The sequence below is a fragment of the Cytobacillus sp. MT66 genome (assembly GCF_058792595.1).
Genome location: NZ_JBXAFB010000017.1, coordinates 1 through 57,671 on the forward strand (window position 1 = coordinate 1; position 57,671 = coordinate 57,671).

At 35.7% G+C, this 57,671-nt stretch carries 47 protein-coding genes, 4 pseudogenes and 1 riboswitch (1 of these 52 running past the window's edge); of the genes and pseudogenes, 15 read left to right on the top strand and 36 right to left on the bottom strand.

The genetic code is table 11. The features are described 5' to 3' along the window. Nucleotides 1–255: 255 nt before the first annotated feature. The 3 genes and pseudogenes from AC1Q59_RS21410 to AC1Q59_RS21420 all read right to left on the bottom strand — a co-directional run bounded on the left by AC1Q59_RS21410 (nucleotide 256) and on the right by AC1Q59_RS21420 (nucleotide 6,871). Nucleotides 256–3,209: pseudogene (locus AC1Q59_RS21410) on the bottom strand (Tn3 family transposase). A gap of 41 nt (nucleotides 3,210–3,250) precedes the next feature. Further along, nucleotides 3,251–3,706 (bottom strand): recombinase family protein, encoded by a 456-nt coding sequence (locus AC1Q59_RS21415; RefSeq protein ID WP_492367899.1) that lies wholly within the window; start codon nucleotides 3,704–3,706, stop codon nucleotides 3,251–3,253. A 69-nt stretch (nucleotides 3,707–3,775) separates the two neighbouring features. After that, a complete protein-coding gene (locus AC1Q59_RS21420; RefSeq protein ID WP_492367900.1) occupies nucleotides 3,776–6,871 on the bottom strand; it encodes an EAL domain-containing protein in 3,096 nt (1,031 codons plus the stop codon). A 337-nt stretch (nucleotides 6,872–7,208) separates the two neighbouring features. Here AC1Q59_RS21420 and AC1Q59_RS21425 point away from each other — a divergent pair, with 337 nt between their 5' ends. The 4 genes from AC1Q59_RS21425 (at nucleotide 7,209) to AC1Q59_RS21440 (ending at nucleotide 9,915) form a co-directional block, all read left to right on the top strand. Further along, nucleotides 7,209–8,129 (top strand): DMT family transporter, encoded by a 921-nt coding sequence (locus tag AC1Q59_RS21425; protein ID WP_492367954.1) that lies wholly within the window; start codon nucleotides 7,209–7,211, stop codon nucleotides 8,127–8,129. A 270-nt stretch (nucleotides 8,130–8,399) separates the two neighbouring features. Further along, nucleotides 8,400–9,098, top strand: a complete 699-nt coding sequence (locus tag AC1Q59_RS21430; protein ID WP_492367901.1) for a hypothetical protein — start codon at nucleotides 8,400–8,402, stop codon at nucleotides 9,096–9,098. Between the two features lie 329 nt (nucleotides 9,099–9,427). After that, nucleotides 9,428–9,622 (top strand): SRPBCC domain-containing protein, encoded by a 195-nt coding sequence (locus AC1Q59_RS21435; RefSeq protein WP_492367902.1) that lies wholly within the window; start codon nucleotides 9,428–9,430, stop codon nucleotides 9,620–9,622. 110 nt (nucleotides 9,623–9,732) lie between these two features. Further along, nucleotides 9,733–9,915 carry an SRPBCC family protein gene (locus AC1Q59_RS21440; protein ID WP_492367903.1) on the top strand — a complete coding sequence of 61 codons (183 nt, stop codon included), beginning with the start codon at nucleotides 9,733–9,735 and terminating at the stop codon, nucleotides 9,913–9,915. A gap of 313 nt (nucleotides 9,916–10,228) precedes the next feature. On the opposite strand, the gene AC1Q59_RS21445 is transcribed toward AC1Q59_RS21440, so the two are convergent. Further along, the gene (locus AC1Q59_RS21445; RefSeq protein WP_492367955.1) at nucleotides 10,229–11,353 is read right to left on the bottom strand and encodes a cysteine desulfurase family protein; all 1,125 of its coding nucleotides are present in this window, start codon (nucleotides 11,351–11,353) and stop codon (nucleotides 10,229–10,231) included. Nucleotides 11,354–11,561: 208 nt separating this feature from the next. Here AC1Q59_RS21445 and AC1Q59_RS21450 point away from each other — a divergent pair, with 208 nt between their 5' ends. Together AC1Q59_RS21450 and AC1Q59_RS21455 are read left to right on the top strand one after the other, a co-directional pair. After that, nucleotides 11,562–11,720 carry a LysR family transcriptional regulator gene (locus tag AC1Q59_RS21450; protein WP_492367956.1) on the top strand — a complete coding sequence of 53 codons (159 nt, stop codon included), beginning with the start codon at nucleotides 11,562–11,564 and terminating at the stop codon, nucleotides 11,718–11,720. Between the two features lie 238 nt (nucleotides 11,721–11,958). Next, nucleotides 11,959–12,144, top strand: a complete 186-nt coding sequence (locus AC1Q59_RS21455) for a hypothetical protein (RefSeq protein WP_492367904.1) — start codon at nucleotides 11,959–11,961, stop codon at nucleotides 12,142–12,144. 106 nt (nucleotides 12,145–12,250) lie between these two features. Here the strand turns inward: AC1Q59_RS21455 and AC1Q59_RS21460 are convergent, their stop codons facing one another. Continuing rightward, a complete protein-coding gene (locus AC1Q59_RS21460) occupies nucleotides 12,251–12,637 on the bottom strand; it encodes a GNAT family N-acetyltransferase (RefSeq protein WP_492367957.1) in 387 nt (128 codons plus the stop codon). 142 nt (nucleotides 12,638–12,779) lie between these two features. Then, nucleotides 12,780–13,079, bottom strand: a complete 300-nt coding sequence (locus AC1Q59_RS21465; RefSeq protein WP_492367905.1) for a DUF1835 domain-containing protein — start codon at nucleotides 13,077–13,079, stop codon at nucleotides 12,780–12,782. Between the two features lie 61 nt (nucleotides 13,080–13,140). Here AC1Q59_RS21465 and AC1Q59_RS21470 point away from each other — a divergent pair, with 61 nt between their 5' ends. Next, nucleotides 13,141–13,434, top strand: a complete 294-nt coding sequence (locus AC1Q59_RS21470) for a hypothetical protein (protein WP_492367906.1) — start codon at nucleotides 13,141–13,143, stop codon at nucleotides 13,432–13,434. A 105-nt stretch (nucleotides 13,435–13,539) separates the two neighbouring features. On the opposite strand, the gene AC1Q59_RS21475 is transcribed toward AC1Q59_RS21470, so the two are convergent. The 3 genes from AC1Q59_RS21475 to ppsA form a co-directional block, all read right to left on the bottom strand. Continuing rightward, entirely contained in the window at nucleotides 13,540–14,493 is a 954-nt protein-coding gene (locus tag AC1Q59_RS21475) for a zinc-binding dehydrogenase (protein WP_492367907.1), read from the bottom strand. A 414-nt stretch (nucleotides 14,494–14,907) separates the two neighbouring features. Next, nucleotides 14,908–15,378, bottom strand: coding sequence for a DUF1648 domain-containing protein (locus AC1Q59_RS21480; RefSeq protein WP_492367908.1), 471 nt, complete (start codon nucleotides 15,376–15,378; stop codon nucleotides 14,908–14,910). A gap of 347 nt (nucleotides 15,379–15,725) precedes the next feature. After that, nucleotides 15,726–18,326, bottom strand: coding sequence for a phosphoenolpyruvate synthase (gene ppsA, locus AC1Q59_RS21485; RefSeq protein WP_492367909.1), 2,601 nt, complete (start codon nucleotides 18,324–18,326; stop codon nucleotides 15,726–15,728). 554 nt (nucleotides 18,327–18,880) lie between these two features. Between ppsA and AC1Q59_RS21490 the strand changes: the two genes are divergently transcribed. The 3 genes and pseudogenes from AC1Q59_RS21490 to AC1Q59_RS21500 all read left to right on the top strand — a co-directional run. Then, nucleotides 18,881–19,831: a zinc-binding dehydrogenase gene (locus tag AC1Q59_RS21490; RefSeq protein ID WP_492367910.1), complete on the top strand. Its 951-nt coding sequence runs from the start codon at nucleotides 18,881–18,883 to the stop codon at nucleotides 19,829–19,831. Nucleotides 19,832–20,222: 391 nt separating this feature from the next. Further along, complete coding sequence (locus AC1Q59_RS21495; protein ID WP_492367911.1) at nucleotides 20,223–21,386, top strand: acyltransferase family protein; 1,164 nt, start codon at nucleotides 20,223–20,225, stop codon at nucleotides 21,384–21,386. 198 nt (nucleotides 21,387–21,584) lie between these two features. Further along, nucleotides 21,585–21,740 (top strand): annotated as a pseudogene (locus tag AC1Q59_RS21500) (3-hydroxyacyl-ACP dehydratase FabZ); the annotation flags it as partial. A 777-nt stretch (nucleotides 21,741–22,517) separates the two neighbouring features. Here AC1Q59_RS21500 and AC1Q59_RS21505 read toward each other — a convergent pair. The 6 genes and pseudogenes from AC1Q59_RS21505 to AC1Q59_RS21530 form a co-directional block, all read right to left on the bottom strand. After that, nucleotides 22,518–24,008, bottom strand: a complete 1,491-nt coding sequence (locus AC1Q59_RS21505; RefSeq protein WP_492367912.1) for a hypothetical protein — start codon at nucleotides 24,006–24,008, stop codon at nucleotides 22,518–22,520. 1 nt (nucleotide 24,009) lies between these two features. Beyond that, complete coding sequence (locus tag AC1Q59_RS21510; protein WP_492367913.1) at nucleotides 24,010–24,861, bottom strand: hypothetical protein; 852 nt, start codon at nucleotides 24,859–24,861, stop codon at nucleotides 24,010–24,012. Nucleotides 24,862–24,972: 111 nt separating this feature from the next. After that, a complete protein-coding gene (locus tag AC1Q59_RS21515) occupies nucleotides 24,973–25,869 on the bottom strand; it encodes an HNH endonuclease (RefSeq protein ID WP_492367914.1) in 897 nt (298 codons plus the stop codon). Between the two features lie 126 nt (nucleotides 25,870–25,995). After that, nucleotides 25,996–26,082: riboswitch (cyclic di-GMP riboswitch) on the bottom strand. 255 nt (nucleotides 26,083–26,337) lie between these two features. After that, nucleotides 26,338–26,534: pseudogene (locus tag AC1Q59_RS21520) on the bottom strand (hypothetical protein); the annotation flags it as partial. Nucleotides 26,535–26,915: 381 nt separating this feature from the next. Next, complete coding sequence (locus AC1Q59_RS21525) at nucleotides 26,916–27,425, bottom strand: YfiT family bacillithiol transferase (RefSeq protein ID WP_492367915.1); 510 nt, start codon at nucleotides 27,423–27,425, stop codon at nucleotides 26,916–26,918. A gap of 175 nt (nucleotides 27,426–27,600) precedes the next feature. After that, entirely contained in the window at nucleotides 27,601–28,197 is a 597-nt protein-coding gene (locus AC1Q59_RS21530) for a DNA-3-methyladenine glycosylase (RefSeq protein ID WP_492367916.1), read from the bottom strand. A 270-nt stretch (nucleotides 28,198–28,467) separates the two neighbouring features. Between AC1Q59_RS21530 and AC1Q59_RS21535 the strand changes: the two genes are divergently transcribed. Continuing rightward, a complete protein-coding gene (locus AC1Q59_RS21535; protein WP_492367917.1) occupies nucleotides 28,468–29,421 on the top strand; it encodes an NAD(P)H-dependent flavin oxidoreductase in 954 nt (317 codons plus the stop codon). A gap of 309 nt (nucleotides 29,422–29,730) precedes the next feature. On the opposite strand, the gene AC1Q59_RS21540 is transcribed toward AC1Q59_RS21535, so the two are convergent. The 8 genes from AC1Q59_RS21540 to AC1Q59_RS21575 all read right to left on the bottom strand — a co-directional run bounded on the left by AC1Q59_RS21540 (nucleotide 29,731) and on the right by AC1Q59_RS21575 (nucleotide 36,034). Next, nucleotides 29,731–30,147, bottom strand: a complete 417-nt coding sequence (locus AC1Q59_RS21540) for a hypothetical protein (protein ID WP_492367918.1) — start codon at nucleotides 30,145–30,147, stop codon at nucleotides 29,731–29,733. Nucleotides 30,148–30,229: 82 nt separating this feature from the next. Next, nucleotides 30,230–30,667: a VOC family protein gene (locus tag AC1Q59_RS21545; protein WP_492367919.1), complete on the bottom strand. Its 438-nt coding sequence runs from the start codon at nucleotides 30,665–30,667 to the stop codon at nucleotides 30,230–30,232. Between the two features lie 683 nt (nucleotides 30,668–31,350). Continuing rightward, nucleotides 31,351–32,040: a hypothetical protein gene (locus AC1Q59_RS21550; RefSeq protein ID WP_492367920.1), complete on the bottom strand. Its 690-nt coding sequence runs from the start codon at nucleotides 32,038–32,040 to the stop codon at nucleotides 31,351–31,353. After that, nucleotides 32,037–32,777 carry a hypothetical protein gene (locus AC1Q59_RS21555; RefSeq protein ID WP_492367921.1) on the bottom strand — a complete coding sequence of 247 codons (741 nt, stop codon included), beginning with the start codon at nucleotides 32,775–32,777 and terminating at the stop codon, nucleotides 32,037–32,039. The genes AC1Q59_RS21550 and AC1Q59_RS21555 overlap by 4 nt, the downstream gene beginning before the upstream one ends. Continuing rightward, a complete protein-coding gene (locus tag AC1Q59_RS21560) occupies nucleotides 32,758–33,666 on the bottom strand; it encodes an ATP-binding cassette domain-containing protein (RefSeq protein ID WP_492367922.1) in 909 nt (302 codons plus the stop codon). The genes AC1Q59_RS21555 and AC1Q59_RS21560 overlap by 20 nt, the downstream gene beginning before the upstream one ends. Further along, nucleotides 33,663–34,046, bottom strand: a complete 384-nt coding sequence (locus AC1Q59_RS21565) for a GntR family transcriptional regulator (protein WP_492367923.1) — start codon at nucleotides 34,044–34,046, stop codon at nucleotides 33,663–33,665. The genes AC1Q59_RS21560 and AC1Q59_RS21565 overlap by 4 nt, the downstream gene beginning before the upstream one ends. A 200-nt stretch (nucleotides 34,047–34,246) precedes the next feature. Beyond that, the gene (locus AC1Q59_RS21570; protein ID WP_492367924.1) at nucleotides 34,247–35,755 is read right to left on the bottom strand and encodes an MDR family MFS transporter; all 1,509 of its coding nucleotides are present in this window, start codon (nucleotides 35,753–35,755) and stop codon (nucleotides 34,247–34,249) included. Nucleotides 35,756–35,803: 48 nt separating this feature from the next. Next, the gene (locus AC1Q59_RS21575; protein ID WP_492367925.1) at nucleotides 35,804–36,034 is read right to left on the bottom strand and encodes a hypothetical protein; all 231 of its coding nucleotides are present in this window, start codon (nucleotides 36,032–36,034) and stop codon (nucleotides 35,804–35,806) included. A 748-nt stretch (nucleotides 36,035–36,782) separates the two neighbouring features. On the opposite strand from AC1Q59_RS21575, the gene AC1Q59_RS21580 reads away from it, so the two are divergent. Then, complete coding sequence (locus AC1Q59_RS21580) at nucleotides 36,783–37,220, top strand: SRPBCC family protein (RefSeq protein ID WP_492367926.1); 438 nt, start codon at nucleotides 36,783–36,785, stop codon at nucleotides 37,218–37,220. A gap of 120 nt (nucleotides 37,221–37,340) precedes the next feature. On the opposite strand, the gene AC1Q59_RS21585 is transcribed toward AC1Q59_RS21580, so the two are convergent. Continuing rightward, a complete protein-coding gene (locus AC1Q59_RS21585) occupies nucleotides 37,341–37,766 on the bottom strand; it encodes an SRPBCC family protein (protein WP_492367927.1) in 426 nt (141 codons plus the stop codon). 281 nt (nucleotides 37,767–38,047) lie between these two features. On the opposite strand from AC1Q59_RS21585, the gene AC1Q59_RS21590 reads away from it, so the two are divergent. Next, complete coding sequence (locus AC1Q59_RS21590) at nucleotides 38,048–38,932, top strand: dihydrodipicolinate synthase family protein (protein WP_492367928.1); 885 nt, start codon at nucleotides 38,048–38,050, stop codon at nucleotides 38,930–38,932. Nucleotides 38,933–39,143: 211 nt separating this feature from the next. On the opposite strand, the pseudogene AC1Q59_RS21595 reads toward AC1Q59_RS21590, so the two are convergent. After that, a pseudogene (locus tag AC1Q59_RS21595) lies at nucleotides 39,144–40,046 on the bottom strand (Rpn family recombination-promoting nuclease/putative transposase). A gap of 211 nt (nucleotides 40,047–40,257) precedes the next feature. Between AC1Q59_RS21595 and AC1Q59_RS21600 the strand changes: the two are divergent. After that, nucleotides 40,258–42,588 (top strand): TOTE conflict system archaeo-eukaryotic primase domain-containing protein, encoded by a 2,331-nt coding sequence (locus AC1Q59_RS21600; RefSeq protein ID WP_492367929.1) that lies wholly within the window; start codon nucleotides 40,258–40,260, stop codon nucleotides 42,586–42,588. A gap of 190 nt (nucleotides 42,589–42,778) precedes the next feature. Here the strand turns inward: AC1Q59_RS21600 and AC1Q59_RS21605 are convergent, their stop codons facing one another. The 10 genes from AC1Q59_RS21605 to AC1Q59_RS21650 all read right to left on the bottom strand — a co-directional run bounded on the left by AC1Q59_RS21605 (nucleotide 42,779) and on the right by AC1Q59_RS21650 (nucleotide 55,742). Next, nucleotides 42,779–44,710, bottom strand: a complete 1,932-nt coding sequence (locus AC1Q59_RS21605; protein WP_492367930.1) for a DNA/RNA helicase domain-containing protein — start codon at nucleotides 44,708–44,710, stop codon at nucleotides 42,779–42,781. A 35-nt stretch (nucleotides 44,711–44,745) separates the two neighbouring features. Further along, nucleotides 44,746–45,075, bottom strand: coding sequence for a nucleotide pyrophosphohydrolase (locus tag AC1Q59_RS21610; protein WP_492367931.1), 330 nt, complete (start codon nucleotides 45,073–45,075; stop codon nucleotides 44,746–44,748). A 400-nt stretch (nucleotides 45,076–45,475) separates the two neighbouring features. After that, entirely contained in the window at nucleotides 45,476–47,326 is a 1,851-nt protein-coding gene (locus AC1Q59_RS21615) for a GmrSD restriction endonuclease domain-containing protein (RefSeq protein ID WP_492367932.1), read from the bottom strand. Beyond that, the gene (locus AC1Q59_RS21620) at nucleotides 47,326–48,666 is read right to left on the bottom strand and encodes a DUF262 domain-containing protein (RefSeq protein WP_492367933.1); all 1,341 of its coding nucleotides are present in this window, start codon (nucleotides 48,664–48,666) and stop codon (nucleotides 47,326–47,328) included. The genes AC1Q59_RS21615 and AC1Q59_RS21620 overlap by 1 nt, the downstream gene beginning before the upstream one ends. Nucleotides 48,667–49,266: 600 nt before the next feature. Next, nucleotides 49,267–50,379: a UvrD-helicase domain-containing protein gene (locus AC1Q59_RS21625; RefSeq protein WP_492367934.1), complete on the bottom strand. Its 1,113-nt coding sequence runs from the start codon at nucleotides 50,377–50,379 to the stop codon at nucleotides 49,267–49,269. Beyond that, the gene (locus AC1Q59_RS21630; RefSeq protein ID WP_492367935.1) at nucleotides 50,363–51,964 is read right to left on the bottom strand and encodes an ATP-dependent nuclease; all 1,602 of its coding nucleotides are present in this window, start codon (nucleotides 51,962–51,964) and stop codon (nucleotides 50,363–50,365) included. The genes AC1Q59_RS21625 and AC1Q59_RS21630 overlap by 17 nt, the downstream gene beginning before the upstream one ends. A gap of 942 nt (nucleotides 51,965–52,906) precedes the next feature. Further along, nucleotides 52,907–53,194, bottom strand: coding sequence for a type I restriction-modification enzyme R subunit C-terminal domain-containing protein (locus AC1Q59_RS21635; RefSeq protein ID WP_492367958.1), 288 nt, complete (start codon nucleotides 53,192–53,194; stop codon nucleotides 52,907–52,909). 182 nt (nucleotides 53,195–53,376) lie between these two features. After that, the gene (locus AC1Q59_RS21640) at nucleotides 53,377–53,802 is read right to left on the bottom strand and encodes a PIN domain-containing protein (RefSeq protein WP_492367936.1); all 426 of its coding nucleotides are present in this window, start codon (nucleotides 53,800–53,802) and stop codon (nucleotides 53,377–53,379) included. Between the two features lie 599 nt (nucleotides 53,803–54,401). Beyond that, nucleotides 54,402–55,406 (bottom strand): HNH endonuclease, encoded by a 1,005-nt coding sequence (locus AC1Q59_RS21645; RefSeq protein ID WP_492367937.1) that lies wholly within the window; start codon nucleotides 55,404–55,406, stop codon nucleotides 54,402–54,404. A gap of 12 nt (nucleotides 55,407–55,418) precedes the next feature. Beyond that, nucleotides 55,419–55,742: a nucleoside triphosphate pyrophosphohydrolase gene (locus AC1Q59_RS21650; protein WP_492367938.1), complete on the bottom strand. Its 324-nt coding sequence runs from the start codon at nucleotides 55,740–55,742 to the stop codon at nucleotides 55,419–55,421. A 532-nt stretch (nucleotides 55,743–56,274) separates the two neighbouring features. Between AC1Q59_RS21650 and AC1Q59_RS21655 the strand changes: the two genes are divergently transcribed. After that, a complete protein-coding gene (locus tag AC1Q59_RS21655) occupies nucleotides 56,275–57,390 on the top strand; it encodes a hypothetical protein (protein ID WP_492367939.1) in 1,116 nt (371 codons plus the stop codon). A 126-nt stretch (nucleotides 57,391–57,516) separates the two neighbouring features. Here AC1Q59_RS21655 and AC1Q59_RS21660 read toward each other — a convergent pair whose 3' ends face one another. Further along, on the bottom strand, nucleotides 57,517–57,671 hold the 3' portion of the coding sequence (locus AC1Q59_RS21660) for a hypothetical protein (protein WP_492367940.1). Its footprint extends 148 nt past the window's final position; only the last 155 of its 303 coding nucleotides appear in the window; the start codon falls outside the window, past its right edge; its stop codon occupies nucleotides 57,517–57,519.

A 57,671-nucleotide genomic window follows, 5' to 3' on the forward strand; every position in this document is an offset into this window, starting at 1 on the left:
TAAACTAAAAGGTACATTAATTGAGTAAGCAGCAAAAAAGGATCTTCTTACTGGAAGATCCTCAGATTGTCGAGAAAGGGGTATTTTTCTCGGCAATTTCTTTTATTGAAAGTTTATTTACTATAAAAACTTCAATATGAATAGGAAAAGGAAAGATTGCCTACACTTACCCTAGCTTTGCGGGGTAAGTCCGAGATAAGTCCAAAAGCGGCACGATAGATGTAAATAAATGTAAAGAAGGCAAGAATGCCCTCTTTAAGCTGTTTTAAACTCAACCTCTAGCTTTCCGTCTAAAGGTTGAGGTGGTTCCTCTAAATCAATAATGTAATCTCCAAATCGTTTAATATGTTCCGTAAGATAAGGACTAAGTACACTTAAATCTTCCAGGTCTACGTAATATCCTTCTCGCTTTAATTGGCGTATCGCCGCAGTCAAATCCACTACATTTTGAAAAATTATTGCATTGGCTACTAGGTCACCATACTTAATAGACTTTTCCTGTTGCTCAGGATCATTGTCGGAAATAATACCATCTCCACCAAAGAATAGCCATTTGGAAAATCCATTGTAAGCCTCTACTTTGTTAGTGGTGGCAGTGATTGTCCTTCGTAAATCAATATCAGAAATGTATTGGAGTAGGAAAGCTGTGCGCACAACACGTCCCAGCTCTCTAAATGCCTGATAGAGCTTGTTTTTTTGACTGTAATTCCCCAGCTTTCTCAGCAACATAGCAGAAGAGATTTTCCCATGCTTAATGGACAAAACTACACGTAAAAGGTCCTTCCAATGTAATTCGATTAAATCCCAGTCGATCGTATCACTAAAAAGAGAATCGATGTGCTTATATTTCATGTCGGAGCTAGGACGGAAGAAAGTAAGCTTTTTGAAATTCCGAATTCTTGGCATCAGTTTGATACCAGCAGATGAGATAAACCAAATACAGGTGTAGATTGTCCTTGTGTGTCGGCATGAATTGTGTCTGGTTGCACATCTGACTCGTTTTTCAGCAAACCAGCTAGGATATAAACGGCCTCCCATACCCCGCAGGGGATGAAGTGGCTGAAAAGAGCAATGTAGTTGTCTGATACGTGGTGGTACGCAATTCCACCATAACCTCCATAGCGAATATGGTATTCGGCCAATAGGTTTTCTTCATAAATGTCATATTTGGTTCCATCGGCGGCAGCAGAGTTACCTTTTCCCCAAAGCTTAGGTAGATCAAACTCATGATGATAATGATTTATGATATCTTTCAAAGCTTGGTCAATCTTTTTTGCCGTGACATGCCTTTGATTTGTATAGGATAGGGCACTCCCGGTTTCATCCTCTCGCATATGTCGAGCTGCCTGAACAGGTCCTAAGTTGCAGCCATAGGCAAAGGTAGTCAAAATGTTTTAGTTTTGGATCAGATCCGGATGATGGTCCGAAATGACGTGTCCAATTGATCCAGTGTTCTACATTGCACAAGATATCAATTAAATTTCTTTCTGGAAGACGCTCTTTAATCAACACTTCTAATTCTTTCAATGACTTATTGTATTCGCGTTTCTTCACTTTTTTCAAAATTAGCTCACCGGATTCGTTGATGTTAACGTGCTCGTTATCAGGAAAGTCCTGGTCAATTTGTTTCGAGGACTCGATCATCCATGATTTCAATCCTTTTACAAAGTCAACCTCATTATCAGGGAAGCCTAATTCACGACAGTATTTCGGTATTAAAGGTTCACACTCTTTCCAAGGTAGCAATTGTTTTCGATAATCAGCATACGACTCGGAACCTGGAACACAAATATCGCCAGATTTTAGTTCTGTTGCAATACAAGAGAAGACACAAGCTTCTAAGTGCCGACGATGAATAAGCCAACCTTCATCCTTTTGTTTTACGCGAACCATTCTGCGCCATTGTTCAGAGGCGAACGAAAGATCTACTTCATCAGGTAGCCAATCCGTGCGCTTGCTCCTATTCTCCATCACAAATTCAAGCGCATACATTAAGGATTGATCTTGAGAGGTAGATGTAAACTGTAACAGATCAGCAAGTTTGAAAAGAATAGACCGACTATTTTTATAATGTTTCTGAACGAAAGGAAAATGGTTATTTCCTTTCGTTGAAGCCACTGCTTCACATTTTTCTAACAATGTCTGGACACTTCCATAAGAGGCTATGGTTTCTTTCACTTTTTCATGAATGAGGGAATCATTATTATCGCTAGCCATGATAAGCAAAACATCGTTGAATATTGAAACTAAATTCTCCAGTTCAGTTTGCTTCTGTTCCTTCATTTCCTTGTGATCTTCTTTACTAGAATTATATATAGTTCCAATTCGTTTTTGATACATTTCAGCCAAGTGATCCTTGGTTTTTACTTGGGCCTGATGAATCAAACAAATAAGAAGAGTGATCCTCTTCGGTTCGGAGTAATCTTTTAATTCGGCTGCATCCAGTGATTTGGCTTCAGCCGCATAATATTTAATCTTAGATGGCACAACTCCCTCCAAAAACGGCATCATATCACCGTAAGACTGAAGACATATAAAATAGTCGATATGATCCCTTAGATTTTTCAGAGTTGGCTTTTTGGGAAGAGTTTTAAACCGATTGTAGTCGCTATAATGCTGGTCAGTACTTCTTACGAGTAATTCATTTAAAGAATGTAGTTGTTCGCTGGACAGCTTACTGGATACCAGTTGGAACTGCTCTTTATTACAGCCCTTCTTATTTGCCCGGTTAACTCATCTAGGACACGAAAACTTGGTAACTCGCATCGACTTTTAACGAGTTCTTCAATAGCGATATTAATTAGATCAGGGGGATGATCTTTCACTTTGGCTGCCTCGGTTAAGATGTTTATCATGATAGGCCGTGTTTCTTTTCCGTTCGGTATGACATTAAAATACTCTCGGATCTTTTGTTGATATTTACGGGTAACTCGAGACGGTTGAATATCTAGTGGAGAATCTTGTGATAAGCTTAAGCAGTCCCGCATATGTTCTATGATCCCCTTCGGGATGGAGTTACCCTTTGGAAAGTACCCCAATTTCTGAAACGTTTTCAGCAGCACCATAGCCTTCAGCAAAAATTCTGATCCCCGTGCAAAGGAATAAACAAATTGGGTTTCCTCTATTGTTGGAGTATAGATTTGATGTAATTCTTTTTTCGTTAGGTTTCGTTTAAATCGAGGATACGCAGTTCTCTCAATCGATGCCATAACATAAACTCCCTTGATTTTTTCTAAGATATTTTGAACGTTTATTTTTGTAAATATCGATAAAGAGTGGCCCTGCTAATTCCAGTCATTTCAACAATTTCCTTCACACTGTATTGCTCGGTATGATAAAGTTTGATTGCTTTTGTAATCTCTTTTGAATTAACTTTTGGTCGCCCTCCTTGCCTACCACGTGCTCCGGCACTTTTTAATCCCTCTTTGGTCCGTTCAACAATTAAGTCACGTTCAAATTGACTAAATGCTTGGAACACTGTCATCATTAATCTTCCTTGTGGTGTTGATGTGTCGAAATTTTCTTTTAAACTGATTAATTTTACATTGTGTTCCTCAAAATAATTGACTAAATCAATTAAATCTTTCGTACTTCTACCTAAACGTGAAAAACTTTCAACTATTACAATATCACCCGGTCTTAATTTATCCTTAAGCCGGCCTAGTTCAGGGCGATCAGCCTTTGTTCCTGTCATTTTTTCAGTCAATAATCCCCACCTTTTTGTCAGGATGGGGATTGAGTTAGTATATAGTTTATTTCATTAGGTTTCTTCCTATTAACAAGTGTTTATTGGTAACCTAACTTCAACCGTAGTACCTTCATTTTCTTTACTTTTTACTTCTATTGACCCGTTATGTTCCCGAACAATTCTAAAACATATCATTAAACCTAAACCAGTACCTTTTTCTTTATTACTATAGAACGGCTCACCTAATTTCTGAACTCTCTCCTCACTTATCCCCGTTCCATTATCAATTATTTTTATCAGGATATTTTTCCCTTCGATACTGCCTTGGATTTCTACAAACCCATTTTTAGGAATTGCTTCAATGCTATTTTTAATTATATTAATGAAAACTTGTTTTATTTGGTTGGTATCACACATAATCTGAGGAAGATTTTGTTTATACTCTTGGAAAATTTCTACATTTTTCAAATTTGCTTCTGGTTTTAATAATGTCTCTACTTCTTTAAGTATCGTTCTAATATTAACCTTTTTTAATTGTATTTCTTTTGGTTTGGCAAGATTAATAAATTCCTCGAGAATGCCTTCAACTTGTTTTAACTCCTTGGATATTACTTGGAAAAATTCTTTCTTCATTATTCCTTCTTCTAAAAGTTGAATAAATCCTTTTATTGAAGTTATAGGGGTTCTAATTTCATGTGCAACACCTGCAGCAAGTTGACCCACAACTGATAATTTCTCTGATTTTGAGAGCTGCTCTTCCATTTCCCTTTTTTCAGTAATGTCTCTCCCCACTACTATAAAATGTTCTGGATCGCCATTTTCTCCAGGGACTGGTGTACATAGTCCTTCAAATAATAGAGACTTCCCATCAACGTTAACAAACCGAGCTTCCATCCTTAATGGATTCATAGTATTTATTATTTTTTCAAATTCCATTATTACACTTGGCCTGTCATCAGGATGTAGTAGATCAAACGATCTTTTACCTATATATGATTTTAATGGGTTACCCATTACTTTTCCAAGGGAAGGTGATGCATACTTTATCGTTCCATTTATATCCAATAGCATTATTATGTCCGTCATGTTTTCAGAAATCAGCCGATATTTAGCTTCGCTTTCTTGCAAAGCTTTCTCTGCTTTTTTCCTTTTCGTTATATCTATACATGAGCCTATGACTTGTACTACTTCTCCCGCTTTTTTAATAGGCCGTAAAGTTGCAAGATAATAAATCCCATTTAGCTCTTCCTCATAAGTAACAAATTCTTCTCCTTGCCATGCCATCTTATAGTAGGCAGTTTTATCGAGGGCAGTTCTATAAGGAAGAAAATCACTTAATTCTTTTCCTATCACTTGAGAAGGAGTCATTCCAAGACGGTATAATAATTCCCCGTCACATTGTGTATGAATAAATCGTTCATTAATTTTCTTATACTTAAATATCATCCCTTGCTGCAAACGAATCGTATCGCGTAACTCTCTTTGGGCTGATTCCAATAATTCTTTCAATAACAATTGTTGGTTTATATCTTTAGGGATTCCATGTTTTTCAACTATTTTTTCTATTTCAAACCGTTTTTCTTGTACTTGGGATGCTGTTAAGGGCTTACTTAAAAAATTTCCTTGTCCTTCATTACATAAATGTTGTTGTAGAAAAACTAGTTGTTCTTTTGTTTCTATTCCTTCTGCCACTACAATCAAATTCAAACTATGAGCCATTGAGATAATGGCTTTAACTATGGTTTCATCATTTGAGTTGTTTCGAAGTTCTTTAACGAAAGACCGGTCGATTTTTAATGTATCAACAGGAAAATTTTTCAAATAACTTAATGAACTGAAACCTGTACCAAAATCATCGATACTAACATGGACTCCAATCTTTTTAAGATATTGTAACATTAAAATTGTACGGTCAATATCAACTGTCATACTTTCAGTAATCTCAATTTCTAAAAAGTGTGGTTCTAATCCTGTTTTTTGAAGAATGGATTCAATGGTATCAATAATATTATTCTGATTAAATTGAATAGCTGATAAATTGACAGAAACAACTGTTGAAAAACCTTGTTCTTGCCAAGTTTTATTTTGTTTACAGGCAGCATTTAAAACCCATTCTCCAATAGGTAAAATTAATCCTGTCTCTTCAGCAATAGGTATAAATGTTTCTGGTGATACCATTCCCCATTCTGGATGGTCCCAGCGAAGTAATGCCTCAACACCCACAATTTTCCCCGTATTTAAATTGATTTTAGGTTGATAGTGAAGTAATAACTGATTATTTTCTATCGCCTTGTGGAGCTCTAACTCTAATTTTATAGCATCTACTCTTCCTTCACTCTCATCACATGCGTAGAACTTATATTTATTTCTACCCTCTTTTTTTGCCTGAAACATTGCATTCTCTGAACGTTTTATTAATAATTCTTCACTTTGCCCATCCTTAGGAAACTGGCTAACCCCAACGCTGATTGAAATTCTTATGTCAAACCCATTTACATAAAATGGACTTGAAAATGATTCAATTATTCGTTCAATCACAGATGAAATTTCATTATCATCAAGGTTTTCCAACGTTAGAAGAAATTCATCCCCATAGTAACGAGCTATGAAACCAAATTGATTTATTTTTTTCTCAATTTGTCTTGAGATTTGTTTTAATACCAAATCACCTACTCCATGACCATATGTATCATTTACATTTTTAAAATTATTAATATCTATAAATAAAACAGCAAATGAACCACCAATAGATTGTGATTGTAACTTGCGTTTTAAGTATTTATTAAAATAAAAACGGTTCGGTAATTCTGTGATAACATCGTAATTAGCTAGAAAATTAATGTTTTGAAACTCTTTCTTTTTTTCTGTAATATCTCTAAAAAGTACAGACAAGCCTTCCTTAGAAGGAAAAGCCCTTATTTCATACCATCTATTATTAAAAAGTTCTTCAAACTCTACAGGAACTTGTTCGGACAAAGCCCTTTTATATCGTAATACAAATTTATGCAAGTCACTGTGTGGCAATACATCATAAATATATTGCCCAATCGCATATTCTTTTTTAATTTGTAAAAGTTTTTCTGTAACATTATTTATATATTCAAATTTTAATTCATTATTTAACGAATAAAATGCATCGGATACTCGCTCTAGAATATCCTTAGTATTGGATATCGCACTCAATGGTGATCTCCTTTCGTTAGGACCTAAAAAAGGAACTAATTTATTCACTAATATATTATATAGTTATTTCCATTTCGACTGCGAATTTAATATAATACATCGATGTTCTTAAAACACCTTGAGCTTTCTTCCATTATTAATTCCTTTTTTGAAGAGTGTACCTAGCATCATGGCATTTTTCACTCTACTCCTAAATTTTCTGCATAAATGGCAGTGCCTGGCACCTTCTAATAACCAATAAATGTTAAAATAGTTGAGAGTGAAAGTTTCCCGCATGACTGGAATATGTATAGAAGTTATAAAGTTTAAAACAGTGGTATTTTTGGGGGGAAATTCAATGTTGTTTAAATATTATGTCTTGCTGCTTTTAACTTCTTTATTTTGGGGAGGAAATTTTGTTGCTAGTAAATTCCTTGTCGATCATGCTTCACCGATCACTCTGACGACACTGAGGTGGGTTCTTGCGGTCGTCTGCCTTGTACCGCTTGTATGGTGGAAAGAAAAAAAGATTCTGCCTCCTCGTAATGCTTTTCTTCCTTTATTTTTAATGGGACTAACTGGTGTTGTTCTGTTTAACCTTTTACTTTTTATGGCATTAGAGCAGACAACTGCGACAAATGTTGGATTAATATCTACGCTAAATATGATTTCCATTGCTGTTTTTTCCCTTATTTTCTTGAAAGAGAAAATTAACTTTTTACAATTTGGTGCCATGATTTTTTCCCTATTTGGCGTCATTCTTGTGCTATCAAAAGGGAAAATAGACTACTTGCTATCATTGAATTTTAATACAGGAGATTTATGGATGTTAGCAGCTGTATGTGTATGGGGCATATATACGATTATCACTAAATGGGCCATGTCCAAAACCTCAGCATTAATGTCTACTTTGTACTCTGCTATTTTTGGATTGATTGTTCTCCTGCCTTTGAGCGCACCTCAGTTTATTATTTCAAATATAAATTCTTCATTCTTAGGTGCTATGCTTTATACAGGCGTGATCTCTACGGTAGTATGTATGATCCTTTGGAATATTTGTGTTCAAAAAGTTGGTTCAACGACTTCGGGAGTTTTTCTAAATTTTAATCCGATATTTACAGCCATTTTAGGTTTTCTATTTTTAGGTGAAAAGATGACTTGGATGCAAGGAATCGGTAGTGCCATCGTGATAACAGGCTGTTATTTATTCTCATACTTTGCAACAAAAAAAATGAAAATACGCTTGTTGACAAAGGTAACACATCATGAAAAACATTAATGCACATTTTATGAGCTTGTTATCTTGGAAGTCAAACACGATTTCATTCTTATTAAGCATAGGTGCGCTTTTCTGAAAAATGAAAAGCGTCTTTCTTCATGAAAAGGGCAATATTCTTTCCCACGGGTAAGCCGGTTAAATCACACTCATTTGATAGGTATGGAACTAAATAAATTGTCGATAATTTTCGTTGTTCATTAATGAGTGTGCAGAATATCTTTATTAAGAACGTAAACATTATTCTCAACATGATTAGGAGGAATTGAAAGTATGAAGAAAATTTCTGCAGGCTTGTTATTGGTTTTATCCCTAATATTTGTTTTTTCTTCTGTTAGTGCTTCCACACCTTCACCAAAAGTAGAAATCAACGGGGTGAAAGTTTATTCACCTTATAATTATCTGAAAAAAGATGACGTTTTTGTAGATGTAGAAGCATTTTTTGGGATATTAAACCAAGCTTATACAATCAATACTACCGACAAAACAGTTACATTTGAAAATCAAACAATTAAAATTAAAAACTATAAAGAAGGCTATGTTGCTTCCTTTGATGATTTAGCTAAGTCAGTCAATGATGCTGGTTATACAACTAGGCTTACTAATAATGAAGATCATTCTGTTTACTTATTAGTCTTACCAAAGGGTGTTATCCCACTTACTCCAAGTGTACCAAAAATGGGTGAGCACTGGGCAGTCCCAGAAACTATGCCATTAGGGCCAATTTACGGGGTTGAAAAAGGGAAGCTTGTGTTCATTGAGCAAATGCCAGCACAGGAAGTATTTATTAAAGGTGAAAATATAGTCAATTTAGACGGCATGAAAGGCCTGCCGTCACCATCCATTAATCACAGTAATATTGAATTTCAAGAACACGGCCATGAAGGATTTGAAGTTCCACACTATGATATCCATCATTATTTCATAACACCAGAAGAACGTGACGCTATCACAGGTGATATCCCACATTAATTAATAGTAATAAAATCCTGGGAGATTTCTTAAAACTTTAAAAGAATATTTTGTCCATATTTGAACTGAACCCTATAAACCGTTTAATAAAAAGGAACTTTGTGTTCTCAGAAGCTATGAGATGACTTTGGTATTGATCCGGAGTCATCTTTTTTTAAGTTCCACTGTTTCCGTTTCATATTGTAGTAGTCTATATACAGTGGGGGAAATAGCAGACCATATTCATGTTATTTGGGAAGAAAAATTCGACAACTTGGATCGTTATTTGGAGAATCTGTAAAAGAGAGAAAATAAAGAGAATGAAAACTAAAATTATTGGAGGAATCACAATGTCAACTCAAATCAAAATCACTCATACTTTCAATGCTCCGCGTGAACTTGTGTTTAAGGCATTAACTAAATCGGAACACCTAATGAATTGGTGGGGGCCAAAAGGATGGACATTCGAGGTTGCTAAATCAGATTTCCGTCCGGGCGGTGTCTTTCACTACAGCCAGAGACCTGCTGACGGCAATGTAATGTAGGTTAAATTTTTATACAGTGAAATTATTGCACCAGAGAAAATTGTTTACACCAGTTTCTTTTCTGTGAAAAAGGTAACACTGTACGTGCACCGTTTGACGAAAATTGGCCTATGGAAACCCTGAATACCATTACGTTAACCGAGGACGAAGATATAACAACTCTTATAATGATTGTGGCTCCCATATCTCCGACTGAGCAAGAGATCAAAACCTTCGAGGATTCAAAAGAGATGGCTCAGGAAGGTTATTCCGGAACCTTTTATCAATTAGATGAATACCTAACAAAGAAATAAGCCGTTTAAAATAGCCACAGCAAAAGCACCCACCAACGGTGTTTTTTATTATTTATGACCACCCCCTTCTTTAGCTTAACATTAATTAGTTTCAAAAATTTCATCGTTCATAAAATAAGTTACTCTGCAATCTGGCCCTTTTCATGAAGAAAGACGCTTTTCTTATTTTAGAAACGCGCCCTTTTCTTTAAATATTTTTATAAAGGAACTATGATTTGTACTAAATTGCTCATGTCCTATTTGAAGAGGGGGAAACATTTCCTCAATAATTACAGTGAAGACGATTGTAATATGTTATCGCTCGGTTTTTTTCTCAACTTTTTAATAAGTTTTTCAATAATTGAACGGTTGTATCTATTTCACTTTTCGTTGTATATCTTCCCAAACTAAAACGAACAGCCCCCATACCAATGCTTTCTTTCACTCCCATTGCTTTTAACACTAGTGATAAGTTAACTTCGCCAGAATGACATGCAGATCCAGTAGATGCTGCAATTTGTGGAATTGAATCCAATATATCTTGCCCCACTTTATTCTCAAAGTTAATGTTTAGTGTATTCGGAAGACGGTGTTCAGGATGCCCATTCAAAGAAATATCTACATTGGATAGTTGCTTCAGCTCATTCCAAAAATAATTTCGAAGCTCTTCAACATGTGTATTTGCATCTAGAGTTTGTTTCGCTACTTCACAGGCTTCACCTAATCCAACAGCTAACAATACATTTTCGGTGCCAGCTCTTCTGCCACTTTCATGACCTGCTCCATGTATCAGTGGCTCAATTTCGATTCCTTCTCTAATAAATAGTGCGCCTATTCCTTTTGGTGCATATACTTTATGACCTGCTAAACTTAGAAAATCAACATCCAGTTTTTCAACGTCAACCGGCACCTTTCCTATTGATTGAGAAGCATCCGTATGAAAAAGAACATGATGTTTTTTCGCTATCTCACTAATCTCTTCAATAGGTTGAATTGAGCCAACTTCATTGTTGGCATGCATGACAGAAATTAATATTGTTTTATCTGTAATTGCTTCCTCTATATCACGAGGATTTACTCTCCCAAATTGATCTACTTCGATATATGTGACTTTAGCGCCTTGTTTTTCGAGATATTCACACGGTTTTAAAATAGAGGGATGTTCAATTTTAGTTGTGATTATATGATTTCCTTTATCTCTAAATCGTTGGAACACTCCTTTTAATACATGATTGTTTGATTCACTTGCGCCACTTGTTAATATGATTTCACTTGGTTTGCAATTTAACAGTGTTGCCACTTGATTTCTAGCATACTCTACAGCTTGCTTTGCACCTGCTCCTGCAAAATGAAGAGCCGATGGGTTTCCATAGTGATTTTCTAAAAAAGGAAGCATAGCTTTTCGTGCTTGGTCTGCAATTGGTGTGCTTGCATTGTAATCTAAATATATTTGATTCATTTTCAAAAACACCTCCATACACTTGTGTCGAAATTCATCATTACTATAATGTTATGAACACAGCAATCTTAACTGTCTAGCGAGATTCTAAGTCTTCAATGATGCTCTTTTTTCACAACAGGAAAAGGTGACTTCTATTCAATATCATCTTCCCAACCCAACATCCCATCAACTCATTCGTTGCACTATAACCTTTTTACATTAGCAGCTGAAAGATCTTTCATTCAGTCAGCCTGGCGTTTCAAGACAAATAGAAGCATTAGAAAAATATTATGAATTACCTTTGTTTTATCGTACTAAGAAAAAAGTGGAGCAAACTGATGCAGGAAGACAACTTCTTCAATATGCCATTTATATGTCTGTATAGGTTTTTTTAATGTTTCTAGTGTGAAACAGTACCGTTACTTTAGTACATAATTTCATTATCTCATTAATCTTAAAGGAGTTGCCCCATCATATGGCCCTTTTTATGAGGAAGAAGCTTTTCTTCTTTTTAGAAACGCGCCCGATTGTTAAATTGTCTTCCTTCATGGTTATCTTCTTCACCAAAACCAGTTGCTCTTATCAAGTCTCTTCCCTTCCAAACTAAGGAAGAAGCGACACGTGTGTTAATAAAAAAAGTGGGCGTTAATCGTTTACTTGATATTCAGGAACATGTGCAAAACGGTTCAATTAGTGAGGATGAAGTATTATCCGAAATTGAAGGTAAACTGTATGAAGATGAAATTTCTGCTTTAAAATATGTTTTATATAAGGAAATAAATAAATCTAGCTTGAAAAGCTACCCATAGGCACTTACATGTTTAATGGTACCGTGCAGGCGATAACATTTGAAGGTGCTCACGATCCTCCTAAAGATTTAATCTATTTTCTTTAACTTCGCATCAGATTACATCATTATTCTATATTCCATTCATATTGAATATCAGGTAAATTTTCTTCATTTTCACTGCCTCTTCCAATTATTTTAAATCCATTTTTTTCATAAAATCGTTGTGCATTTTTATTTACTTCAAACGTGTACAACGTTAATTTTCCGCTTGATTGTGCCTTTACCTTATTTAATAATATTTGACCTATACCAATTCCTTGATAATCTATGTGGACATATAGTTGATTTATTTCCGTTTCGTTATAGGCAATCATTCCAACTATTTTTTCTTCAATTAACGCTAAATCTACTTGAAACTGACCAGGTAATATGTGGTTTAAAAAATAAATGTGATCTTTTAAGCTATGACTTTCTTTCTGACCAATTGCTCTTTCTTTACTATCTCGCCACATTTTCACTGTTGGTTCAGCATACTTAGGATCATACTGGACAAGTATGATTTTGTGTTGGTTCCTACTATACCTCCTCAAATTTTGTTTACCCCCTTTTTGTTATGTTCTTTTTTATGAAAATGCATATATTTATATTCCCTCTTTAATCATTGAATTCATCGCGATAGTGTTCCTTAAACCATTGAAAACGATTTACTATCCCCTTTTCTGTATGTAGTGATTCTATTGGACCAACTGATAAAATATGAGGCAATACAATGATTTCTTCTGTTTTTGCGTATGAAGTATTGCGAAATGCAGCTTTTAAGCTATCTGCGGGCGAATCTCCAAATACAATATGTACCGTTTGTCGAAGTTCTATTTTTTCTTCATTACCTGAAACTTGAATCAATGATTTCTTCATTGAATGAAGGATTTTTTTCAGCACTAGATGTTTTGACAAACCTTTTTGAACATAATTAAATTCTCCTTTTCACATATTAAATACCAAGGAGATGATGACATTGTCAATTTTCAATCATAATAAAAATAAACAAAGTGACCAGACAAATAACGGTCAAGCAAGTAGAATGTCAAATGCTTTTGCTTCATTGAAATCACAGCCAAAGAGCCAAGAAGAGATTGCCAAAGAGTTCCTTCCTACAAACAGTCAGGCAAGCAGAATGTCAAATGCCTTTGCTTCAGTGAAATCACTATCGAAAAGCCAAGAAGAAATTGCCGAAGAATTTGCTCCTTCTAAAGGCCAAACATTTAAGCATGATAATGATGCAAATTTGGAAAATCAGAAACATAAGTAAGAATCATTTATTTTTAAATTATGAAAGAGCCTGTGAAATTTTCCTTTCACAGGCTCTTTCATTTCAGTGGAGAGTTTCATCTCACCTAACAAAGAAAACTTATGTTTATTCAAATACGGCTACTAAACGGCCTTTTACTTCATGATTTTTCAGTTTTTCTAAGCCTTTGTCGATCTCTTCAAATGGGATTGTTATTAGAGTTGGACTCATTTTTCCAGTAGCGAAGCAATCATATACACCTTTTAAGTCTTCCACTGTTCCACCGTTACTTCCTAAAAGCTTAATTTCTTTTGTAATCATTAAATAAGTATTGATATTGGATTCTAATTTACCCATACCAACAATGACAACAGTTCCTCGTGGTCTTACAGCTTCCAGTGCATCAGCAGTTGTTTGTCCAAAACCAGCAAAGTCAACAATAACGTCACATTCCGCTTCTTTCATATCTTGAATAGTATCGAAAACTTTATTAGCCCCTAGTTCTTCAGCAAGTTTTCGAGCTTCTGGAGAAACATCCGTAGCGTACACTTCGCAACCTTTAATTAGTGCCATTTGCAGAGCAAATTGACCAAGACCACCGATTCCGATGATGCCTAATTTTGTACCTTCTTTTGCTTGTCCAATACTGAAAATAGCACGATAAGCTGTGATTCCTGCATCAGTTGAAGCCGCACCTTCTACAAAGGAAACGCCTTCAGGAATGATTACGCATTGATCTGCAGGAACACGCACTTTTTCTGCATAACCGCCGTCATAAGTGTACCCAGCAGTTACTTTTGTTTCTCTATTCATTGGGTTAGCCCCAACACGATCTCCAACTTTAATATTTTCTACACCTTCACCCACTTCGATAACAACCCCAGCAAACTCATGCCCCATAATAACAGGACCATTTGGGAAAAGTGGCATCCAGCCTGGATCCTGTAATGCTGCAACGTCCGAATGGCAAAGACCAGCAGCTTTCACATCAATCACAACGTGATTTGCAATCGATTTTGGATCTTCTTTTTCAATCAATTCTAGTGGTTTGTTTGTACCTGAAAATAGCCATCCTTTCATACAATCGCCTCCAAATTGTTTTACTTCTTTATTACACAATAGTATTACCTAATTTATCTTTAATTCGAGATACGTTATTAATAAAATTTCTTTTCATCTTACTATTTGTCAACAAACTAAACTTTATGTTGTTAATAATAGAACAACAAAGTTACTCTTACCTGATTTATCATTTACAAAGATGTAGGGATTATACGGCTTATTATCGTTTAAGACTTCAACACTGAACGGCTATCTCCTAACTGTTCTTTCAGGGATTGAATTATTTTCATATATTGCATCAGCTTACTTCTATACAATATGTTTAATTTTTCTTTGAATTCTTTCCCCATAAATGCTCTACAGCTAAAGAAAGCACAATTCTTTCTCAAGAATTGCGCCCATTATTTATTAAATGTGTAATACAAAGACCCATCAATATTTCAAAGTTGCCGACCAGAATAACAGGTAAAGTGGGGCAATCATACAAATGGCTAATAGAACAATAGCAATAGACAAAGGCAAAGTTATCCCCATTCCGATAGCACTCCTAAGAAATGCTTCATTAGCAAATAAAAAGGAAATAGAGCCAAGGGATTGAATTAGTAACATGACTTTTTCAGCTTTTAAAAATTGTATTTCTCTATTTCTCTCTGTTAAATTAACATAATTCAACTTTTCTGGTTTTCTTACTAATAGTTGAAGGAGAAGCCAGAATAAAATACTGATAATGGGCATTATAAGTAAAAAATATTTGGAGCCCCAATTATCAGGCTGGTCATTACTAAAATGAATAGCAATTTGATTTGGAATATCTGACCAAAGATAAAATAAATTAAACCCGTGATATAAAAAAATGGAGATTGAGATTATTGTGAGAGTTAATTTAAAGGGTTTATTTTTCATTTTTATCTTTCCCCCCCCAACTTCTAAACTTCGAGTTTCTGATAATTTAAATTATTACACACCAGGCATGGCGCAGCTATGACATTTGTAATATTCTTTCACTCGTTCACCTCTTATGTTAATTAGCTTCTAATTTTTTATTTTCAAAGATACAGCATCACAATCATTCGATTATATTCGCAAGTAATCCTTCTACCCTCATGTTTCTTAGTCTCATATATATCCCCTTTCGGAAGCAGGGGTAGGGAACCGTCTCCTCTTCCGAATTTTACCGTGAGGGATACTAGGTAACAAATCACGAAAATGTGGGGATGACCTTATGAGACACCATTATAAGTGATCATCAACTACAATACCTCGACATACCCTTCCGTCCCATTTACCCGAATTTGCTGTCCATCTTTGATTAATTTCGTCGCATTTTCCACCCCAACAACTGCAGGCAACCCATATTCACGTGCGATAACTGCGCCATGGGTCATCAGTCCGCCAACCTCGGTTACAAGACCTTTTATGGATACAAACAATGGTGTCCAGCTAGGGTCCGTAAAGGCTGTGATTAATATGTCCCCTTCTTCTAATTCGGCATCTTCCATTTTTAAAATGACACGTGCTCGCCCCTCAATAATTCCGGCAGAAACTGGTAAGCCAACTATCGCCTCAGCCGGGAGATTTTCTCGTTTGTATTCACCTGAAATGATTTCACCATCAGATGTAATCACACGTGGAGGAGTTAGTTTTTCATATAATTTGTACTCTTCCCTTCGCTGACTGATGATTTGGTAATCCATTTTATATGTCCGTACAGCTTCGCTTAATTCTTCAAAAGTAAGATAAAATATATCCTCTTTTTCATGTATAACACCCGCTTGTACGAGTTTTTCAGCTTCTTTCAGTAAAGCCAGCTTATAAACAAAATAGCGATGGATCATGCCGTATTTCGGATATTCCCGATAGCCGATGAAATGACGGATTAGGTCAATCATTCGTTTTGTTTCTTTGGCCTTTTGTTCCCCATCCGGTAACTGCTTCAATCGGCCCAATAACTCTTGTTCTTTTTCTAAAGCAACTTGCAGCCCTTGCTCAAATTTACGCTTGCTAGCATTTGGCTCGAAGTTTTTAATGTTACTAAGAATTGTGGGGACAAGCGTCATTGGTTTTTCACTCCAACGGGTTTTCGTGATATCGATTTCCCCTGCACATCGCATACCGTATTTTTTGAGAAAGGCACGGAAAGCGTTGCTAGCTTCCTGCCCGCCTTCCAAATGAACGATCTTCTCCAAAAAGTTATCATCTTTAACACTCTGTAAATAATCAATTACTTCTGGATACGGACGAATCACATCTGCGACATCCAATAAGGCTAGGCCCATTTCCGAAGTAATATTATTTGGTACCGATTGAGATAGTGTATCTGCAGCGTTTTTTTCACCTAACCACTCGTTCATTTTTTCATTGATCCAGACCGAAGCATTGATAGCAGCCATAAATACAGCTGAACTTTGTGGGTCAAATAAAATCTTCTTTAATTCTTTAATATCTTGCAATATAAAGTCAAATAAATCTGATCCTGTTTTTGTTTGAATGTTAGCTTTCAATTCTTCTATGGATAGTTGACTGCGCTTAATCAGATCAGAAACGATTGCAGGATTGTTTTCGAATTGTTCTGGGATCACTGTATTGCCTTTGGTGTTAATCGATGTTTTTTCATCATCCGGTTCCATTTTTATAAAATCTTCACGCTTAATGATATTCATGATGGCATCCTTCATGAGCGGATCATGTTGTTCCATTGCCTTTAATAAATTGTTTCTGCTGATGGTTGTAGCCAGTTGATGGGTGACATCTACAAACAGCCTTCCACCGGCTTTACGCATAGGAGCAGGAGTCGTTAACAAGAAAAATGACAATCCCAATGGTTTCATCGGGTCAGTCATCATTTGTTGATGACCAACAGATACATAGACGCGGTTTTCTTCCGTCTCCGTTTCAGGGATGGGGTATAAAGTTGTGATCGAGCGGCTCTGAACTAGATAAAATATATGATCAACCACACACCATTCGATATCTTGCGGGCAGCCAAAATGAGCTTCGATTTGTCTCCCGATCTGAGCCAGCTGTAAAATTTGCTGGTCAGTAAGGGTTTGTATTGTTTGCTGATCCGGATCGATCTGTTTTGACTCTGTTCCGCCTTCTTTTCGTCCGTAGATCGCTAATTTTTTTGTTGCTATCCGCTTATCAACAATTTTATCCTCCCGAACCTTATAACCATCGGCAGTTACCAGGCCAGAGACTAGTGCTTCACCCAGACCAAAACTGGCATCGATGGACAGTAGCTTTCGATTAGAAGTAACCGGATCTGCGGTAAATAAAATTCCTGAAGCCTGTGGGAAGACCATCTGTTGAACAATCACGGATAAATAAACATGTCTGTGGTCAAAGCCATTTTTTATCCGGTAGGTAACTGCCCGATCCGTAAATAAAGAAGACCAACATTTCTTGATATGATGCAAAATGGATTCTTTGCCAATAATATTTAAATAAGTATCATGCTGACCAGCAAAAGAAGCATGCGGTAAATCTTCTGCTGTCGCACTCGAACGCACTGCATAAGCATGTTCTACGCCTAACTTGGAGAGATAGGCAGTAACTGTGCTAACAACATCAGCAGGAATCTCTACTGCCAAAAGAAGCTGTCGAATCCTTCCACTGATTTCGCCAATTTGTTCACAATCATCTGCTTGTAGCGTTGTTAGTTGATCCAACAATGCTTGAAATGCCTTGTTTTCTTCAACAGCCATTTGATATCCCTCTGTTGTAATACAAAATCCATCCGGTACATTTATCCCTGGAATTCTGGATAGCTCACCTAAGTTCAGTCCTTTTCCGCCAACAAGTAAAAGCTGCCTCCTATCCATTTCCCGAAAACCAAGAACCAAAGAACCCATTCCACATCGCTCCTAACCATTAAGGTGCTATTGATTTTACTCGTGATGAGAGGTAATTAACAGTCTATATTTGGTATTTTTTGTGTGGTATAATTAGGGTAGAGGGTTAAAAAAATTGCTTCTCCACTCCTTAGCATAGAACCTGATTACCCGTCCTTAGCGACAGAAGGACAGGATCGTTGCTCCACTAGAATATAAACTAATTTGTGAAAGGTTGTGCTGCACCTCCCCTTTCCAAACTTTAACATTCCCCCAATACTCACAAAATTTTATTAAACACATACAACATTGCAGTACATACCACAACTATCTTTTCGAATAGAAATAAGGAAATTTACTAGTTCAGTGGGATTTTCGAACGAAGATGTAGACACCGGTCAAAATCGCTGTTTCATGAGATACGAAACAACAAGTAGTTTAATTTGTTGACAACTAGTGAGATGAAGGGTAAATTTTAGTTATAATATATCTTTAATTTGAGATATTTAAATCAAAGATATTTTAGGATAATACTAGAGTATGATAAAGAAGTAAAACAATTTGGAGGCGATAGTATGAAAGGCTGGCAATTTACTGGCACTAATATTCCACTAGAATTGATTGAAAAAGAGGATCCAAAAGCGATTGCAAATCACGTTGTGATTGATGTAAAGGCGGCTGGTCTATGCCATTCGGACGTTGCAGCATTACAGGATCCAGGTTGGATGCCACTTTTTCCAAATGGTCCTGTTATTATGGGGCATGAGTTTGCTGGGGTTGTTATCGAAGTGGGTGAAGGTGTAGAAAATATTAAAGTTGGAGATCGTGTTGGGGCTAACCCAATGAATAGAGAAACAAAAGTAACTGCTGGGTACACTTATGACGGCGGTTATGCAGAAAAAGTGCGTGTTCCTGCAGATCAATGCGTAATCATTCCTGAAGGCGTTTCCTTTGTAGAAGGTGCGGCTTCAACTGATGCAGGAATCACAGCTTATCGTGCTATTTTCAGTATTGGACAAGCAAAAAAAGGGACAAAATTAGGAGTTATCGGTATTGGCGGACTTGGTCAATTTGCTGTGCAGATGGCACTAATTAAAGGCTGCGAAGTATACGCTACAGATGTCTCTCCAGAAGCTAGGAAACTTGCTGAAGAACTAGGTGCAAAAGTGTACGACACCATTCTTGATATGAAAGAAGCAGAATGTGATGTCATTGTTGACTTTGCTGGTTTTGGTCAAACAACTGCTGATGCACTGGAAGCTGTAAAACCTCGAGGAACAGTTGTTATCGTTGGTATGGGTAAATTAGAATCCAACATCAACACGTATTTAATGATTACGAAAGAAATTAAGCTTCTAGGAAGTAACGGTGGAACAGTGGAAGACTTAAAAGGTGTATATGATTGCTTCGCTACTGGAAAAATGAATCCAAATCTTATCACAATTCCATTTGAAGAAATCGACAAAGGCTTAGAAAAACTGAAAAATCATGAAGTAAAAGGCCGCTTAGTAGCTGTCTTCGAATAAATGCAGTTGGGACAAAACCCTCCCCTGAAATGAAAAAGCCTGTGAGATTTTACTTGTCGTGAAATTTCACAGGCTTTTATATTAAAAATAGAATAAGGACACATTCTGTTAAACTTTTCCGCCACAGCAAAAAACCATAACCATAATCCCCTATTGTTTCTTCATTAAACCCATTATTTTTACATAAAGACATTGGTGGTCGGTGTCAAAGCCCAAATAAAAAAACAGCTACATTTAATCGAGTTGTGCCTTGCGAGGGTTTTCATGGTTCACAATTTTTTCATTTGATAAAATCTAAAAAACCAAATTTTATCTTAACTTTTAAAAAAAATATAATTTTCTTAGAAAATAATGTATAATTTAGCAGAAATTATTTCGATGGGGGAAATTTATGAATAGTAACATTCAATTTATAAGACAGTACGATTTAGACTGGATAAAAGTACTGGCTACTTTAATTGTGTTTCTTTATCATTGTTCAATGTTCTTTAATCCTTTTGATTGGCATATAAAGAATAACGTCATTAATCGGTCTTACATTAACTTTTTTTCCCTCTTTGTTGGAAATTGGATAATGCCAATATTCTTTATGATTTCAGGAATTAGTACATATTATGCCTTACAAAAAAGAAATTTTCAAAGTTTTGTAAAGGAAAGGCTTGTCCGTCTTGGAATCCCTTTACTTCTAGGGATATTTATTTTGTCACCCCCTCAAGTATATATTGAAAGAATAACCAACAATCAATTTGATGGCTCACTCTTCAAATTTTTCCCACATTATTTTGATGGGTTATATTTACAAATCGGCGGAACAGGCAATTTTGCATTTTTCGGACATCATCTTTGGTATCTATTGGAGTTATTACTTTTTTCGTTGATCACATTACCTTTCTTCCTGAATATCAAAAAGGGTGTAGGACGTAAAGCCTTTGGGACTTTTCATTACTTAGTTATGCCAATCCCTTTAATGATAGTGGCTTTGACTGCCAACAATGTTGTGAATTTAGCTAGCTGGGGAATTATCTTTTATTTAATTTTATTTATTTATGGTTACTATTTCTTCTCAAGAGAATCTTTAAGGGAATTTGTACGTAGAGTTGGAGTTTTTGCTGGATATTTAAGTGCAGTTAGTACGGCCGGGTATATATTCTGGGCTATGTATATTGGGTTTCCAATGAATGTCTCGCTAACTTGGGGTATTTTTATGATACTACGAGTGATTTTGGTGTGGAACGTTCTTTTCTTTATCTTATATCTAGGTGATAAATACTTAAACTTCATTAATAGCACGTTAAAATATACAAGCGAAGCATCCATGCCTTTTTATGTGCTTCACCAGCCTATTATTATTTTGTTGGGATTTTTCATCTATAACTTAGAATGGGCAGTTCCTGTTAAAGTGGTATTTTTAGTCCCTGTAGCATTTACGATCATTATGATTTTATATCACTTTGTCATTCGAAGATTTAATTTTTTAAGAGTTATGTTCGGTTTAAGAATAGCCAAAGAAAATAAAATTATGACAGAAAAAATAAGAACAAGTCTAAAAAATTAATCCTTGTAATACCATACTATCAGTTGAATATAAAGGAAATATACAATGCCTAATGTGCTTCCTCCCAGCTCTATAAAGCTAGGATTATTTTCATATAAAGAACTGAATTATAGATTATATTCATAGAATAGCTTCTACAGGTTAACCAACCCTAATTCCATTTTTGGGGTTAGGGTTAGTCTAAGTATCCCGTACATGTGCCGATTTAAAAAGCAAGTGAAACTAGGAGACCAGCTCCGTCTTGAAGTTGAAATAACTCGTCTAAAAGGTCCTATCGGAAAAGGCAAAGGTATAGCTAAAGTTGATGGAGAATTAGTTTGTGAAACAGAAATAATATTTGCATTTGGTGATTAAATGCTATTAATTCTAAGATTTAAGTCGAATTCGGAAGTAAACTACCCTAATCTTGGCACAGAATGGGCCAGTTTACTTCTTTTTTCTATGGTGACAATTGCAATCATTGCTATTTTTTTCTAGCAAAGCTCGAGGTAGAAAAGTACCCAGCATTTGGAATTTACCTATTAATCTACAAATTAGTTAACATAAAAATATTATAATCAATAATTGATATTCTTTTTCAATTTCATATAGCATGTCATGTGGGGTATCATACACGTGAAAATCATAATCTATCCCCCTTCCCCTTCTAGCATCAAAAGAACTAAACACTCCTCCTATCTTGTTATCGTTATTTTAGAAGAGAATAGAGGGCGTGGTAGGATTTCAACGGTTAGAAGAGTGGTAATTCATTCTACTATTTCTAGATTAGAACTGAAAGTTACTACTCACAATGAAGCTAGATTAGCTTTAGTTAAAATTACGACTAACGAAGCACTTAGTTAAAAACGGTACTTAAAGTAATTAGTGCTTTAGTTGAATTATCCTAAATCATCATATGTCTGTTTTACCATGTATAGGCAAAGAAAAGAGACACCATTTAGGATTGCCTCTTGGTCAAAATACTTTATAAAGATTTTTCATGTAGAACTAGCACAGCAATTTTTAGGATTTATCTGTAAATATGATGATACCGGTGCTGGGATATAAAATGTACCAGAACCCGTTATTAAATCATTTTGCCTTTCACCAAGACTATTTAAATATCACAGATTCATTATTTAGTGAACCTTATTACCCTAAGAAGAAAGCATCTAAATCAGCATCATTTTTTAAGATTTTTTGCTCAACTACTCCTAACTCAACTGCTAAATCTACTGAAGCCGCAGCTAAAACAGCTGTATTTGCATGAACATCAAATGCTGCATCAATTAAAGAATCATAGCGTGCATATGTTGTGTTAATTTTAGATATTATATCCTGATAAGTGTTTTCTACTTTTGCTAAAATAGACTCCGTGTAAGCATCTAGCATTTTCTTTAACTCTTGTTCTCTCGCACCAAGCTTGTCTTTTGCAAATCCCCAAACAAAATTTGCAGTAACTGTACCAATAACAGAGCCTAATACTGGAATAGGTATTAGCATTTGTCCTATTGCTCCACCTGTAGCTGCAATACCTGCTTCAATACAAAGGATTTGACCTTGTGTAACAAATTCATCCATAGAGATTTGTTCCTTATTTAAGTCCGCAAGTAAAGATGATAACCCCATCGTTGCACTTGTAACAGCACCTGCAAACGGAGCTGACAGAGAGGTTAAATTAGTTAAAGCGTATATACTCCCGGCAGTAACACCGCCTTTGGCACCTGCACCTGCAGAACTTATACCAATTTCCTTCCAATCATCTTTATTAAAATCCTGAATCTTCTTTCCCTTCTTCACTTTACTATAAATTACTGTAATCGTATTCAATGAAGCTGCAATAGCAGCTGCTGTACCAGCAACTTTAACTCCTTCTCCAATTGAAGGTCCTTTTTTAGCCTCGATGGATTTTGTTTTTTCCCTTGCATCTTTTTGAATTTCATCTTGAATTTTTTGATTCTCATCAACAATTTGGTCTTGATGTTTTGATACCGTTTCCCCGGCTGTACCTAATTGAGCTTCACTATAATTTGAAACGGACGGTTTTACTATTTCTTGAAAACTCCTACCTGTCTGACGCTCTATTTCTTCTACCTTTTGGAGAATAGCACGAATTGATTTATCGTTTAAATTACTAGGGGCTTGGCCTGATCTAATAGCTTCAATAATCTTATATTGATCTTTTGGTATAGAGTAATTCATAGAACTATCTTGATACTTTCCATAATGATCAAGTATATGTTTAAGTGTGTTATTTGATCCATTGATAAATTTGGATTGATACTTAATACCATCTAAAATGAAGTCCTCTGGTGCAGTACGAGCCACTCCATCAAAGGTAGCAACTTCACTTTGACCTTTTAAGGCTACCCAAGCATTGCGAACATTAACTTCTAGATGTTCTGCTACTTCGCCATGTTTCGTTTGTTCAGAACCTAGTATATTCTTTGGTTCTGAGAGAAACTGACGCATTTTCATCATATGTTTCAATGCAGTTTCAAAATTTATATTTTGCTGTTGCTGATTCTGCAATTTTTCTTTAACGATTTGATCTAACTGTTTAGCGATGGATTGACTCTTCCATTGGTTAAACCCATCTACTCCTGCTGCAGTAATCTGGTCTTTCCAAACATTTGTGGACATCTTACTTGCCAACTTCCTTCATAAATAACGCTGATAAACTTTCTGTGTTATTGATTATGGCTCTTAACAAATTACGTTCATCCTGTGAAAAGTCAGTGAAAGACTTTACATTTTTCGTTTTACTAATAAATGAAATCAAACTTTGTTCTAAGTTAGTAGCTAATGTTTGTGTAAAAGAGTTCAAGTTGGTAATCTCTGTAGATGTAGCGTCAAGTACTTTCATTGCCTTTACAATTTCAACTCGTTCCTTATCTGCTTTGATAGCGGCTTCCTTATTCTTTTTGCTTGCAAAGAAACCACCTGCCGCTATACTAGCTGCACCAATCCCCCAACCAATAGGGCCTGCTAATGCTAGTAAGGCACTTCCCCCGGCCATTCCGCCACCACCTGCTGCTAAAGCCCCGCCACCTAACCAAGCTAAAGCTGCATTAGTAGCTGCTGCTCCTGTTAAACCTGAAATAGCTGCTCCTGTTGATGCAGTTCCGAAAGTAGTAGCAATCGCCATTGCTGCTGTTGGAGCAAGTGCCGCTGTAGCTACCCCTGCCGCAACACCCGCTGCTGTACCTCCACCTGCTAACTTAATCATTTCTTTTTCATCATACGAGATTTCGCTAAGTGCCTTAAAGCTTGCAAGATTTACATGGACTTCTTCGAAAGTTTTGTCAAACTCTTTTGGAGTGTTGGCCAAAGTATTTATATAATCTTCAACTTTTTGAATTACATCCTCTGCATAATTTCTTGCATTATGCAATTTAATCGCATTATTTTGTAAGTCGTTAGAAGACTTCTCATATTTATATAAAGCATTTTGTAGTTTTCTTACCGCTTCTTTTTTTAATGAGCTATTTAACATTGATAATTTCTCCTTTTTTTATAGAACCAAGGTCAAAATATAAAGTATTTTTCTGCTAAATCTATTTATTAACCTAGCTTAACCCTTATAAGCATAATTTCTCTATTAGTATTACCGATTTTCACTTCCACCGCCCCAAATTGCTCGGCCACCTGTATGTGCAGTTTGAGCATGGGACTCTTCATCTACTAACTGCAAAAGACCCGGTTCCTCGTTATGGTGCCAAGTATATCCTTCCGGTGTTTGTCCGTTTGCTAGACCTTGGACTTCAGCTTGTGAGAAACCTAGTTCATTGGCAAGGTCCGGATTCTCTATAATAGCCTGATACAATGTATCATTAGCTACTTCAAAATGAACATCATCACCTTCTAAATACAATTCTTCTGCAATCATGACATTGAAAGTTTCATCAAATACAGGGAATGTACCTTCAACAACTTGTCCATTTGGTAGATCAACTGTTTTTTCAACGAAAGGTACTCCTGTTTCTGGAAGTTCATACCCGCTTAAATGATCATTCCTAGTTTCAATTTCCTCTGCTTCTATGATATCTGCTCCATCTACTAAATCTACTACACCGATGGCAAGACCTGACACAGCTACTACTTTACCAAGATTCTTCAGTCCTTTTATTGCTTGCTCTTTATCTCCACTTCTAAATCCTTTATAGGTGCTGCCAGCATTATTAGCTGTGTATTTTAGAGCAGAACCAATTCCCTTTATCGTTTTACCTGTGGAATCCTTTAAATCATTTAAACCTTTTTGTTTATAGTACTCATCTTTTTTAATAGCACCATATGTACCTTGAACCGCTCCATCTACAAACTGTCCTGCATTGTCTAAAGCTATTTTAGAAGCAGATTGAACACTATCTCCAACGTCCTCTAACCATTCACCAGTACCTTTCCACTTACTGCCTACAGCTTTTCCAACTACTTTAACAGAACCGCCGATTAATCCTCCTCCGACAGTTCCAATACCCTTTCCAATATTACGAAATACTCTCATAACCTATTCCTCCATTATTTAAGGACAATACCAATCGTTTATAAAAGCTTCCAACGTATTAATAAAAAAAACAGCTATCCCAAATGTTATAGGGATAGCCAACTAGTCATATACTGCTATTTTTGTATTGGCAACCCGACTATCATTATCCAATAGGATTTTAGACTCGTAGCTTTGCGTCCTTACCTTTCGATAAGTTTGCCTTTATCAGATTTTTATGTCTATATTCACATTACTATTTTACTATAAACACAACAATGAAGTATATCGTTTTTTGTCGGTGATCATTTTTTTCAAACTACTATAAACAAAAGAAGCTCCCATAAGTTTGCTATACTTATGAAAAGCTTCTTTGAGTTTTCTTTTATTGCCTTACTAAATGGAGCAAAAGTTGAGGGTATTGCCTATCCAGAATTTGACGAAACTTTCTAGAACTAATTTATTTTGCCCTACTAACATAGGAATAGCTTAACTCCAAAGTTTATGATGTTCATAAACGGTATCCTCCATTAATTGTTCACCGGTTACATATACATCATTTTCCCATCGTTCGTTACCCAGCCGATTTGGCTCGCTTCCGGCCATAGATTTTCAAATTGTCCTTTGTTTTCTCTTTTTACAGTTAATGAGAATCTTGATTGTGATTCACTAAATAACGCTACTGTCGGTTTGTTTACATAATTAAATTGTAATAAACTAATTTACAGCTGCTATTCGCGATGCTTAATAATCCTCCCGGTACTCAGCAGCCTTAACATCCCACTTAGGTGATAAATCATTATAGGAACTTGTCTTTTGCAAAGCCAATCGAGGCTAAAAAAAGAGTAATAACCATATCCCGATTTAAAGGACTTAAACCTGTACCGTTTGGATAGATCATTTGTGTATTTGGCAATTAAAAATACTGTTTATGGCAGTATGTTTTTGAATATAAATAAGCCGAAAATATGCATATTTTCGGCTTATTTATAGTTCGTGATATTGAAAAAAAGCACCATTTAGTTGCATAAAACTTTTGTAACTATTTCTTATTTATATATATTGTATTATTTTGATAATGCAATTTTTATATGGGCTAAGTGATGCTCTTCGTGCCAGGATAATTTTGCTACTTTTGCTGCAACTGTTATTTTACCGTTTATCTTGTGATTAAAAGCTCGATCTAATTGTTCTTCAGTTAAGCTATTTCCTAAAGATACGATGCGCTCATTTATACCTTCTAACATTTTAATAGAACTTTCTACAGGAAGCTTTGTATCCGGTTGAATCGCCCACTTTTCTTCATCAAAAGCAGGTACTGTTGGATTGTCATCTGTTAAAGCCAGCTTCAACCGTTGATACATATTCAACTGAGAATCTGCAATGTGATGAACAAGTTGGCGGACTGTCCAGCTACCTTCACGATACGTTCTGCTTAATTCCTCATCACTTAGGGAGTCAACAGTTTCTCTTAATCGAATCGTGTAAGTTTCAATTTCCTTTAGCCATTCTTGAATATTTTCTAATGTTACTTTTTCAGGAACTTGTAGTTTCCCAATTGGGTATCTTACATCCATTGTCAATCCCCTTTTCCCTTATTTCATAATATTTTGACCATTAAAGTAATTTCTTTAATTGTATCATTTCAACAAACAACATTGCCATTTAATAGCTTATTCAATTAAATGGCCCATTTGTTGAATGGTATCAGCCTCATCCAGTTACCAATTCCTTTTTTTATAAACATGAGAACTATCGGGTTTTTGGAGAAACAAACTTGTTCCCAGAAATCCAAAAACGCCAGGGATAATGGACAGCCTCACCGGTATTCTGGATGCCAATCCTTGGACCGGAAGCGATATTTTCAAGTTCAATGTCCGTTCCTTTTGCTATCCAAAGTGGGGATTGATCAAGTGGATGGCCATAGTCAGCCATTGTAATGTCAAGTGCCTTTGTCAGTTTACCTGGGCCATTAGTCCATTCGATTTCATTTTTTGCTTTTGGCCTCCTTTTAGCCATTAATTCTTTTCCAGAAAAGGGTTCCAATGCCCTAACTAGAACGGCATGAGGCTGCCCAATTTCAGCGCTTACCACGTTTAAAAGACAATGGGTGTGCATGGAATACGTATAGGCAACCCCGGGTTCACCAAACATAATTTCAGTTCGTTTTGTACGTAGCCCGCCAAAGCTATGTGCCGCACGATCATCGGGTCCCATATATGCCTCTGTCTCAACAATGATACCTGATGCCGTTCCCTCAGAAGTTTCTTTAATTAGAAGACATCCAAGCAGTGCTTTTGCAAGTTCTAGTGTTGGTTGATTATAAAAACTTTTTTCCAGTGGCTTCATCAGGTATTTCTCCTTTTCCTGTAGTTCGCACCTATTTTTCGCCCAAACAATTCCGCTTATGTAATGAATATGCCCATGGGTCATTTCACCTTGTGCTGTAATAACAATAATAAGCGTTATAGGAATCACGAAAATTTGAATGTTTTGTGACAACCACAAAATTATTATCTACATTTAGGATCAGGCATTATATTTGTAACTATTCATTTGTTTTCAAGTCGTTAGAATTAGCTTGGGGGATAACTATAATGATGAATTGGGGGTATTATTTTGAGCTTTCAACAATTAAAAATTGGGCATATGACGCCTAGGTTTCCCATTATGCAAGGTGGAATGGGAGTAGGTATTTCTCTAAGCGGACTTGCTTCCGCTGTAGCAAACGCCGGGGGAATTGGGATTATTTCAGGAACTGGAATTAGTTTCGATGAGTTGCGATTTCACATAAGAAAGGCGAAAGAATCCATTCAGGATGGCGGCTATATTGGAGTGAACGTTCTTTTTGCGATGAATGATTTTGCTGAAAAAATGAAAGTAGCCATTGAGGAAAAGGTTGATTTTATTATTTCAGGAGCAGGTATATCAAGAGATATGTATAGCTGGGGCAAAGAATCTGGCATACCGGTTATCTCCATTGTATCTTCAGCAAGGCTTGCAAAAATATCGGAACGTCTTGGTGCCTCCGCCGTTGTTGTAGAAGGTAATGAGGCTGGTGGGCATCTTGGTACTGAGCGGCCATTGTTTGATATATTGCCAGAGGTGGTTGATGCCGTTAAAATTCCCGTCATTGCTGCTGGGGGGATTATGAATGGACAGGATCTTGCCCGTGCCATTCGATTGGGAGCTTCTGGGGTTCAAATGGGAACAAGATTTGTTGCCAGTAATGAATGTGACGCACCATTATCGTTTAAGGAAAAATATGTACATGCAGGGAAAGAAGATACGGTAATGGTAAAGACGACGGTGGGCTTGGAAGGCCGTGCGATTAAGAACCATTTTACTGAACTAATATCTGATGATAAAAAGGTGAAAATCAAGAAGTGTATTGATTGCCTTAAAGATTGCTCATATCGCTTTTGTACAATGGATTCTTTAATAACATCCATGGAAGGGGATTGCGAGAATGGGCTTGTATTTGCGGGTGCAAGAGTGCATGAAATAAACGAAATCCTTCCCGTCAAAACCATCATTGACGACATCATGACCGAATATAGGGCTTGTATTTAACGCCAAATTTGCAGGGTCAAGATGCTTTTGCTATTGTTGGCAATCTAGAAAGTGAAGGGGAAGCCCGACAACTAACGGCTTCCCTTTTTTATGCGTATCATTTATGACTTGCCTTTACTAAAAATAATGAAGTAACAATGCGCCACTAGAAAATCCAATTATTGGTGCAAATATAATCATAATAACACCTGATATTAAAAGATTTCCTTATTATAAAACTGTACCCTTCTTTCATCAAAGGTCCTTTCATCCTTAGTTCCAAAACCAACTGACTGGAACATTGGGATCTCCGATTAACGCCCCTGTCAATTAAATAAAGACGGGTAGATTACTTTTGGCTAAAAATATTTGACCTTGGGCTAAGTCAGCTCCAGGTGCTTTTGGGAAATCTAAACGTACAAGCCATGATTTTTCAGCAATTTCTTTCCCGCAAAAGGTCTTTGCCATTCCATAATAGTCCTCTTCTTCTTTATTGCCAGCTGTTTCAGGAAAAGGTTTGGCGGTTACTACGTTCCATTTAGTATAGAGGTCAGGATAATCATCTATTCCAGTACCATAAACTTTTGGTATTAAAGTATTTAATGCCTCAATTACCTCTTTTTTATATTTGATAGATGTTTGCTCCAATTCACTTAACACAGGACATTCTTTAGGTTGTGCGAACGCTTGAATTGAACCAAAAAATAGAATTAAAATGAAAGAAATCAATATAGTTAGCCTTTTCATGCAGCTATTCACCTCAAAACTATCTTTCCCCACCTTTTAGAAAAACTTTAATCTCCAGTGTGAAATCTGGGTCAAGCGTCACTTATTTGACTTTCTCAGCTAACTCCAAAATAATTCCCTCTGGACCACGAACATAGCATAATTTATAACTTTCTTCATATTGCTGAATTTCACTAAAGATTTTCGCACCCTTCTTTTTCAATTTGGCAACAACAGCTTCAATATCTTCTACAGTAAATGCAATATGTCGGATACCCAATGTATTTGCATAGGATTGCTGAATACCTTTTTCATCTAACGGTGTATGAAATTTGATTAGCTCTATCCATGTCTGACCATCTGAAGTTCCCATTCCTGCACACACTACTTTAACGTCATTAAGCCCAACTGCATATCCCATCAGATCTCCTTCCATTTCCCATTCCCCTTTAACCTCAAGTCCAAAATCGAGAAAAAACTCTTTAGCGGCAGGGAGATCATTTACAATTACACCCACATGATCCATTCTCTGGATCTTCAAATTTAACACCTCCTATGTTCCTGTTATTTTCTTTTAATCGCAACTTCCTTGTTCTGTTAGACGGTCGCCAATTATTTTAAAAAAACGCCTTTACTATTTTTTTCATTTATTTTACCGCTTCCCTACCCCAGCCAATCATTCACATAGGCGACTAAACCAAGAACCGCCCCAATAGCAGCCCCGAAAAACACAAACCATCCTGTTTGAACTTTCTTTATTTTGGACATCTTTTTATCCCCTCGTGATTTAATGTTCTTTCATTATTAACGAATTATTATAGAAAAAGTTTCACGGTCTTATTGTAAAGGAAATTGTAATGCTTTTTAGGCGGAGATTTTCCGGCTAATGTATAATAGGGAGGCTTAAGAAGCACATATAGACGGAGACTTTCCGATTAAATGCCGTAAATTAGGTAAAATCCAGGGATTTGGAAAAGTTAAACGGAAAAACCTCCCTTATTTTGAAGGAAATAAGGGTTCTTCCTAATTTAGACGGAATTTTGTCGTTTTTTTTAAACAGAGTGAAATCAATAATTAGATATAACAGAAAATACCATTCGCAAGTCAAAAAAACCAAACAAGGTGAAAAAAATGGGACATGGTTCTGCACCGTGCCCCTTTGAATTCCTATACAAATATTTGAATTTAGTACCTTTCACCTTTATCCTTGGATGCTTTTGTAAACTATTCAACAACAATCGGCTCAATACCTGTTTCACTTGTGATTTCAAGATCCTTTGGAACCTTCAAATAGATAACCGGTGCATCATGTTTAATCAGGCTGAACATCTTAGCACCGCCCAAAAACTGTGTAATCGTAAATTCATTTTTTAAAAGGGATACATTAATTGTCTGATGTTCCTCATTATGGATGGTAATGCTTCCATCTGTATCAGAAACTATGAATCTTGGAGGCTGTATTTTTTCCGTGAAATCAACCCCATTTATAATTAAGCCAGTCACAAAAGCATAGGCTTCAATCCGTTGATCGGCAGTTTTAGTTTTCTCAATATAGATCAATGGGGTTTCTATCCCTGTGAAGTTTATTTTCAAAGATGGCTGATGAAATTCAAAACTGCTGTGTTTCAGCAAGCCCCGATTACTTATTTCGTCAATTTTCCCTTTACTAATCTGGGCATAAAAGTCTTGTTTTACCTTTTCTGATTCATCCTCCGAAATCTGTTGTATCTGCTTCCCTTTAACATCTATAACGAATGGGCTGGCAATCATCGATACTACTAATACACCCGTATACACCAGTAATAGCCAATGGGTAATCTTGACAGTGACAAATTTCCTGCTCACTCTAATATATAAGGAAAGAATGGCAATAAAAATGACGGTTACTCCAATTATCGTCAGGGTTGAAATCATTTTCTAACCTCCATTCGATTCATGATCATGATGGAAGCAGCAAAGAGAATAATGGCCGAAACTAATGCTTTCAGTGTGAAAATCAGTGGAGATGATTCCATAAAATAAAACTCCAGTATATTCATCACCATTGGATTTCTTTGCATCGTCGCATCGATGAAAACAGACCCAATCACCAAAACAGGAAAAATCAGCACAGACGCCTTGTTTACCTGAACAAGAGTACCGATCAGATATCCAAATGAACTGACAAAGAATATATATAGAATCGAAATGAACATACCCAGAATAAACTCCTTGCCTATTGCGGGAGAACCGTACAACTCCTGATTAAAAAAGGAATACGCGATTAAAATAATCAAATTTCTAGCCAGCATGGCCAGAATACCGCCAACAACACTTATTGTCAGCAGGAAAAACAAATTGGAAAGCCCGCTGGTGACCCGATTCGTCACAAACGTAAAGTCATGAAAACGAAAGGGCTTCGTTGTAATCGTAATCGCAGTTGTTAATCCCCAAATCATGGTAAAAGCAATCACAATATCTGCTGAATAATTTTTAACATCAACCGACAATGCCTCCGAATATACCCCTGAAGAACCGCTCCCCCATAAAGACATAAGGATAGCCAGAAGCTGAATGCCCACAAGAGAGCTATAGGCATCAATATTTGCCCTAAGCTTAAAGAAATATTGCTTCTTGACAATTTCTGCAGGATTAACGCTGGGCAAAGACATGATCGATTCCCTCCTTTGCCTTAGCTGATGAAGTTAAATAAACACAAAGGTCACTTGGCTGGACCGATGAAATCTCTATTCCCTTTGCTTTTGCCTGCACGAGCTCATCTTGCACGAAGTCATTCTTCATAACCGCATAGACTGAATTTGTTCCAAGATTATTTTTAAAAATAATCTCACGGTCCTTTGCCAATGCAAGAACCAAATCCGCAGGTCCCTTTAGTGCAATGGCCCATTCTTTAAACTCTTCCATTGGCATATGAAGCTTCACCCGTCCATCATTCATCATGAGGATATCCTCTAATAAGTCCTCTATTTCTTCAAGATGATGACTAGAAAGAACAATAGTTCTTGGGTATGCAAGATAATCCTTTAAGAGCGCGCGGTAAAAATCTTTACGGGCGGCAGTATCCATTCCCGTCGTTGGCTCATCAAAAATCGTTAACGGTGCGCGCGAAGCAATTCCAACAATGGCATTGAAAGTGCTTTTCTTTCCTTTGGACAAACGCTTGTGATAGTTTTTTGGGTCAAATGAAAAGTAATCAAAAAGACCCTGTGCTAAGTCAATATCCCAATTTGGATAAAATTTACTTGAGACCTCAAGTAATTCATAGAGCTGCATTGCAGGAGGAAAACTCATTTGGTCATCAACAAAGATTGTATTGGCCGAAACATTTAGACTATTAAAAGGCCGCTGCGAAAAAACCTTCAGCTCACCAGACGTTTCTTTAATGAAACCGGCGATCATTTTTAACAAAGTTGTTTTTCCTGCGCCATTTCTGCCAATGAGACCAGTAATTTTCATTTCCTCCAGTGAAAAAGTTAATTGCTTTAAAACAGGCTTTCTGAAGTAACGCTTTGTCAGGTCTTTGCATTCAACCGTTTTCATTGGTCTCCCTCCCAAATTTCAATTTCCTTAATCATTCCTACTAGTTCCTCTTTGCTGATCTGCAGTCGCTTTGCCTCCAGTACAACATCCTCAATTAATCCCTTCAGGGTTTGGTTTTTCCTCTTATTAATTATTTTTTCTTTGGCATTTGCAGTAACAAACATTCCCAGCCCCCTCTTTTTATAGAGAATATTTTCATCTGCAAGCAGATTCAGCCCCTTTGCAGCAGTAGCTGGGTTAATGGTGTACATTTCAGCTAATTGATATTGCGAATATACCTTCTCGTCTGCTTTGAAATGCCCATTCATAATTTCTGTTTCCAGCCATTCAGCTATCTGAATATAAATTGGCTTTGTACCATCTGTATTAAAAATTGTCACCACCACCTACAATAGTACATTACTGTTGTAATGTACTATATAATAATTAATGAATATTTGCAACAAAAAAAATAATGCCCCCTAGCCCATTTGTTAATGGCAGGAGGCTTTATTAGATGAAGATGGATTCGCTTCATTAAAATCCAAAAAATGAAGGGGAAGCCTGAAAACTAACGGCTTCCCCTTTTTATGCGTATCATTTATGACTCGCCTTTGCTAACCATTACTCGCTCCTTGCCCATCAGAATAATAACAACCGCTGATACTAAAATGGGGACTAAGGCGATGAAAAATGTATAAGTTATAGAGTCCGAAAGCGAATGGATGATTTTATCTAAAATAAAGCTAGGAATCTTCGCACGTTCACTTGCCTCGAAAATTTGCCGTGAATCCCCAATACTGCCAAACGCTTGACCACCACTCATTCCAGCAAAAGCATCCGTTAATTTATGTGTAAATACATTGTTTTGAATAGTTCCGAAAACGGTGATTCCAATCGTCATGCCGAACGAACGCAAAAAAGAGTTTGTTGAATTAGCTGTTCCTCGAAAATGCGGTTCAAGATTATGAACTGAGGCTGTCGGCAGAAGTGAAAATGAAAAGCCCATCCCAAAACCAACTATTATCATGTACATAGTCATGATTCCCCTAGATGTTTCAGGTGTTAGTGTGCCAAGGAAATACATGCCTATAAAATAGGAAATAACCGAGATAATCATTAAATTGCGAAAGCTCGTTTTCGTTTGAAATATCCCTCCAATTGCACTTCCAGCCACAGAACCAAGCATCATTGGCATAAGAATAAGACCCGCATTTGCAGCTGACCCACCGTAAACCGCTTGAACAAAGATGGGGATAAAAACTGTTAAAATAATAAATGTTCCACCATATAAAAAGGCCAGAATTTGCGAAGTGGCGAACAGCCGTCTTCTAAATAGCCAAAAAGGTAAAATGGGTTCCTTTGCCTTTAGCTCAAAGAGGATAAAAGCAATAAAAAATAACGTAAATCCAGTAATTAAACTTATCACCTGAACAGAATCCCAAGTGTATGTTTTTCCGCCCAGCTCTAATGCAAACATTAAACATACGATTGCCGCCACAAGGGTAATCGCTCCGCCCCAGTCAATTTTTTGATTTTTCAGCTGTGTGGATTCCTTATAATTGCGAACGATTAGAAATAACGATACGATTCCGATAGGAACATTGACATAAAATACCCAATGCCAGCTAATATATTCAGTTATATAAGCCCCAAGCAACGGCCCCAAAACGCTTGATGCCCCAAATACTGCCCCTAGCAGTCCAGTCATTTTCCCGCGCTTTTCTGGCGGAAAAATATCGAAGACGATTGTAAAGGCGATTGGCATCAGCGCACCTCCCCCAATTCCTTGAATGGCACGAAAAATACTTAACTGAACCATACTTTGAGCAACCCCGCAAAGTGCTGATCCAATTAAAAAGACAGCTAAGCCGAATATAAAAAAACGTTTGCGGCCAAACATATCCGATAATTTCCCGAATATAGGCATACCAGCCATCACAGCAACCATATAGGCGGAGGTTACCCATACAAATTTATCAAAGTCGCCAAGATCTGAAACAATCGTACCCATCGCAGTCGCCACAATCGTATTATCCATAGCGGACATGAGAATACTCAGCAACAGGCCTGTCACCACAAATTTAATATTGCTATCCTTTGAAATCATAAATGCTTTTTCCCCCGAATGATTAGTGTCACACCCTTTACGTTTCAGTTACAGATTAAAAGTGTCTTTTGGTCCCTCAATTTTCATTTTTTCGATTTCTAGCCGCATTTTTTCTGTTTCGATTAAATAGTTTTCTTGTTTTAACCTTTCAAGCTCCAGCTGGTCCTTCAACATTTGAGCTTTTATTTTTGTCTGTTTTGTTGCAAACCCAGTCAAGATCGCCACAATCGGAATCCCAAATACCATGACAACAGCTACCAATCCTACAAATTCCCCCATGACATTTACCTCCTCACAATTACGATAAACAAATCATATCATCTTTTTGTAAAAATTCACATTATTTAAATAACTGAAAATACCTCACGAGGAAGTTGTTGTTTCTGGTATTTAAATGATTAGGTTTTGGCAGTATGTTTATAAGTCATTTTGAATCAATACTCAAACCAAGACTGTATTATTACTTATTTTTATACATGATTTTCTATCAGTGATTATCTTATTAACGTGGTAGGTTAGAGGAAGAAGGAAATAGAAAATAAAGTTAGAATCTATTTAAAGGAATTAAATTTGTTATTCCAAGTCAGAATAGTTAAACAAAGATTGATCAATTAGGAGTTATTAGATGAAGAATAAAAAAAGAAATAGAGACGGTTTTTTTAAAGAGACCCTAATTGAGTCTCTAATTGAAGTGGTTTGGAACATCTTAATGTTAATACCAAGAATGATAATTCGCTTAATAGGGAACATTTGGTGAAGTGAATAGTCAAAATAGAACTAATGAGGGCGATTGAAAATAAGATAAGTCGCTTTTTTACAAACGGGCTAGCATCCCTGTAATCAATGAAAGTGCGGGTCAAGTTTGTGGAAAAAACGTACTTAAAGTAAAGGGTGCTTGAGCAAAACGAGGAATTGTAGTTTGGCTCCTTTTTCTTGTTCGACTAACATGGGGAATAGTTAAACAAGATCTTCGTTTGCATGGTAAAATATGGTGGAAGATATTTGACATGACCACAAAGGAGGAACAATGAACATGCCCACATCTGAACCGGAGTTTACCATTACCCGCACCCTAAATGCCCATCGAGAGCTCGTGTGGCGCGCCTGGACAGTGGAAAAGGAACTCGCCGACTGGTTGCCATCGACACCCCTGGAGACCATCTCCTTTGACGTTCGCGAAGGAGGACGCTACCGCTACACGATGGTCAACATCGAGACCGGCGAGGAGTATATCACAGGTGGTGTGTTTCTCGAGGTCGTACCTTTCAAACGGCTCGTCTTCACCTGGGGCTACCCCGATGCTCCCATCGAGAAATCCCCTGTCCTGACCCTAACTCTCATCACACACGGCAACTGCACCGAGATGATTTTCCACCTGCGCGGATTCGCCGGTCACCCCGGCGATCAATACGTGTACGACGGCTGGTCCGATGCGCTCGACCAGATTGTAAAAAAATATATTTAAACAAACGGGTAGATTAGTTGAAGAAAGTAAAAAATTGCGGTATCTGTGGGTATTGAGTATCTACAGATACGCCGCCTATTATTTTGATGACTTATAATAATGATTAAATGGAGAAATTTTTTAATTGTATGTTTGCTCTAAGTATTTTTTAAAATTATTTAAAATCGCCTGCCACCCTTGTTGTTGTAACTCAATTGAATTCGTAGTCTCGGCATCGAAAGTTTCAATTACTTCGGTTTCGTTTCCTCGGTCGTTAAAAGTGATTTTCACTTTTCTCCCATCCGCCATTGTATAAGCAATTATCTTATGTAGTTTTATTTCATCATAAACTCCTTCAAAATCGAAACCAAAACTACCATCTTTGGCTTCCATTCTTGAAATGAATTTCCCTCCCTCTCTTAAATCATTTTCAGCAAAAGGGGAATGCCATTCATCTGAAGCAAAGTTCCATTTTGTGATATGAGTTGGTTCTGTCCAATATTCCCATACCTTTTCAACTGGTGCTTGAACAGTTGTTTCTACTGTAATTTCCTTAAATAATTCCATTTTTATCTGCCTCCTTTTAAATATATACTTCAAGTGGTTTGTTTCCAAATGTTACCATACTATATTATAAAGTGTTTTCAAAAAAAAATCTATTCCAATAATTTACGTATCGATTGATAGGTAAGATTTATATGTTCATTGTGAATTGATGTACTTAACCAAATGACGGTGAAAATATTTTTAATTATCTGAAAGCTAATAGACTAATTAAGAATTCTGTGATACTTTCTAAATTAACAAAGGTATTTTTAAAATCTTTTTTGATTGGAGGGTAAATAAGGATGTCAATGAATTTTCATGGAATCATTCCGTATTTAGTTAGCCCGATAGATCAGAGTACAGGAAGTGTTAAAACGGGAGTACTTACACAATTAGTAAATGATTTAATAGCAAAAGGTGTTCATGGTCTTAGCCCTTTAGGGAGCACGGGGGAGGTTCATTATCTATCGTGGAGTCAAAAATCTGAGATTGTTCGAACAGTAGTGGAGGCAGCCCAAGGAAAAGTACCGGTAATTCCTGGAGTCACTGCATACACCCCCGCAGAAGCAATTGAGCAAATTAATCATTATGAAAAACTCGGCATAGATGGAGTTGTGATCATTTTGGAAACGTATTTTACCCTTTCCAAGAAGGAAATGCTCGATTTCTTTAAAAAAGTGGCAAGGTCTGTATCATGCCCCATCGTTCTATATAACAATCCAAAATTCAGCAGTGTCGACCTTACTCCTGACATTGTTATTGAGCTTGCCCAAGAGCCAAATATTAGTTATTTCAAAGATGCTACAGGGAACACGGGACGTTTATTGTCAATTATGAATCAAGCGGGAGATCAAATTAAAATTTTTAGTGCCTCCGCTCATATTCCTGTATTTGTCATGCAGCTGGGTGGTGTTGGCTGGATGGCAGGTCCAGCTTGTCTATTCCCTGAACAATCTGTCCATCTATATAACTTAGCCGCTCAAGGTCGTTGGGAGGAAGCTTTAAAGGCTCAAAAACAGTTATGGAGTGCAAATGAAATTTTCCAGAAGTACAATCTTGCTGCTTGTATTAAAGCAGGTCTTGAAATACAAGGATATGACGTTGGTGACCCAATACCACCTTTAAAAGGATTGGATAAAAATGCTATAGAGGTCATAAAAGATGTCCTAAAAAGTGCAAGGCTTTAGCGAAATGCGGTAGATCTTGTCACGATAAAAGATGGTCAATCGTTAATATTTTGGTTAATATAAGAGATCTCAAAAGGCAAAGAATCTTTTTTGAGATCTTTTAACCTACTTATTATTCTTGATGAAAAGTTCACCTGCAGTATGAGAATGCAAGATTAACTGTCCAAAATCACCTTAGCGGTTTATATCAATATCAAGCTTTAACACAGCATTATTTTTCTAATTCTCTAACAATTTCTGTGCTAAGACCTGTTGCCTTTACGATTTCTTGAATGGGCATCCCCTGTTGAAGCAAGTTTTTAGCGACGAGCCGAACGCCTTCCTCTCTCCCCTCTTCTCTTCCCAATCTGCGCTCACCTTGTAAATTACTTAGCAGATCACGAAGTTCCTTCATTCTGGCCTCATAGACAACTCGATTTTCTTTATTTGCACTTAGGGCTTCCCATTCAATCAGTGCTTCACGTACTTGCTCTTCATTCATCGCCTATTCCTCCAGTTCAAATATAATTTCAGCATCGATTCTTTTTTTACGATAATCGGCCGCTGAAAGCATCATAAGCCATGGTATTTGGGTTAAATTTTGTTCTTTTAATTTTCGTTTGTATTTTCTCCATTGTACCATGAAATTACTTAGATCGAAGGCGTGAAACTTAAGCAGATTACTCCATAAAAACCTATCTTCATCTTCTCTAATATGGAATACAGTATGAAAGCGATCAGTTTCGGACGGGAAAAGTGGATAGTTGAGTATACAAATGATGATTGTTGGCGGAAGCTTAAGATACGAATCACCCGCTTGGATGGAAGATGAAAACATTTTTGCCCAGTAGTAAAGAATTCTTTCAGGCATGTCGTGCTGATTAATCAGTTGAATCTCGATATTGATCCGTTCGCCATCGTCAGTCTCAACCTTAACATCAAGTCGGATCGATTTCCCTTCAAATTCTTTCTTGACAAACTCTGTGTTTTCAAAACTTAAATCGGTGATTTTTTCTGAGCCAGTTCTACCTAACAAGTCATTTAAAAATGCAATTGTAATATGTTTTCTGCTTGGCTGACCGAATAATTGTTTGAACATGAAATCAACTTTTAAATCGAGGTATTCTTTTGTCATATGAAGCATCCTTTCGCGGATTAATAGTCGTGGCAAGTTTTAAGCAGGGGATTTTCGGATTTATGTAATAATTCGTCGCAAGCCCAGATTTTCCTTCTTCAATTGAATGAAAACTTCTAAGGTGAACTACTTCTAATTGTATTGAATTCTTTGAATACATAATAAAAAATAAGTTAAAATGAGATTAAAAGCTAATTTCGAGGGATTTATTGTGGAATATGACCTTTTATTAAAAGAGTTTGAGCGTATAAAAAAAGAAAACATTTATTTAAAACAATTGCTTACAAATATAATGCATCAGCGTGACGAGTCAGCTAATGGTATGATCAAAGAGACAATAGTCAGTTATAGATCATTGCCTGAGGAGAAGATTCAACTTTTTAACAGTTTATTTAAAGGAAGAACAGATGTGTTTGCTTATCGGTGGGAATCAAAAGATGGACGAAGCGGATACATCCCTGCTTGCGACCTTGAATGGCAAAAACCTCTTTGTCAGAAACCAAAGATAAAATGCTCGCAATGCCAACATCGGAAACTATCACCGTTAACAAACCAAGTAATCTACCAACATTTGAGCGGCAAAAAAACTGTCGGGTTATTCCCGCTTCTCCAAGATGAAACATGTTTCTTCTTAGCGTTAGATTTTGATAAACAAAACTGGCAGCAAGACGTTCAGACATTCGTAAATACCTGTAAAAAGGTCGAATTACCAGTTCATATAGAACGATCCAGGTCTGGTAATGGTGCACACGTCTGGATTTTCTTTGCTGAAAAGATCTCTGCAGCCTTGGCAAGGAAATTAGGCACCCAGCTTCTAACAAAAGCACTAGAGAAGAGGCATCAAATTGGCATGGACTCCTTTGATCGAATGTTTCCAAACCAAGATACACTTCCAAAAGGAGGATTTGGAAACCTAATCGCCCTGCCACTCCAGCGGAACTCATTAAGTGCAGGGAATAGTGTGTTTGTCGATGATAACTTTCAGCCGTTCCCTGATCAATGGCTGTACCTATCTTCTGTTGAAAAAATAAATAAGCATGATATTTTATCCGTGATAAAGAAATTAAATCAATCTGATGAAAGAACAGATGTTACTTTACCACTTCCGCCTAAAATCAAAGTTATCTTAAGAAATGGTCTTTATATACCAAAGCAAGGGATTCCATCCTCTATATATTCAAAGATGTTATCGATTGCTTCATTTAAGAATCCTGAATTCTATAAGGCACAGGCCAAAAGAATGTCAACTCATGGTATGAAAAAGATTATTTGCTGCTATGAAGAAGATCCTGAATATTTAATTCTTCCGCGTGGCAGTTTTGGAGAATTTGAAAAAATATTAAAAGAGAATTCAATTGAACTTGAATTAGAGGATCATTCATTTGCTGGAGAAAATATTGATGTTAATTTTACTGGGCAATTAACACCACAACAGGAAGAAGCGATTCTTGCACTTAGAAATCATGAAAATGGGACACTTGCAGCATCAACGGGTTTTGGAAAGACAGTTACTGCGGCTGCACTAATTTCCAAACGAAAAACGAATACATTAATTATTGTAAATAAAATCCAACTGTTACATCAATGGGTAGATAGCTTATCAAATTTCCTTGATATTCCTCGAAAAGAAATAGGCCAAATTGGCGGCGGCAAAAAGGTGATTACAGGAAAAATTGATGTTGCTACCATACAAAGTATACTTTCAAAAGATAAAATCAAATCCTTTATTACTCAGTATGGACAGGTGATTGTCGATGAGTGCCATCATATTTCAGCGTTTAGCTTTGAAAAGGTTTTAAAGCAAGTGCGTGCAAAATTTGTTTATGGTCTAACTGCTACGCCTGTTCGGAAAGATGGATTTCATCCCATTATTTATATGCAGTGCGGCCCAATTCGTTATAAAACTGATTCCAAAATACAAGCAAAAATCCGGCCGTTTAAGCATACCCTAATTCCAAGATATACAAATTTTCGGTCACAATCGACTAAATTTCAAAAAATATACCAGGAGATTTCCGTTGATGACGTTCGTAATCAGTTACTGTTTGATGACGTTTTACATGAATTAGATAGAGGGCGATCCCCTATAATCTTAACAGAAAGAATTGAACACCTCGAAAATCTTCGTAGTAAATTTAAAGGTTATGCGAAGAACATCATTGTTTTAACTGGTAATATGACTAAGAAAGAACGAATAACAGAATTGAAACGTTTAGATAATATTCCAGATAATGAAGAGCGCCTGGTTATAGCTACTGGAAAATATATTGGTGAAGGATTTGATGATCCGAGATTAGATACCCTATTTCTAGCTATGCCAATCTCCTGGAAAGGAACTCTACAGCAGTATGTGGGAAGATTGCATAGAATTCATTCCAACAAGCAAGAAGTCAAGGTCTATGATTATGTAGATATACACGTACCGACCTTGAAATCTATGTTTGATAAACGGAAAAAAGGTTATAATTCTATAGGCTACATTTCCGCAGACAGAAAAGATGGCAGTATTAATAATGAGCAAATGCAGCTGTTTGAACTTTAATTCTAAAATAATCAGTTTATTTAGGATGTTTGGGAGGTGACTAGGATGATTCTTACTAGTCACTTTTCAATCAATAACTTATATTTAATAGTGTTTTTATCGGCATAAAACTTCTAATTAATAAATGGACCCTCTTCATTTATTTAGTTTACATAGTTAGATTATAATAAACCTCTATATGGGGTTTTATTTAATAATCAAACCTTTCCTCAGCAACCTTAACATCCCATTTAGGCGATATATCATTATAAGAACTTGTCTTATGCAGCCGGTCTTTAAAGTATTCATTTAACTTCGGATCCGTACAAAAAATAAAGCAGCCCTTCTGTCCGCGTGTCATAAGTGTCCGATACGTGTTTCGTATAATTTGGTCAGCAATTTTCTGTGCCTCTTCCGGATCTTCCTTGGCCATTTTTTTAATTCCTTTTAAGGACTGGTCTGTTTTTGCTCGTTTTGTATAATCAGTTATCACTTGACCATTTTCAAAGCGCAAATCGTCGCCGATAATGACACCGACATAATCAAACTCTAACCCTTGCGCAGTATGGATACATCCCGCTTCATTAACTGAGTCTTGGTCAATGGCCCAAATGCTGTCGGACAGATTCCAACTTATGGAAAAATCATGCTCCGGAATGACAATGTCCTTGTACGTCGTATTAGTCCGCTCTTTCGTTGGCCATTCCCAGCAATAGCCTGCTAGCATGCGTGATTTATTATTCTTCTTATTTAATTTTTCAATTTCACGCAGCATGTCATGTGGGTTGTCGTACACGCGAAAATCATAATCCACGCCATAGTAGTGTGTGTTCGCTGTTTCCCGAACCTGGAGAACATCATCTAACCAGGCAATATAGGCATCAGATCCATCACAGCGGAATTGGGAAACTAATTGACCAGAAATAACCTCTGCCTCAAACTCATTTGCGAACTTTTTGATTAAATCAATACTTCCGATATCCTTTAGGGTGACTTTCTGATTTTCATCGATAAAAAAGATCGTGAACTTTGCTGCCTTGATTAATTCCTTTACTTGATTCTCTCCCTGATTTCCGTAAAAACCAGATTTTTCATTTAACCGATGGGCTTCGTCAACAACGATAACATCAAACTCATTCAATTCCGATTCTGTAAAACTTCCGGATCCTTTAAACAAATTATCAATTTCCGTCTTTCGGACTGTGCCTTTTAATTTGGAAGCATAAACATCCCTAGGTGCAGAATTTTTCGAAACATAAAGCGTCATAAGTCCCTTATTAATCAAATTGACTAATAGATTGACAGCCATCACAGATTTGCCAGTACCTGGTCCGCCTTCTATAACCATCACTTGTTTTTGATTATTTTTCACACACTCTAATGCAAGATGAAAAGCCTCTTCATAAAACACCTTTTGTTCGTCAATCATGATAAACTCTTGGTTGCCCTTTAACATATTCGTAAGGGAATCCTGCAAAGATTTGGAAGGTCGAATCCTCCCATGTTCAATTTGGTAAATTAACTTTTTATGATCGCCTTTTTTTACATATTTTTTGATAAAGTCTCTTAAATTTTGGATTTCGCCTTTTGTAAAAACAGGCGCCTTTAATAAATGTTCTTTGTAATGTTCATCTACTAAAGGATCATTCGTTGTTTTCCTATAATTATGTAAATAAGCGCATGGTTGAAGTTGAATCTGCTGATCCTGGACGCTTTGATTAAAATCTTTAATTAACGCCGCATATGTCCAGGCCTGATAAGATGGATGTGTCAGTTGGCGCTGACCACCCCCGACATATGATTTAACTAGTGCATCCTTAGTCGTTATTTTTTCTACTTCGGACCACTGCTTCAATTCAACAATGACAACCTGATCGTGTTTGCCATCATTTCCAGTGACAATAAAATCCACTCTTTTTGAGGTATTTGGAATCTTAAATTCAATCGCAACACCGGCATCATGTGGGATATCCTTATCCTGCATCACATTTGACATTCGTTGAAGAGAATTCTCCCATGATATTATCTCCTGCTTCGAAGTCCGTCCGATTTTTTCCTGATAGGAGTTATATAAGCGTTCTATTAATAATTCATTGGTAACATCTGATACAAATTCAGTTTTCGTTGCCTCATAAATAATCATTTTTTTCACCTCTCCTCTTTAAAAAAATTCTAGTTTTACAGCTCTGTGTACTTTTTATTTGTTCCGAATGCCTTTTCTACTGGGTATTTCTTTGCATTCTTTTGAACCTTATTATGTATGATTTCCGAAACATCTAAATCAAGATCATGTGCAAGCATTAAGGAATAAATGAGAACATCCGCCAGTTCATCTTTAATATTCTCTCTGTTTTCCTTAAGCGCCTCTTGGCTATCCTTCCATTGAAAATTTTCTAGCAGCTCGCTAGCTTCTATTGACAATGAAATAGCAAGATCTTTTGGGTTGTGGAATTGCTCCCAGTTTCGTTCTTGTCTGAAATTTAGTATTTCTGCTAACACTTTTTCCATTTTGTTCACCGCTTTTGAAGTTTTGTTTGGGATTATTTTACCATATATTAGGCACAAAAAAGAGCCAATCCTCTAGATTGGCCAATTATTATATTGTGTAAAATAGATTGCGTAGGTCGTCCAAGGTACTGGTATTTCCAAATAAAAATTTCAATTGATTCTTTTGTTTCTGCACTCCACATGGCTTGGATGGTGATGGCAGATAAATATTGATGTAGTGGTGTTTACCTTATGATACTTTGCAAAAATATGGTGAGCTATATAAATTCGTTTTATAACTCAAACTTCTAAAATCTAAACTAGCTTATTGAACAGTGAAAAAGCTATCATTTGTCCATAAATTAACTTATCGACAAAGCAGCCTTCCATAATGTAATTTTTAATATATATTCACAAGCTCCTAAGAAATAAATTCTGATAATAGTTTTTTCATCTCATTGCCATGCTCAATGATTTCAGTTACATTCCAATCGCCACTCTCATGAGTAATGTTTTCCATTATCTCAAATTTCAAACTCTGACTCGTTGAACTAAATTCTTTGATTTTTGCTGATGGCATTAAGTTTGAACGTAGAGAATTATGTCTTCGTCCCATGATACAAAGGTTGCCAAAGTTATTAAGATTATTATCATCTAGTCGTTCATGATTTTCAGCTAGATTAGGATTTTGCGGGTAAAAGTGTTCTACTGAATTTCTATACTTGAATTCAAATTCATTTGCTTTAATTCCAAATTCCTTGCCCTCAATTTTTTGTTGATACCAAAGAATGAAATCCAAGAAATTAAAGACATAGTTGGGTGTACCCACGCCACTATCATAAACTGAATCGTCAACAGTTAAGGCACGAAAACGTTCTTTTGAGAAACAAATCAGTTGATTAACTAGCTGTTTATCATCATCTTCATTATCAATCCACGAGTTCAATATTTTTAAAATACCATAAAGGAAGCTCTTATAGATTTGACGTGGATCTGTCACTTGAAACATAGACTCAATTTTGACCACAATTTCTTGCGTATCCTCATCTTTAAAAAAAGTATTACGCGGTGATAATTTATTACTACCTCCGCTTGTCAACTTATGGGGTTTATGCAAACTCCAGTTGGAGTCATCATCTGTCGCATCATTCAAATTATCTGTTTTGATAACATAATTATCAAAAACATACCGTGTTTTCAAAAGCAAGTAAACAAAATCTTCTACATCTTTAACAGTCTCGATATGATTTTTGAAATGATCCACTAACTTCTTGTCATCCAGAGAAATCCCATCAGACTCATTTCTCCAGTCAAAACTATCACCCTTGAACAATTTCAATATATGCAAAAGGAAATTAGGAAAATTAATAATGGAATGATATCTTCCAGTATCATCGTCATCTTTTTGTTTCTTCTTATTTTCTCCTTTGTCCAAATCACTCAACAGAATGATTTCATCAATTGTTATTGATCCTAAAAACGAGTTACTATTTTCTTCTTTGAACATTTTTTTCATTGCAGAATAATCGTTAGGAAGAAATTTATCCCATGTTTCTCCAAAAATTTTCTCACGAATATCCGGATTAAACCCTATTTGAACATATTTATCTAATCGCTGGCATGCGTTCCAAACTTCTGCAATAACCTTACGACCAATATCATCAGAGTTATCTAGTTGCCCCATTAAATGAGCCTTTACAATTTCGTGCTTTTCAAGTTGCTCCCCTCGATTATTCATGATCTCAAAATAATGATTAAGATCGGTATCTCTTGGCAATTCATTTTTAATAAGAATCACATTATCAATCAAGTATTGAAAATAACCTTCATCATATTTTTCGTTCTTTAATTTTTTTTTCAAGATTCGATAGCCATCAACTAATTCATTTGATTCATCAATTACTTTCTCGAAATTCTTTTTTAAATACTTAAAAATATCTGTTGATCGTTTCCTACTTTCAAAATGAAGATTAACGTTAATATCCTGCACCAACTCTTTATAGTTAGATTCATTCTTTAGATAACATATAAGTAAAGACAATGTTGTTAATCGTTGTTGCCCATCAATGACATTTTCCAAATCATTATTATCCTTGTGAACGACAAGCGAACCAATATAATAATTTTGATTAGAAACAAGAGAATAATAATCATAAATGTCATCAACAAGAGTTTCTATTTCTTTATCGCTCCATGCATACGCTCTTTGATAAATAGGAATGCTGTAGCTACCAGTAAATATATCCCTGATACTAAACTCTTTCTCTTCCATTAGTTACCACCTTTAAAGTATAAGCTATATACTTCTCCCCATTTTTGTTTCATTTTCTTTGAGTTCTTGAGATTTTCTTCACTTGTCTTTATTTCAAAATTAAAGACTTCGCTTATGGAATACAACTCATTAATATAATTAAAGAAGTTATCAACTTTTGCTTCACTTTCAAGCACAAATTTATTAATGGTTTTCTTTTGAACTTGCTCGAAATAGAAACGGGGATAAAAAGCATATTTAAAACATATTTTTTCAATTGATTCTATTTCCTTATGAGAGAATTTATCTACAACATATAATACGGCAGTCTTAAACAAAGAATTTACATACCTGTAATACTTATTTTTATCCAAGTGTTTGATCAACTTAACAATCTCAGTTGATTCAGATTCACTTTGTTTTTCCCCTTCTAACAATCCTAGACGTTTAGCTAAAGAATAATAATAATCTACAAATTTAAAGAAGTACTCTCCATTAATCATTGGTTGATCAATCTGGAAAGGATAATTTAAAGGAGGTATCGCTTTAAATTCTATCATCGTTCGATTTTGCCTATTATATATATCCACAAAATTCTTAGACATTAATAGCGACTTTGACCAATTGTTATGTTTGTTTTCATCTGCTTCACTTACTCCCTTGAACAGTTCAATATCATTATTCGTGAAACCTGCATCATTAACCGCTTTATTCTTTGACCACTGTTTAATCCTATAGAAATAATCAGAAAATAGTATGTAGATGTGTTCGGCTTTAATGTTTTCCCATAACTCAACCATCTCTCTTTTTTTTTCCTCATTTCCTGTTAATTCTCGCAAATGATAGGCTTTTAATAAATCAGTAGGATATAATGCTTTCCCACGGTTATTGGAGGAATCAAATAATTGGAATGCCTCGTCCAAGTTACTCAATGTTAAAACTAAAACTGTACAATTTTCTAAAAAATAATCTTCAAGAATATCTTTTGCTTTAGGATTTCGTTCCAAATATTCTTTAATAATATTGAAATTATATTTGACGTTCTCAATTGTTTTTTTATGCTTTGGAATTTCTAGTTTATTTAGTTCTAGTGTTTCATTGGCTATTAAAAATTTTGAAATAAGCAAGCTCGTAATAATGCGTTGTTGTCCATCAACAATATCTAATTTCTCTTTATTTTTATGTAAAATAATTGTTCCAATTCGATATTCAGGATACTTAGAGAATTTTATTACATCATCTAGAAGCTGAACGACATTCTTTGCGGACCATGTATATGGTCGTTGATATTCTGGAATATACAAATCAAGTTCTAACAATTCCTCTAAGTTTTTTACGGAAGTTTCTACTTGTTTTGTCATTTAGCTATCTTCCTTTAAATAATAATTTATATGTTTCAGATTATATCAAACTCAATATAGTTTAAACTGTTGAATATAATTCAAGATAAACATTTTCATAAATACCTTCTTCAAAACAAACAAAACCCTCAAAAACATTGATTATACAGCGTTTTTGAGAGTACATATTTCTATTCTCTAACCAGCAGTGCTATCGCCTCTATATGTATTGAATATAGACTTATTACCACACTTTTTGTGACATATTCATACGTCGCACCTAGCTGAGGCTGGTGTTTCTTTAGAACAAATCACGGACCGTCTTAGCCATACAGATGATCAACTACAAAAAGTGTCTATCCCCACGTCAGGAAAGAAATGAAAATATAAACTCCCCAAAAGTTCGCTGACTCACGAGGAGCCTCCATAATTACCTCATGTTAGCAAAATTTGAGCATTTATAGTAAATGTTTTGGTAAAATCTTTTCCGTTGCTTTTCAACTTCCACTAAAAAACTTACAGTTAGTTTATCGCATTTACGTTGTTTTCAAGATTTGTTGTACTAAATAGTTTAAATTCCGAACATTCCCAATTAAAAAGCAACCAATAATTACTTTCTCCTTAATTAACGATTAATTCATTTTCAAAAGTGAATTCGGCTACATACTTGTTTGAAACTACCTTTTGATCTGTTACGAACGTTACACTGTATTTTGCTCTAGTTATTGCAACATATAAACCAGCCTTCGACTTAGGGCTACTTACAGCAAGATTATCATTTTGTAAAAATTTTTGTATCGGCCCATTAACTAAAATTACTACTCTTTCAAAAGTTTGTCCCTTTGATTTTCCGAAATTATGTGGAAATAAATTATCTGGACATTTTGTCTTTTTATCATATCTCAAAACTACTGGCTTATATTTTCTTATATAATCCTCTAGGTCATGACTTCTAATATAAAAGACACCATCATGACCGGTTATATGTTTGTTTGTTGAAGTGGTTTGAGGCATTTCAGGGTAAAGTGAATCCGCAATATCGCATATTAGTTGATTGCCCCTGTGACACTCTGTCTTATAGTTAATAGAACAAATACCTTGATTTTCCCACTCAGTAAATAAATTAAATATATGGGTCCCTTTGTATTTCTTGTTCTTTCTTCCATTGTTCGTGAACAGTGTAGCTTGTCTATTGTCTCCTACCAAAATAGTGTTCATATTCGAGCGTAATAATAGATATAGAAAGTCTAAATCCGATCCTGCTAAATCTTGAACCTCATCTATCATTATTAGATCATACATATTTTCTAGGCGGCTAATTACCATGCCTTTTGATAGTAAATTTACATTAAGCACAAATTCACATATTTTATCCGTATAAATATATTTGCCTTCCCGGAGATAGTATCTCTTAGTATCTCTTCTTGGGACAAGTGGCACTGACATACCATTTACGAACTCGATATTCTCAATTCGCTTTTCATCATACAAGAAGTTTTGATACGGTCTTACGCATTCTCTTAGTAAGAACGAGAACCAAGTTTGTATAGAAACATTCGGGGGGATGAATCCCAATTCTTGATAAAACTTATTTTTTATTTCTTCTGTGTTATCAATTGTAAATGTTGTTATTAAGATTCTTTTATCTTGAGATTCTATAGCTCTTCTTACTAAATCTGATGTTTTTCCAGAACCAGCAGCAGCAATTATTACTGTATTATTCAATAGCTTCATTTATATACTCCGGTATTAAAATTTCTTCCTGTGCATCAAAAATTTTCAAAGCACATTCATTTTTGTTCCCAGAAGCAGTCATATATTTTATTAACTCGTCTTTTGTAGAAAACTCTTTCTCTAGAATTCTATTCATTTTTTGAAGTTCATTTACAGCAACCAACTGAGGTTCCAGTGTTTTTAATGTCTCATCAGTGCTGTAACAGATTTTAATTGTTGGATGAGATAAATACTCACTATACTTATTTTTTATATTTTGTTCTACATTCCCATCGTTATCAGTAACAACAGAAACTTGCTTTTTTAATTTAGCAGCAATTTCAAGAAAACGTTTAAATGATAACCCTCTTACGGTTATTACGTCTATGCCATCATGAATAGGCAATTTATTGTGTTTTTGTAGGTATGCCTTTTGAACGATAAGTTCATCAGAAGGTCCCTCCACTAGAATCGCTTTTTCCGATAACAATAATCGGAGAGTGTCGTAGCCCGGAAGTTTTTTGAAATACTCATATGTATCTTCATTTAAATCTGTTAAGGTCATATGATTGCCGTTATTAATAAGAATTACCTTATCTAACCCCAATTTATTTAATACGTAATTACTATGGGTTGTTAAAACAATCTGCTTCCCTTCGCACTTTCTAGAAATTTGGTCTACTAGTTTATTCAGATTTGTGAATGATAGGTGATTTTCTGGCTCTTCAATTAATACAACATGAGCATCGTTTTCACTTGCTTCGAGCGACAATTTTAGTTTAATTGAATTCTGTTCACCTTTTCCTATTAAATCAAACGGTATACTATCTAAATAAGCAATGAGGTTAGATTCCCAACCGTTTTTTTGAGAAATGTCTAAAGAAATAGCCAGATTCTTTTCCGAAATTTCGCCCGTTCTTTGAGATAGCGCCGTATTCAACTCCGAGATGGCTTCAATACTAGAAAATTGCTCTTTAATATCTCTGAAATGGAAATTTAGAGCTGCACGTTGTTTGGAATCCAATGTGCTACCAATAACATTAGATATATACCTATCGGGACCATTCCATGTTTTTCCTTCAGTAGTATCAATAAGGATACATTTCAAAGGGACGTTTCGGCTCGTGACGGCATTAGATGCAAAAGAATGCCAACTAACCTTATAGTACTCAATTGGAACATTATAAATATTAGATGTGGTTTCAATATAATGCTCATATTCTTCAGAGTACTCTTCATTAAACTCAATTACTAACTTTACACCACAAGCATTCTCTCTAACTGAATTGATTGTTCCTTTTAAATGCGATGTTTGTTCATTCTCTTGGATATAAATTTCTATTAATATATGTGGTGGTTTTTCTCTGCTACCGCGTTTAACATCACAAATATACCTGTTAACAATCTCTTTATTAAAAATAAATGGATTTAACTCGTTATGTATACTCCGCCGATGGAGTAAACCAGTTAAGGCCAAGTTAATTGCTTCCAAAATAGTAGATTTACCTTGCTCATTATTTCCTACAAGTATGTTCATAGTACCATTCAATCTTAAATCCAAGTTTTGAATGGATTTATAGTTTTTTATTATGATTCTATTAATCACTATAACTCACCACTTTCTTGAATCTTAAAGTATGGAATCTTCTAGAGAAATGGTTGTAATGCAGCAACATTTTATGTAATTGTCATATAAAATAATTGTATAATTTTCCATCTAATAATTCTACAAATTGCGATAATTTTTTCATAATTCAATTTTACATAAAAAATGTATCGTAGTTTTTCGAGATAAGTCCTTTTTTATGCAGATAGGAAGATTAGAAGATGTTTGCAAGGATATATTACATAAGATTAAGGGGGAAACGCCTTTCCAACTTTATTAAAAGAAAAGGGGAAGTGGATTATTTTCTTATTCATTTGGCAATCATATATGTTAGTGCAATCTGTATGTCAAAAAACAGAAGGAGACTAATATACTCCGTCTGTTTTTTGTATTATTAAATACACTACCGTAATTACAATTCAGATATAACGCTTTACCTTTTCAAAAAGTTCTCTTTTCTCATTTCGTGAAAAGTTTCGATTTACTATTGCTTCAACCGTTAACCATCTACTTTCTTGAATAAAAAACGCTTTTAGGTTTTCTTTAAAGGGATTCGTAATCTACTCATTATCAATCCCTTGCTTCAATAAATATTCCTATTACTTCATCAATTTTAACTTCATCTATTTTTTCTCTTCGCTGCATTTTTCAAAATTTAACCAATAAGAAGCCAGAAATTCCTCCCACTTATCATCCTCAAGGTAAAAAAAGTCTAGGTAAGATGTTTTCTCTATGTCAATAACGTTTTTAGTATATACTTCTCTACGGCCATAACTGTTTTCTTCTTGAGAAATAAGTTTTACTTTTCTAAGATAAAAATAGACACCCCTAATAAACATATCAAAGGTGCCTTAACAAAAAAGGTAATTGTATGCTTTCGTAAATATAGTCCCATTCGTACTATACGCTACTCTCCACATCTTTAACTTAAAGGGTTACAATTCAAGAAATTTCCTCGTCATTACGATTAATCATATCAATAATATCCAAAGCCCCTTTTGCTTTTGGCAGTTGGTCTTTAAACACAACTGTTATCCCACCTAATGTTGTAAATGGATCTTGTTGTAATGCTTGGCGCTCAAGAGTTCGGTTTTTCACTACATAATCAATAATTAACTCGACAAATTGTGTTTGTTGTAGATTTAAGTTTTCTTCTGATAAGAATATAGAGAATGCTTCAACAGCTGCTGTTCGGTCTAATGCAACAATTTTCCGAACAATTTTTGTTATTGGTGTATCACTTTACTTAAATTCCGAAACATCAGGAACTAAATTGTGATTTTTAGAAAGTTGCATCATTTACATATTGTTAACTTCTGCATTCTTTTTTTAGCAATATGTTGATAAAAGGAACACATTTACGGTACATTATAGGTAGAAAAGTTTTCAGAACGCGAACATTTTACTCTTCATCAGGTAAGCGAAAAATAATTGATGCCATCTCTTTTTTTCTTAACAAATTCAAAAGAATGGCGGTGTTTTAGGTTATACATCATTCGATTAATACCGCTTTCCCAATAAAGGTTATGGTTTTCAATTAGAAACCTTTCAATTTCAGGTTCTGGCATTTCTCCTTTTCTTAATAAATTACGGATGATCTCTATTAATACTTTTATAGAGATTTGCCCTTTAGTACCTTGACTACCATTCGTAAATTGTCCTTTACTGTTCCTATTAACAATAGGACGCTCTTCACTAGTTGGTTGTGAATCAGAGACAACCCCTTGATTGTTTTCTAGATTAGCAAGTTGTTGGATGGTCTCAAGAATAGCTTCGTTAATCTTCTTGTTTTCATAGAGAACAGACAACTTCTGTTCTAATAAGTCTTTTTTTATCATTTGATTTATTCCTCCTTTTAGTTGTTTTGGTAACCCTGCGAAAGTTACACCAACAATTCTACTATTAACTAGTTTATTTGACTAGGGAGGATAAATATAAAAGACGCTAAAAAAACTAGCGTCTTTATTTTTTTATGATTAGACTCATTTTCAGTCACTAGAAAATTACCTCCTTCAAATACCTCCCTTTAAATAGAAATGTTTTCTCTATATTACGTAGTAGTCTGTTTTAACATTCATTTGAATAGCGGAAGAGTTCTGTACTAAAGGATAATTTTGGGACAAACAATTAATTCATTTGACTATGCCAATCTTTTTAAGCTTCTTGTGACAATCTTATTGCTCCTTTAAGAGCACCCTTTACAGTGAAAGCTCTAATACTCACTGTGACACCTCCTATTAACCTTTCCTTACTAGTAGTGAACAGCACTCCACATGTATGGAGTATGTAGGAATTAATAAAAATTCTTATTCAATGTTAGACAAATATAATAATCAGGGTTTACTTTTCATATCAACTTTGGAATCAAATTAATTTCATCTATATATGTAAATCTTGATTCTATTGTTTTGGAGATATCAACAACATTTATAAAATATCAAATATCTAAATTCCCCCTCTTAAGCACCCAAAAATCCGTAAATCCATTATCAATAGAATACTGATACAATTCCTCAAGTTTTTTCTTCGAATATATCTTCATGTCATCCCTTTGTTTAACTTTTGCAATCGTTAGGTATTTTCCATTCCGGTCAATTAATGCTTCTAGGAAGACGTCTTTTGCCAGTTTGTCACTTTTGGACAGATTACATGCACTGCAAGCAATGACTAGATTCCACAGCTGGTCGGCCTGGACAAAGCTCCATGGGATAAAATGATCCACGTGGGCGTCTTCCTTTTTCTTGATCGTTTTTCCGCAGTAAAAGCATGTGCCATTATATAAAGAAGAAAGGATTTGATAGAATTGATCTAGCGATGACCGCTTAGAAATATTTTCAACTTTTAAAAGAAGGTTTGTCGTGTCTTCCTGTTCGTTAAATTTCTCTAGAAACAAAGCCAGATGATAATTTGTCAAATAATTTAAGACTCTCTGAAAACGCTGCATGAATGAGTAAAAAGCTAGATTTATCCGCAGGTTTTCTTTTTTATTATCAAAATCATAAATGGTTCCGCTTGTATCCCCATATATAGCACCCATTACATTTAGTTTGCATTTCTTTTTTACCTTTGTGATGATTTCGATCTGAAGTTCATTGGAAAGCTTATCAAATACAAGCGTGCTGGGAATTTGATGTTTTACTTGGACATCAAGCAATATACTTTGTACCTCTGCCTTTTTATTCGTCATATTAATTTGATTTAAATTATGATGAATGACTAGGTTCCAGTAGATCTTTCCAAAGCTATAGAATAAAGCATCATAAGACAGTTCCAGCTTTTCATTAACATTATATAAATTTTCTAAAATAGATTTGATTAGAACAAATTTATAAGTTGTGGAGTTTTTTGATTTTGACGAGAAAATAAAGTTAAAATGCCCCCATATTTCTTTATCCGTTAAATAGGAAGCTTTCATTTCACCTATCTGTAATTTATGGCTCATTATTAATCACCTTTAATCTTCTACTTCTATTAAGAGGATCTTTTCCTTAAAGTTGCCTCTTTCTATAGCCTTTTTAACTCGAATTTCCTCAACCTCTTCAGCTGTGGATCCATGTGCTTCAGCAAGTGCATGAATAATCTCAAGCAAATCGGCGAGTTCTTCAAGAGCACTGTCATTGTCAGAAGCATTCATATATTCCTCAAGCTCTTCATAACTCTTTTTCCGTAATGCTTCTATGTATTCATCCTGTGTCAAAATCCGGCTGGTGTATGTCTTGCCTGCCTTTTCAATGATTTCGGGTATACGGTCCCGGACTAGTTTGTTGTAGATCGGCATATTCAGACTCCCCTGTATAAACTGTTTAATAGTTAAATTATACCATAGGCAGTTCCCCGAAATAGGATAAAAAAAGGGCCTCCGGCAGGACGAAAAACCTCCGGATAGCCCCTATAAAAACCACTGATAAATGAAACACCCATAACTATAAAAGTCATTTGATGATTCGCGAGGAATACATTTTTCAAACCAAAACTTAATTCTGAGTCCGTGTGTCAATGCCGGCAGAAAGGCCAACCTTGAACATTCCCTAATGTATTTTCCATCTCCTCCTTCCCCTGCGTCAAATACCCTTACAACTAAAACATATCTCATTTAAAAACAGAAAAAATTGTCCCCCATCAATTTTTTAACATTTTTTTAAAATTGGTGTTTTTAAGCTGAAAACACGTTGTTTTACGCTGAAACACACTTAATATCTGCAAAAAGTGAATGGTTTGGCGTGTTTTCACGCTGAAAGCAACATTTACATATTTTACATCTTTAGTGAAAATGGAGGAAAAGTTTGCTAGATGGATAGGAGGATTCTTTTATGACAAAATCAGCGTTTACTAGTTTCCGCAATGTAAGGAAGAGTAATTATACTCAAGTTGAAAATACTATGGTCAATGACCCATGTTTAACTTTACAGGCCAAGGGCTTGCTGACGATCCTTTTATCTAACTCTGCCCAGTGGAAAATCAACATGAAAAATATCATTTCCCGTTCCAAAAATGGGCGGGATGCTCATTACAAGATCATTCATGAATTAATAGACAAAGGATATTTTTCTAGAATTACGATCCTAAACGGTCAGTTGCGAACCTTTGAAAAGATGGAATATATTTTTTCGGATGTAAAAGAAGATGTTGTAGCCGCGATTGAACCGATGAACAAATGGGCTGCGGAACATGGCAAAATCCTTGTTATCGAGGGGGCAGCAAAAAAGGAAACTAACAATCTTCAAGATCCTAACATTCAGGGAGTGGATGCAAAACCGGATTCTGGATTTCAGGATACGGAATATGAGGATTCGGATTCAAACCCGTGTCCTTATTTTCAGGATGCGGAAAGTTCGGATATGGTTTTTACGGATACGGATCTTAAGGTTACGACAAATCCGGACAATAAAAATAGGAATCTAGAAAATACGAATGACAAAAAGACCAATATAAAAAATCCTAATCGATCTAATCTCGAGGAAAAGATCTATTCACTTGATATAGCCAAACCTATTGGAATCGTCCTGAAAAACAAGATGGATCGATTGGTTTCTGATGGAATTGATTTGAATGATATTATCCTTTCTTGGGAAACGGAGAAAAACGCGAAAGAAGGATTAAATGAATATCAGTATGCCGACATGCTTCAGAAGGCCTTAACCTATGCAAAAGAGAAAATCGGCTCTAAGGGCAGTGTGTTGAATTTTTTAAAGGCTGCCATCAACACATACAAAAAAGGGATGGTCAATCATCCTCCAGAAGATAAAAAGAAGGCTGTACGGACTGAGGTTCTCCCTTCCTGGTTTAACGACGATGATACGATCATTAAAATGCCTACGAATCCCCCCGAGAACATGGAAACCCTGGAGCAAAAGAAGAAAGAACTTGCTGAGACATTAGCCCAATTGCGGAAGGCCAAACAAATGAAACAGGGATCGGCCGTTTAAAAAGCGGTAGTTATGAACACGGGACAGTTCTTATGTTTTCATTTGCAAATTTCGCCGACAGTGCAAGATACTGTTCGCCATTAATTAAGAAAAACTAAGTAAAAAGATATAAAAGCTAAAAACGGGTTATGGATATACTGGAAGCACATCATATAATTCCTTATCCGAAATTACTCTACATTCTCCTAATGGATTTGGAAAATCTTTTGGATTGTTAGTTACTAAATAGTCAGCAGAATCTTGAACGGAAGAAACCATAATATAGTAATCGTATGGGTCCT

Excerpts from the sequence above, each read along its gene's own strand:
- AC1Q59_RS21460 (WP_492367957.1), bottom strand. The coding sequence starts at position 12,637 with ATGTGGCGAGATAGTAAAGAAAGAGCAATTGGTCAGAAAGAAAGTCAT.
- AC1Q59_RS21605 (WP_492367930.1), bottom strand. The coding sequence starts at position 44,710 with ATGATTATTTATGAGGCAACGAAAACTGAATTTGTATCAGATGTTACC.
- AC1Q59_RS21615 (WP_492367932.1), bottom strand. The coding sequence starts at position 47,326 with ATGGAAGAGAAAGAGTTTAGTATCAGGGATATATTTACTGGTAGCTAC.
- AC1Q59_RS21475 (WP_492367907.1), bottom strand. The coding sequence starts at position 14,493 with ATGAAAGGATGGCTATTTTCAGGTACAAACAAACCACTAGAATTGATT.
- AC1Q59_RS21555 (WP_492367921.1), bottom strand. The coding sequence starts at position 32,777 with ATGTCTTTGCCCAGCGTTAATCCTGCAGAAATTGTCAAGAAGCAATAT.
- AC1Q59_RS21515 (WP_492367914.1), bottom strand. The coding sequence starts at position 25,869 with ATGAGAGTATTTCGTAATATTGGAAAGGGTATTGGAACTGTCGGAGGA.
- AC1Q59_RS21490 (WP_492367910.1), top strand. The coding sequence starts at position 18,881 with ATGAAAGGCTGGCAATTTACTGGCACTAATATTCCACTAGAATTGATT.
- AC1Q59_RS21575 (WP_492367925.1), bottom strand. The coding sequence starts at position 36,034 with ATGGGGGAATTTGTAGGATTGGTAGCTGTTGTCATGGTATTTGGGATT.
- AC1Q59_RS21530 (WP_492367916.1), bottom strand. The coding sequence starts at position 28,197 with ATGAAGCCACTGGAAAAAAGTTTTTATAATCAACCAACACTAGAACTT.
- AC1Q59_RS21585 (WP_492367927.1), bottom strand. The coding sequence starts at position 37,766 with ATGGAATTATTTAAGGAAATTACAGTAGAAACAACTGTTCAAGCACCA.
- AC1Q59_RS21505 (WP_492367912.1), bottom strand. The coding sequence starts at position 24,008 with ATGTCCACAAATGTTTGGAAAGACCAGATTACTGCAGCAGGAGTAGAT.
- AC1Q59_RS21440 (WP_492367903.1), top strand. The coding sequence starts at position 9,733 with ATGGAAACCCTGAATACCATTACGTTAACCGAGGACGAAGATATAACA.
- AC1Q59_RS21625 (WP_492367934.1), bottom strand. The coding sequence starts at position 50,379 with ATGAAGCTATTGAATAATACAGTAATAATTGCTGCTGCTGGTTCTGGA.
- AC1Q59_RS21650 (WP_492367938.1), bottom strand. The coding sequence starts at position 55,742 with ATGCCGATCTACAACAAACTAGTCCGGGACCGTATACCCGAAATCATT.
- ppsA (WP_492367909.1), bottom strand. The coding sequence starts at position 18,326 with ATGGGTTCTTTGGTTCTTGGTTTTCGGGAAATGGATAGGAGGCAGCTT.
- AC1Q59_RS21435 (WP_492367902.1), top strand. The coding sequence starts at position 9,428 with ATGTCAACTCAAATCAAAATCACTCATACTTTCAATGCTCCGCGTGAA.
- AC1Q59_RS21645 (WP_492367937.1), bottom strand. The coding sequence starts at position 55,406 with ATGAGCCATAAATTACAGATAGGTGAAATGAAAGCTTCCTATTTAACG.
- AC1Q59_RS21610 (WP_492367931.1), bottom strand. The coding sequence starts at position 45,075 with ATGGAAAAAGTGTTAGCAGAAATACTAAATTTCAGACAAGAACGAAAC.
- AC1Q59_RS21540 (WP_492367918.1), bottom strand. The coding sequence starts at position 30,147 with ATGAAAAGGCTAACTATATTGATTTCTTTCATTTTAATTCTATTTTTT.
- AC1Q59_RS21570 (WP_492367924.1), bottom strand. The coding sequence starts at position 35,755 with ATGATTTCAAAGGATAGCAATATTAAATTTGTGGTGACAGGCCTGTTG.
- AC1Q59_RS21655 (WP_492367939.1), top strand. The coding sequence starts at position 56,275 with ATGACAAAATCAGCGTTTACTAGTTTCCGCAATGTAAGGAAGAGTAAT.
- AC1Q59_RS21550 (WP_492367920.1), bottom strand. The coding sequence starts at position 32,040 with ATGATTTCAACCCTGACGATAATTGGAGTAACCGTCATTTTTATTGCC.
- AC1Q59_RS21430 (WP_492367901.1), top strand. The coding sequence starts at position 8,400 with ATGAAGAAAATTTCTGCAGGCTTGTTATTGGTTTTATCCCTAATATTT.
- AC1Q59_RS21425 (WP_492367954.1), top strand. The coding sequence starts at position 7,209 with ATGTTGTTTAAATATTATGTCTTGCTGCTTTTAACTTCTTTATTTTGG.
- AC1Q59_RS21445 (WP_492367955.1), bottom strand. The coding sequence starts at position 11,353 with ATGAATCAAATATATTTAGATTACAATGCAAGCACACCAATTGCAGAC.
- AC1Q59_RS21560 (WP_492367922.1), bottom strand. The coding sequence starts at position 33,666 with ATGAAAACGGTTGAATGCAAAGACCTGACAAAGCGTTACTTCAGAAAG.
- AC1Q59_RS21590 (WP_492367928.1), top strand. The coding sequence starts at position 38,048 with ATGTCAATGAATTTTCATGGAATCATTCCGTATTTAGTTAGCCCGATA.
- AC1Q59_RS21480 (WP_492367908.1), bottom strand. The coding sequence starts at position 15,378 with ATGAAAAATAAACCCTTTAAATTAACTCTCACAATAATCTCAATCTCC.
- AC1Q59_RS21510 (WP_492367913.1), bottom strand. The coding sequence starts at position 24,861 with ATGTTAAATAGCTCATTAAAAAAAGAAGCGGTAAGAAAACTACAAAAT.
- AC1Q59_RS21580 (WP_492367926.1), top strand. The coding sequence starts at position 36,783 with ATGAACATGCCCACATCTGAACCGGAGTTTACCATTACCCGCACCCTA.
- AC1Q59_RS21495 (WP_492367911.1), top strand. The coding sequence starts at position 20,223 with ATGAATAGTAACATTCAATTTATAAGACAGTACGATTTAGACTGGATA.
- AC1Q59_RS21525 (WP_492367915.1), bottom strand. The coding sequence starts at position 27,425 with ATGGATGTAAGATACCCAATTGGGAAACTACAAGTTCCTGAAAAAGTA.
- AC1Q59_RS21620 (WP_492367933.1), bottom strand. The coding sequence starts at position 48,666 with ATGACAAAACAAGTAGAAACTTCCGTAAAAAACTTAGAGGAATTGTTA.
- AC1Q59_RS21640 (WP_492367936.1), bottom strand. The coding sequence starts at position 53,802 with ATGATAAAAAAAGACTTATTAGAACAGAAGTTGTCTGTTCTCTATGAA.